62 protein-coding genes, 4 tRNA genes and 1 other RNA gene (1 of these 67 running past the window's edge) are annotated in these 57,179 nt (G+C 53.3%); 30 read left to right on the top strand and 37 right to left on the bottom strand.

Annotation, left to right across the window (positions count from 1 at the left end):
* From NT140_12615 to NT140_12570, 10 genes are all read right to left on the bottom strand, one after another.
* On the bottom strand, positions 1-337 hold the beginning of the coding sequence (locus NT140_12615; protein MCX5832703.1) for an Mrp/NBP35 family ATP-binding protein. It extends 584 nt beyond the left edge of the window; 337 of the gene's 921 nt are visible here — the first part of the coding sequence; the start codon lies at positions 335-337; the stop codon falls past the left edge of the window.
* Positions 338-409: 72 nt separating this feature from the next.
* Positions 410-658 (bottom strand): zinc ribbon domain-containing protein, encoded by a 249-nt coding sequence (locus NT140_12610; GenBank protein MCX5832702.1) that lies wholly within the window; start codon positions 656-658, stop codon positions 410-412.
* Positions 645-1,145, bottom strand: a complete 501-nt coding sequence (locus NT140_12605) for an MOSC domain-containing protein (protein ID MCX5832701.1) — start codon at positions 1,143-1,145, stop codon at positions 645-647. Before NT140_12605 ends, NT140_12610 begins: the two co-directional genes overlap by 14 nt.
* Positions 1,142-2,017 (bottom strand): ATP-binding protein, encoded by an 876-nt coding sequence (locus tag NT140_12600; protein ID MCX5832700.1) that lies wholly within the window; start codon positions 2,015-2,017, stop codon positions 1,142-1,144. The genes NT140_12605 and NT140_12600 overlap by 4 nt, the downstream gene beginning before the upstream one ends.
* Complete coding sequence (locus NT140_12595; GenBank protein MCX5832699.1) at positions 2,014-2,898, bottom strand: ATP-binding protein; 885 nt, start codon at positions 2,896-2,898, stop codon at positions 2,014-2,016. Before NT140_12595 ends, NT140_12600 begins: the two co-directional genes overlap by 4 nt.
* 6 nt (positions 2,899-2,904) lie before the next feature.
* Positions 2,905-3,267, bottom strand: coding sequence for a NifB/NifX family molybdenum-iron cluster-binding protein (locus NT140_12590; GenBank protein MCX5832698.1), 363 nt, complete (start codon positions 3,265-3,267; stop codon positions 2,905-2,907).
* Between the two features lie 98 nt (positions 3,268-3,365).
* Positions 3,366-3,704, bottom strand: coding sequence for a DUF5320 domain-containing protein (locus NT140_12585; protein ID MCX5832697.1), 339 nt, complete (start codon positions 3,702-3,704; stop codon positions 3,366-3,368).
* Positions 3,705-3,758: 54 nt separating this feature from the next.
* Positions 3,759-4,169 (bottom strand): hypothetical protein, encoded by a 411-nt coding sequence (locus NT140_12580; GenBank protein MCX5832696.1) that lies wholly within the window; start codon positions 4,167-4,169, stop codon positions 3,759-3,761.
* Between the two features lie 269 nt (positions 4,170-4,438).
* On the bottom strand, positions 4,439-5,794 hold the full coding sequence (locus NT140_12575) for a sigma 54-interacting transcriptional regulator (protein MCX5832695.1): 1,356 nt from the start codon (positions 5,792-5,794) through the stop codon (positions 4,439-4,441).
* A 62-nt stretch (positions 5,795-5,856) separates the two neighbouring features.
* A complete protein-coding gene (locus NT140_12570) occupies positions 5,857-6,003 on the bottom strand; it encodes a hypothetical protein (protein MCX5832694.1) in 147 nt (48 codons plus the stop codon).
* A 566-nt stretch (positions 6,004-6,569) separates the two neighbouring features.
* On the opposite strand from NT140_12570, the gene NT140_12565 reads away from it, so the two are divergent.
* The 17 genes from NT140_12565 (at position 6,570) to NT140_12485 (ending at position 22,451) form a co-directional block, all read left to right on the top strand.
* Positions 6,570-7,451, top strand: a complete 882-nt coding sequence (locus NT140_12565) for an ARMT1-like domain-containing protein (protein ID MCX5832693.1) — start codon at positions 6,570-6,572, stop codon at positions 7,449-7,451.
* A 74-nt stretch (positions 7,452-7,525) separates the two neighbouring features.
* Positions 7,526-7,645: a hypothetical protein gene (locus NT140_12560; protein MCX5832692.1), complete on the top strand. Its 120-nt coding sequence runs from the start codon at positions 7,526-7,528 to the stop codon at positions 7,643-7,645.
* Between the two features lie 192 nt (positions 7,646-7,837).
* Complete coding sequence (locus tag NT140_12555) at positions 7,838-8,737, top strand: cation diffusion facilitator family transporter (GenBank protein ID MCX5832691.1); 900 nt, start codon at positions 7,838-7,840, stop codon at positions 8,735-8,737.
* Between the two features lie 28 nt (positions 8,738-8,765).
* Positions 8,766-9,413, top strand: coding sequence for a lactate utilization protein (locus tag NT140_12550; protein MCX5832690.1), 648 nt, complete (start codon positions 8,766-8,768; stop codon positions 9,411-9,413).
* A gap of 132 nt (positions 9,414-9,545) precedes the next feature.
* Positions 9,546-9,926: a hypothetical protein gene (locus NT140_12545; GenBank protein ID MCX5832689.1), complete on the top strand. Its 381-nt coding sequence runs from the start codon at positions 9,546-9,548 to the stop codon at positions 9,924-9,926.
* Positions 9,927-10,009: 83 nt separating this feature from the next.
* Complete coding sequence (locus NT140_12540) at positions 10,010-10,957, top strand: iron transporter (GenBank protein MCX5832688.1); 948 nt, start codon at positions 10,010-10,012, stop codon at positions 10,955-10,957.
* Between the two features lie 101 nt (positions 10,958-11,058).
* Positions 11,059-11,436 carry a cyclic nucleotide-binding domain-containing protein gene (locus NT140_12535; protein ID MCX5832687.1) on the top strand — a complete coding sequence of 126 codons (378 nt, stop codon included), beginning with the start codon at positions 11,059-11,061 and terminating at the stop codon, positions 11,434-11,436.
* Positions 11,437-11,575: 139 nt separating this feature from the next.
* On the top strand, positions 11,576-12,109 hold the full coding sequence (locus tag NT140_12530; GenBank protein MCX5832686.1) for a DUF4337 domain-containing protein: 534 nt from the start codon (positions 11,576-11,578) through the stop codon (positions 12,107-12,109).
* Between the two features lie 334 nt (positions 12,110-12,443).
* Positions 12,444-13,511 carry a 3-isopropylmalate dehydrogenase gene (locus tag NT140_12525; GenBank protein MCX5832685.1) on the top strand — a complete coding sequence of 356 codons (1,068 nt, stop codon included), beginning with the start codon at positions 12,444-12,446 and terminating at the stop codon, positions 13,509-13,511.
* Between the two features lie 18 nt (positions 13,512-13,529).
* A complete protein-coding gene (locus NT140_12520) occupies positions 13,530-15,074 on the top strand; it encodes a 2-isopropylmalate synthase (GenBank protein ID MCX5832684.1) in 1,545 nt (514 codons plus the stop codon).
* Between the two features lie 79 nt (positions 15,075-15,153).
* A complete protein-coding gene (gene leuC, locus NT140_12515) occupies positions 15,154-16,413 on the top strand; it encodes a 3-isopropylmalate dehydratase large subunit (protein ID MCX5832683.1) in 1,260 nt (419 codons plus the stop codon).
* A gap of 52 nt (positions 16,414-16,465) precedes the next feature.
* Positions 16,466-16,960, top strand: a complete 495-nt coding sequence (locus tag NT140_12510; protein MCX5832682.1) for a 3-isopropylmalate dehydratase small subunit — start codon at positions 16,466-16,468, stop codon at positions 16,958-16,960.
* Positions 16,961-17,032: 72 nt separating this feature from the next.
* Positions 17,033-17,635: a methionine synthase gene (locus tag NT140_12505; GenBank protein MCX5832681.1), complete on the top strand. Its 603-nt coding sequence runs from the start codon at positions 17,033-17,035 to the stop codon at positions 17,633-17,635.
* 14 nt (positions 17,636-17,649) lie between these two features.
* Positions 17,650-20,091 carry a homocysteine S-methyltransferase family protein gene (locus NT140_12500; GenBank protein ID MCX5832680.1) on the top strand — a complete coding sequence of 814 codons (2,442 nt, stop codon included), beginning with the start codon at positions 17,650-17,652 and terminating at the stop codon, positions 20,089-20,091.
* A complete protein-coding gene (gene pyrE / locus NT140_12495) occupies positions 20,088-20,678 on the top strand; it encodes an orotate phosphoribosyltransferase (GenBank protein ID MCX5832679.1) in 591 nt (196 codons plus the stop codon). The genes NT140_12500 and pyrE overlap by 4 nt, the downstream gene beginning before the upstream one ends.
* Positions 20,668-21,372 carry a DUF3047 domain-containing protein gene (locus NT140_12490; protein ID MCX5832678.1) on the top strand — a complete coding sequence of 235 codons (705 nt, stop codon included), beginning with the start codon at positions 20,668-20,670 and terminating at the stop codon, positions 21,370-21,372. Before pyrE ends, NT140_12490 begins: the two co-directional genes overlap by 11 nt.
* Before the next feature lie 104 nt (positions 21,373-21,476).
* Positions 21,477-22,451, top strand: a complete 975-nt coding sequence (locus tag NT140_12485; GenBank protein MCX5832677.1) for a Tim44 domain-containing protein — start codon at positions 21,477-21,479, stop codon at positions 22,449-22,451.
* Here the strand turns inward: NT140_12485 and NT140_12480 are convergent.
* On the bottom strand, positions 22,446-23,381 hold the full coding sequence (locus NT140_12480) for a bifunctional riboflavin kinase/FAD synthetase (protein ID MCX5832676.1): 936 nt from the start codon (positions 23,379-23,381) through the stop codon (positions 22,446-22,448). The two genes, NT140_12485 and NT140_12480, sit on opposite strands and share 6 nt — an antisense overlap.
* A gap of 137 nt (positions 23,382-23,518) precedes the next feature.
* Here NT140_12480 and NT140_12475 point away from each other — a divergent pair.
* Both NT140_12475 and NT140_12470 read left to right on the top strand, forming a co-directional pair.
* Positions 23,519-23,605, top strand: a tRNA-Leu gene (locus NT140_12475).
* Positions 23,606-23,821: 216 nt separating this feature from the next.
* A complete protein-coding gene (locus tag NT140_12470) occupies positions 23,822-24,016 on the top strand; it encodes a hypothetical protein (protein MCX5832675.1) in 195 nt (64 codons plus the stop codon).
* Between the two features lie 41 nt (positions 24,017-24,057).
* Here NT140_12470 and NT140_12465 read toward each other — a convergent pair whose 3' ends face one another.
* Together NT140_12465 and NT140_12460 are read right to left on the bottom strand one after the other, a co-directional pair.
* Complete coding sequence (locus NT140_12465; protein MCX5832674.1) at positions 24,058-25,323, bottom strand: MFS transporter; 1,266 nt, start codon at positions 25,321-25,323, stop codon at positions 24,058-24,060.
* 58 nt (positions 25,324-25,381) lie between these two features.
* Entirely contained in the window at positions 25,382-26,539 is a 1,158-nt protein-coding gene (locus tag NT140_12460) for an acyl-CoA dehydrogenase family protein (protein MCX5832673.1), read from the bottom strand.
* 226 nt (positions 26,540-26,765) lie between these two features.
* Between NT140_12460 and NT140_12455 the strand changes: the two genes are divergently transcribed.
* From NT140_12455 to ybgF, 10 genes are all read left to right on the top strand, one after another.
* Entirely contained in the window at positions 26,766-27,911 is a 1,146-nt protein-coding gene (locus NT140_12455; protein MCX5832672.1) for an acyl-CoA dehydrogenase family protein, read from the top strand.
* Between the two features lie 112 nt (positions 27,912-28,023).
* Entirely contained in the window at positions 28,024-29,049 is a 1,026-nt protein-coding gene (locus NT140_12450; GenBank protein MCX5832671.1) for a KamA family radical SAM protein, read from the top strand.
* 56 nt (positions 29,050-29,105) lie between these two features.
* Positions 29,106-29,669 (top strand): elongation factor P, encoded by a 564-nt coding sequence (efp, locus tag NT140_12445; protein MCX5832670.1) that lies wholly within the window; start codon positions 29,106-29,108, stop codon positions 29,667-29,669.
* Positions 29,656-30,600: an EF-P lysine aminoacylase EpmA gene (epmA, locus tag NT140_12440; GenBank protein MCX5832669.1), complete on the top strand. Its 945-nt coding sequence runs from the start codon at positions 29,656-29,658 to the stop codon at positions 30,598-30,600. The genes efp and epmA overlap by 14 nt, the downstream gene beginning before the upstream one ends.
* An 80-nt stretch (positions 30,601-30,680) precedes the next feature.
* Entirely contained in the window at positions 30,681-31,424 is a 744-nt protein-coding gene (gene tolQ, locus NT140_12435; GenBank protein ID MCX5832668.1) for a protein TolQ, read from the top strand.
* 33 nt (positions 31,425-31,457) lie between these two features.
* Complete coding sequence (locus NT140_12430; GenBank protein MCX5832667.1) at positions 31,458-31,856, top strand: biopolymer transporter ExbD; 399 nt, start codon at positions 31,458-31,460, stop codon at positions 31,854-31,856.
* On the top strand, positions 31,856-32,623 hold the full coding sequence (locus NT140_12425) for an energy transducer TonB (GenBank protein MCX5832666.1): 768 nt from the start codon (positions 31,856-31,858) through the stop codon (positions 32,621-32,623). The genes NT140_12430 and NT140_12425 overlap by 1 nt, the downstream gene beginning before the upstream one ends.
* Positions 32,620-33,981 (top strand): Tol-Pal system beta propeller repeat protein TolB, encoded by a 1,362-nt coding sequence (gene tolB / locus NT140_12420; GenBank protein MCX5832665.1) that lies wholly within the window; start codon positions 32,620-32,622, stop codon positions 33,979-33,981. The genes NT140_12425 and tolB overlap by 4 nt, the downstream gene beginning before the upstream one ends.
* A gap of 183 nt (positions 33,982-34,164) precedes the next feature.
* Positions 34,165-34,782 carry a peptidoglycan-associated lipoprotein Pal gene (gene pal / locus NT140_12415; protein ID MCX5832664.1) on the top strand — a complete coding sequence of 206 codons (618 nt, stop codon included), beginning with the start codon at positions 34,165-34,167 and terminating at the stop codon, positions 34,780-34,782.
* Between the two features lie 18 nt (positions 34,783-34,800).
* Positions 34,801-35,691, top strand: a complete 891-nt coding sequence (gene ybgF / locus NT140_12410; GenBank protein ID MCX5832663.1) for a tol-pal system protein YbgF — start codon at positions 34,801-34,803, stop codon at positions 35,689-35,691.
* Between the two features lie 25 nt (positions 35,692-35,716).
* Here ybgF and NT140_12405 read toward each other — a convergent pair whose 3' ends face one another.
* From NT140_12405 to NT140_12290, 24 genes are all read right to left on the bottom strand, one after another.
* Positions 35,717-36,559 carry a DUF4292 domain-containing protein gene (locus NT140_12405; protein ID MCX5832662.1) on the bottom strand — a complete coding sequence of 281 codons (843 nt, stop codon included), beginning with the start codon at positions 36,557-36,559 and terminating at the stop codon, positions 35,717-35,719.
* A gap of 79 nt (positions 36,560-36,638) precedes the next feature.
* On the bottom strand, positions 36,639-38,375 hold the full coding sequence (locus NT140_12400; GenBank protein ID MCX5832661.1) for a tetratricopeptide repeat protein: 1,737 nt from the start codon (positions 38,373-38,375) through the stop codon (positions 36,639-36,641).
* A 27-nt stretch (positions 38,376-38,402) separates the two neighbouring features.
* Entirely contained in the window at positions 38,403-39,266 is an 864-nt protein-coding gene (locus tag NT140_12395; protein ID MCX5832660.1) for a divergent polysaccharide deacetylase family protein, read from the bottom strand.
* Between the two features lie 37 nt (positions 39,267-39,303).
* Positions 39,304-40,620 (bottom strand): S41 family peptidase, encoded by a 1,317-nt coding sequence (locus NT140_12390; GenBank protein ID MCX5832659.1) that lies wholly within the window; start codon positions 40,618-40,620, stop codon positions 39,304-39,306.
* Between the two features lie 306 nt (positions 40,621-40,926).
* Positions 40,927-42,291, bottom strand: a complete 1,365-nt coding sequence (gltA, locus tag NT140_12385; protein ID MCX5832658.1) for an NADPH-dependent glutamate synthase — start codon at positions 42,289-42,291, stop codon at positions 40,927-40,929.
* Positions 42,292-42,340: 49 nt separating this feature from the next.
* Positions 42,341-43,177, bottom strand: coding sequence for a sulfide/dihydroorotate dehydrogenase-like FAD/NAD-binding protein (locus NT140_12380; GenBank protein MCX5832657.1), 837 nt, complete (start codon positions 43,175-43,177; stop codon positions 42,341-42,343).
* A gap of 282 nt (positions 43,178-43,459) precedes the next feature.
* Positions 43,460-43,535: transfer RNA gene (locus tag NT140_12375), tRNA-Asn, on the bottom strand.
* A 4-nt stretch (positions 43,536-43,539) separates the two neighbouring features.
* Positions 43,540-44,253 (bottom strand): 2Fe-2S iron-sulfur cluster-binding protein, encoded by a 714-nt coding sequence (locus tag NT140_12370; protein ID MCX5832656.1) that lies wholly within the window; start codon positions 44,251-44,253, stop codon positions 43,540-43,542.
* An 11-nt stretch (positions 44,254-44,264) separates the two neighbouring features.
* Complete coding sequence (locus NT140_12365; protein MCX5832655.1) at positions 44,265-46,109, bottom strand: 4Fe-4S binding protein; 1,845 nt, start codon at positions 46,107-46,109, stop codon at positions 44,265-44,267.
* Positions 46,106-46,591, bottom strand: coding sequence for an NAD(P)H-dependent oxidoreductase subunit E (locus NT140_12360; protein ID MCX5832654.1), 486 nt, complete (start codon positions 46,589-46,591; stop codon positions 46,106-46,108). Before NT140_12360 ends, NT140_12365 begins: the two co-directional genes overlap by 4 nt.
* A 45-nt stretch (positions 46,592-46,636) precedes the next feature.
* Complete coding sequence (gene porB / locus NT140_12355; protein ID MCX5832653.1) at positions 46,637-47,620, bottom strand: pyruvate synthase subunit PorB; 984 nt, start codon at positions 47,618-47,620, stop codon at positions 46,637-46,639.
* Between the two features lie 2 nt (positions 47,621-47,622).
* Positions 47,623-48,801 (bottom strand): pyruvate ferredoxin oxidoreductase, encoded by a 1,179-nt coding sequence (gene porA, locus NT140_12350; GenBank protein ID MCX5832652.1) that lies wholly within the window; start codon positions 48,799-48,801, stop codon positions 47,623-47,625.
* A gap of 3 nt (positions 48,802-48,804) precedes the next feature.
* On the bottom strand, positions 48,805-49,095 hold the full coding sequence (locus NT140_12345; protein MCX5832651.1) for a 4Fe-4S binding protein: 291 nt from the start codon (positions 49,093-49,095) through the stop codon (positions 48,805-48,807).
* 23 nt (positions 49,096-49,118) lie between these two features.
* Positions 49,119-49,664, bottom strand: coding sequence for a 2-oxoacid:acceptor oxidoreductase family protein (locus NT140_12340; GenBank protein ID MCX5832650.1), 546 nt, complete (start codon positions 49,662-49,664; stop codon positions 49,119-49,121).
* A gap of 90 nt (positions 49,665-49,754) precedes the next feature.
* Positions 49,755-50,357 (bottom strand): recombination mediator RecR, encoded by a 603-nt coding sequence (gene recR, locus NT140_12335; GenBank protein MCX5832649.1) that lies wholly within the window; start codon positions 50,355-50,357, stop codon positions 49,755-49,757.
* A gap of 7 nt (positions 50,358-50,364) precedes the next feature.
* Positions 50,365-50,676, bottom strand: a complete 312-nt coding sequence (locus NT140_12330) for a YbaB/EbfC family nucleoid-associated protein (protein ID MCX5832648.1) — start codon at positions 50,674-50,676, stop codon at positions 50,365-50,367.
* Positions 50,677-50,703: 27 nt separating this feature from the next.
* Positions 50,704-52,380 carry a DNA polymerase III subunit gamma/tau gene (gene dnaX, locus NT140_12325; GenBank protein ID MCX5832647.1) on the bottom strand — a complete coding sequence of 559 codons (1,677 nt, stop codon included), beginning with the start codon at positions 52,378-52,380 and terminating at the stop codon, positions 50,704-50,706.
* Positions 52,381-52,428: 48 nt separating this feature from the next.
* Positions 52,429-52,525, bottom strand: an RNA gene (gene ffs / locus NT140_12320) — signal recognition particle sRNA small type.
* A 36-nt stretch (positions 52,526-52,561) separates the two neighbouring features.
* Positions 52,562-52,655 (bottom strand) — tRNA-Ser (locus NT140_12315).
* Between the two features lie 27 nt (positions 52,656-52,682).
* Positions 52,683-52,776 (bottom strand) — tRNA-Ser (locus NT140_12310).
* 17 nt (positions 52,777-52,793) lie between these two features.
* Positions 52,794-53,267 (bottom strand): tRNA adenosine(34) deaminase TadA, encoded by a 474-nt coding sequence (gene tadA / locus NT140_12305; GenBank protein ID MCX5832646.1) that lies wholly within the window; start codon positions 53,265-53,267, stop codon positions 52,794-52,796.
* Between the two features lie 152 nt (positions 53,268-53,419).
* On the bottom strand, positions 53,420-54,679 hold the full coding sequence (locus NT140_12300) for a hypothetical protein (protein MCX5832645.1): 1,260 nt from the start codon (positions 54,677-54,679) through the stop codon (positions 53,420-53,422).
* Positions 54,670-55,581: a tRNA (adenosine(37)-N6)-dimethylallyltransferase MiaA gene (gene miaA / locus NT140_12295; protein ID MCX5832644.1), complete on the bottom strand. Its 912-nt coding sequence runs from the start codon at positions 55,579-55,581 to the stop codon at positions 54,670-54,672. Before miaA ends, NT140_12300 begins: the two co-directional genes overlap by 10 nt.
* Before the next feature lie 7 nt (positions 55,582-55,588).
* Positions 55,589-56,359 (bottom strand): GntR family transcriptional regulator, encoded by a 771-nt coding sequence (locus tag NT140_12290; protein MCX5832643.1) that lies wholly within the window; start codon positions 56,357-56,359, stop codon positions 55,589-55,591.
* A 164-nt stretch (positions 56,360-56,523) separates the two neighbouring features.
* On the opposite strand from NT140_12290, the gene NT140_12285 reads away from it, so the two are divergent.
* On the top strand, positions 56,524-57,179 hold a 656-nt coding region (locus tag NT140_12285; protein MCX5832642.1), incomplete at its 3' end, for a class I adenylate-forming enzyme family protein.

Below are 57,179 nucleotides of genomic sequence, written 5' to 3'. Positions count from 1 at the left end.
CATCAATAGAATATTCAAGCGGAAGCATCGCGTCGACGGAAGTACGGATTTTCGCCCGCTCCAGACCGAGAAGTTTGGGAACGCTGGGACCGTGTATGTCCGCATCCAGCAGTCCGACGCGCTTGCCGCCCATGGTTAGAGCTACCGCGAGATTAACCGCGACCGTACTTTTCCCTACACCGCCCTTGCCGCTCATGACGATTATTTTATGTCTGATAAGTGCCATCCTCTCCTGAAGTTGCCCTTCCTCCGGTAATTCGTCTATCGTCGCAAGGCTTGGCGCCCGGTTGGCGGGGCTACCCTGAGTACTGCAATTTCCACTATTTTGTTTTGTCATCACGATGTCTCACTTTCCTTTGTTATTAATCTCTTCGTCCTAATCCCGCTCATCATTCTCCCGCGGTCGCATTCATTTGCCGCCTGAGCAACAGGCGCCGGGGGTGCCGCATCCGACGTTCTGCGGGTCGTCCGATCCACAGCATGTTCTTCCTCCTCCAAAAGAAGGCGAGTGGTTTACGGAGAAAACGGAAAACACCCGCTTTGCCTCCGCTCCGCCGCACTCAGGGCAGTCGGGCGCGTCATCCCGTGTCGCCTCACTCGCGTGCAGATGCTCGTATCTCTTTCCGCATTTCGTGCATTCGTACTCATAGATGGGCATATTGACCTCCTAATTCTTCGTCCGGTAAACGAACGCCGATTGTATCGCCTTCCACAATGTATCCGCTTTCGAACACTTCCGCGAAAATACCCTCCTTCGCCAGGAGGGCAACGCCGAGAAATGAATAATCGCCCGGACCGTGTTCCGGCTTCCCTCTTTCCACAATCCTGAGCTTGGCACCTCCGATTGTTATCAGCGAGCCGACCGCTGCCACCGACCAGTCTATGCCCAGAGTCGTAATATTCTCGGCAAAATCACCGGGGTTGGCAGCGAGTTTCATTTCCCTGTTTACGGCTCTAATTCTTTCCAGCGCCAGGAGACTGATCTGTCTTCGGCTCGGCCCCGCATGCGCGTCGCCCTCGAGACCATGTCCCGCCCGGATGAATCCGGCCTTAACGCGCACTTTGGGAACGCTTCGCTTTTTCCCCGCGCAAACCGCGTAGATTTTCCCGTTCAGGGACGGGGTTTCCCGTACTTTTTCACTCATGCGATATTTCTCAGCTCCATTTCCCCCGCTATGCAACGCCACATCCTTTTGATTTCCATCGCCGCATTACCTGAGGAATATTCAATAACGCTCACCCCGGCTATCTGTGCCTTCGTTACGATAGAATCGAATGACACTTTACCGACCACAGCAATCCCTTCACTGCTGCACCAGTTTACAATCCGCTCGGTCATCTCGGGATTTATATCCCACTTGTTTACGCAAACGACCATTCTGCTTCCAAAATGCTTGCCGAGCCCGGCAACGCGTTCCAGATCATGGATGCCCGAAAGCGTGGGTTCCGTGACGGCAAGGACGAGATCAACGCCCGTCATGGATGCGATCACGGGGCAACCGATCCCCGGTGAACCATCAATGATAACCAGTTCCAGATCGTTTTCCTCGGCGATTCTTCTCGCCTGACTGCGGACAAGAGAAACGAGTTTACCCGAATTTTCTTCCGCAATGCCAAGCTTCGCGTGAACCATCACACCCTGCCGGGTGTCGGAAATGTACCACTCACCGGCGGTTTTTGTCATCAGTTCCACGGCGCCGCAGGGGCAGGCATCATGACACACACCACAGCCCTCACAGGCAATTTCGTCAACTTTGAAGTTCCGATCGATCGCATCAAAGCGGCACAGCTCGCGGCAAACATCGCACCGTTCACATTGCTCAATGTTTATCCGTGCGACGCTGCCGCCGGTGAACGTTTCACGTTGTCTGATTTTCGGATCGAGCACAAGGTGCAGGTCGGCTGCGTCCACATCGCAATCGGCGAGCACTTTGCTTTCAGCCAAGGCAGCAAAGGCAGCGACGATGCTCGTCTTGCCGGTGCCGCCTTTGCCGCTGATGACAACGAGTTCCTTCATCGCGGCTCGTCCTCCCTTTTCTTTTTACGCGCACCATCCGCAGCACGGCTGAATATTCCCCAAAATTTCTCTTTCAAATGCGGCAGAGCGTCGATAAGCAATTCTCCCCGCGAATAAGCTTCTGCCGCGCGCCGGTCGTCCGGTATCTCGCCGATAATGCGAATATCGCGCAGGTTGCAGTAATCGTGCGTCCTTGCATCTCCGATACCGACGCGGTTGACGACAACCCCGCAAGGTATCCCGAGTTGCCGGACGGTCTCGACGGCAAGATTAAGATCGTGCAAACCAAAGGGAGTCGGCTCGGTAACAAGAATGACATAATCGCTTCCGCGGATGGCCTGAATCACCGGACAGGAAGTGCCGGGCGGCGCGTCGATAATTGTCACTCCGTCACAGGTGGCCTGTTTCTTCACGGCCCGGATCAGCGGCGGTGACATGGCCTCACCGATTTTCAAATATCCATGTATGAACTCAATTCCCTGGGACATTCCTTTTTCAATGAGGCCGATCTCGCGACTGCTTTCGGTGATCGCTTTTTTCGGACAGGCCATAATGCATCCGCCGCAGCTATGGCACAATGCGGGAAAAGTAATCGCCTTAGCTCCCAGGGCAACGATGGCGCTGAAACGGCAGGCCTCGCCGCATCTGCCGCAGCCGTCGCACTTTTCTTCGTCCACGACAGGCACGGGAACAAAGGCGCTTTCCCTTGACGTCATGATGGGCTGGAGAAAAATATGGGCGTTAGGTTCCTCAACATCGCAGTCCATTAATCTGACGCTGATTGATGCGCGACTGAGCGCGGCCGCCATATTGACGGCGACCGTCGTTTTACCCGTTCCGCCCTTGCCGCTGGCGATGGCTATGATCGTTTCCTCAGTCATGACGTACTATGCCCAGTGTCCTGCTACATCCGCGCCCGCGGCTTCCGCCAAATTGTCGGTCGCCAATTTCATAATGGCTTCCCGCACGGTGCCGTCCGCACCGGGAAAGATTTTTATCCCGGCCGCTTTAAGCGCAGTAAAGGCCTTCGGACCGCAGTGTCCCGTTATGAGAACCTTCGCTCCCGTCCCGGAAATAATCCGGGCCGACTGTATTCCCGCTCCCTGGACGGCATTAAGATTCTGAGCGTTGGTAATATATTCACTCGTCTTATTTTCCGTGTTGTATATGACGAAGCCCGCCGCGCGTCCGAAGCGTGGATCCACCTGAGAATCTAAATCTTTTCCCGCCGCGCTGATTGCAATTTTCATTTGTCCTCTCCTTAAAAAAGCGTTGCCCCTTGTCCACTGGGGATAATAAAGACCTTCCGGGAGGCAGTTTTATTCCCGAAAGGTCTTATGGGATATGGTTACTCCGCTTTTCCCCTGGCGTCTTTCCTGAGCGACGAGAGCTGCTCGCGCGTTGCCGCCAGTTCTCCCTCCAAGGCGGAGACCCGGTTACCGAGGATAATCCCCTCGTCCTGCGGTGTCATACGTTGGGCTCCGAAAAAACCTCTGCAAAAACCTAGAAATCCCGTTCCTCCACCACCGCCCAATCGTCCGCGACCGCCGCCCCATGGTAAGCCGCCGCGGCCAATTCCCCGCAGCGGAGCTCCAGCCGTTGTTCCTGTGCCGGGCGGGCAGGCGCCAAAACCGCCTCCGCTCCTCGGTCCCATCCCTGCCGGTCCTGTTCCATCTCCTGCTGGCATAATAATCACCTCATTTCTGTTTCTATAAATGTTCCCATCTTCTTCTTCACTCCCCTATTTTCTTTGTTCGCGTCCGTATTTGTGAACATTGCTTCCGAAGCCGCCACGCACTCTGTGCTGCCCGAGATGCGCGCCACGGCCAGGCATCATAAAACGTGGGTGAGGCAGTTCTCCTGCAATCAGGACCGCCAGCACATCATCAATATCACCGGACACCCCGGTAATAACGCGGGTATTACTGACCTCAATCAGACCCAGCAGTATTTCGCCGATCCCGCCGCAGACGACCAGGTCGGCTCCCAGCTCAACCACCTGGTCGGCCTGCCGTACCGGATCTGTGTCGGCAGAGGCAACTTTACTGCGTTCCGCCTCCTGTCCCGACTGAATCTCAACCACAAGAAGATTGCTGCACCAGTCAAAGACAGGGGCAACTCGATTTTTAAATACCGGAATGATGACCTTCATTACACACCTTCCTGCTGCTTGGCACGCGAACTGTTTACTATCCGGTTTACAAAAAGTATAAGCGGCTATTATTGGGCAAAGCATCGGACATGCCAAAAAGCTATAGACTGCCAGTATTAGATACAACTCACTAATAACAATTGCTTTATTTGAAGGGTAGGGAAAAAGCCATTGCGGTGACGGTGGAAGAAAGGTGCATTATGCAACGCGCAATAACATCGAGGCTGCAAAATGCACCCGTACAGGATTGCTAATGAAATTAGATGCTGTCACTCGGGATCTTCCGCCGGGCACTTAATCCCCAGCCTCTTGATCTTTCGCCACAGGGTTGTTTTATTGATATTCAGCTCCCGGGCAGTCGCCAGTCTTTTATAGCTGTTCCGCACCAGTGCTTCCTCGAGGAACTTCGCTTCCAACTCCGCCATCGTTCCAGCAGCAGGTGATTTCTTCTTTGCTCCGGGCGCCGCAATTCCGTCCGGAAGATGCTCGCTACGGATAAGACCGGACCGGCACAGGATGAAGGCGTGCTCAATAACATTTTGCAGCTCACGGACATTTCCCGGCCAACTGTGGTGCACAAGATCGCTGAGCGCTTCCTCCGAAATCCCGGAGACATCCCGGCCCTGGATGTGGTTTAAGCGGTCTATGAAGAGTTCCGCCAGAATCGGCACGTCCTCTATGCGGTCCCGTAAAGGCGGCAAAATGATCTGCACAACGTTAAGCCGATAGTAAAGGTCGTCACGGAACTTTCCTTCTTTGACCAGCTCTCCAATATTTTTATTACTGGCGGTAATGACCCGCACGTTGGCCTCGACAGGGCGGACGCTGCCCAGCGGGTCGAACTCTTTTTCCTGGAGTACGCGCAAAAGACGCACCTGAAGGGCCGCAGAAATGTCGCCGATCTCGTCCAGGAATATCGTGCCGCCTGCGGCTATTGCAAACCGGCCGGGCTTGTCTTTTTTGGCATCCGTAAAAGCGCCGGCCAGGTAACCGAACAGCTCTGATTCCAGCAGGGTGTCCGGCAGGGCCCCACAGTTGACAGCAACAAAAGGCCCGTCCTTGCGGCGGCTCAGGCTGTGGATGGCCCTGGCGACGAGTTCCTTCCCCGTACCGCTCTCGCCGCCCAACAGGACGGTGCTTTCACTCTCGGCAATCTGCGGCAGGATTGAGAATATTTGCTGCATCCGGTGGTTTCTGCTCAGCATGTCCGCAAACACATAGTTATTGCGTAGTTGTTTCCGCAATTCCTCGACAAGCGTGAGATCACGAAATGTTTCCACGCCGCCCATGAGACCCCCCTTTTCATCCCGGAGGGGCGCAGTGCTTATGCTGATGGGAATCCGTTTCCCCGCAGCCGTCATTATATATACATGTTGATTGACTACGGACTTACCTGTTTCAAGAGTTCTGCGCAGGGCGCAGTCGCTTTCGCAAATGTTGGCGCGAAAGACCTCACAACACGGCCTGCCAATTGCTTCCCCGCTGCCGATCCCGGTGATGTTTTCGGCTGCCTGATTAAAGGATGTAACGATCCAGTCATGGTCCACTGTGAAGACGCCGTCATTAATACAGTCCAGGATCGCTTCCGTGACTTTGTCATTCTCCCCGGGCAGCTTGCTGCTCATTATTCCTCCCGTTTAAAATACTGTCTTTCATACCGATTACCGATCACATCATGCGTTCAGGCTCAAAGCCGCTGCAGCACAATACCGCCGACCGCGGCTCCGGCAAGGCTGTGGTGGATAGTCTTATCCAGTGCGACAATACCCCTGGCAAGCCCGCTGAAGTCACGTCCCGTGTATGTATTCTCCTTGATAAGAAATTTCGCAAACACCCCAGCCATTTGATGTATTGATTGATAAGACACTGCTTCTCATCGTTCTCTTCAATCTTATTCCAGCGTTGCATTTGAAACACCGCCAGTAGTATATGGCCGGAAGCGGTAATATTCAAGAAAGAAATGAGTATCTCACGGCAATTTAACGCTCCATGCCCTCGCTCTGACAGGCGGCGCCCTGGGATTATTGAAATCAGGCGATGCCGTGATTTCCATTGGCAGCCCTTTCGGCGTTGAGCATAACTATTTAGTAGACTTTTTGAGGACGATTATGTACTACTAAGGCAGTAGTAGACCATAATCGCTGGTAAAAGTATTGCGTACCCTGGGTCGGGCCGAGTGGAGTGGATTTACTCTCTGGCGCCGGCGGTCTCCATCAGCCCCTTGCAGATACTGAAATCAAAACCCTCTCGGCAGCGGGCTTCCCGCGGAAAAGGAGCGTCGCATGTATAAACCGGTTCATGCCATCGAAGCCCGAATTGGGGGGAAAGCCGTCGGAGCGGTGGCCCTTGACCCTAAATTGGGATACTATGCGTTCAGAATTGAGGAAGGAGGTTATCTATATGCTGATGAGACATGATTATTGTATCCCCTGTATCCTCAAGATGTCCCTCGAGATTATCAGGGGGGTCACAAAAGATGAGAAACAGGTAAAGAAGTTTATGGGCGAAATCTTATCGCTGGAGTCTTTAAAAGAAGGGAGCAGCAAGGTCACAGCGCCTGAGATTGTAGAGGAAATCTGGCGTAAGATGCAGAAAATCGCTAAAGACGATGATCCTCTGAAGATGATGAAGGCTGAACAGAATCAGAAAGCCCTCAACATATATCCCTTTTTAAAGGAGATTTTATTGGAGAGCAATGACCCTGTTCTTGAAGCGATGAGGTGGGCCATTGCTGGTAATTCTATAGATGCCATGTTAGATGCCAAGAAAGGCATGGATGGAAAAATCCTCAGTCTTCTGTCAGGCATCAACCAGAAATACGTGGAGGAACTTAAGACAAGACTTGAAAAAACCAAAAAACTCGTATATTTCGGTGACAACTGTGGAGAGATTGTCTTTGACAAGCTCCTGATTGAAACCTTCCACATGATGTATGGTATTGAGGTGATATTTGTTACGAGAACCAAGCCCATCCTCAACGACGCAACACTAAAAGATGCCCTGTCAGTTGGCTTGGATGAAGTAGCTACAGTAATAGAGAATGGTATCAAAGAACCACTGCCAGGAACGGTTTTGGCGAAAGTATCTTCTGCAGTGAGAACCCACGTTGAGCAGGCAGACCTGATAATTTCAAAGGGGGGCGGAAACTACGAAACGCTATCCGAGGAAGAGAGTCTGAAGGGTAAGATTACTTTCCTTTTCCAGGCGAAATGTTACCCTTACTGTAGTATCCACAGTGTGCCCTTGGGTGCCCTGATTGTATATAATAATTATTGTAAGTGATTATCACTAAGGGGGGAGCATGAACGGGAGGGATTCTTCTCCGGTGCATCCCGGCGAGTCAGATTAACGAGATTGTGCTTGAAAAGCACGGCATAACCGCGGACACCGCCCTGCGGCCATCTCGTTTTTTCGGGAATTCTGCTCAATTTTGTATGAATTTTCAGACACGCTACGAGCTTGAATCGGCGCGATAATCAAAGCACCGGCTACGATTAAATGTCAAGGCAATATTGGCCACAAAATGTTGTGAAAAGTCTATTCTCCTTGTTCCCGCTTTCGTTATATGATAGTTGAAACGGCAGGCTAAAAAGCAACATCGTCAGGAGGAGCGAGGTATTGTCCCGTCCGCAGTGAATGGGACCGGATTTTTGCACACCTCAAGAGCCATGGAAAGAAATAAACGCTTCGGGATGGCCGACCGGATTATCGCTATCGGCTTTTGGATAAACGCCGGCCTGATGGTCATGAAGCTGCTGGCAGGTCATTACGGCAATTCGGAAGCGGTATTTGCCGACGGGATGGAGAGTGCCTGCGACTTTGTGGCGATCCTTTCCACCCTTATCGCCCTCAAGATAGGGCGGAAACCCTTTGATGATCAGCATCCCTTTGGTCATGGCAAGGCAGAGAGCATCAGCGCCATCCTGGTCTCGCTGATCATCTTCTTCACGGGCGGCGGCATACTTTACACGGCGGCCAGGACCATCATCCTTAAAGACTATGTAGAGCCGCAATTAATCGCCATCATTGCTGCTGTGGCCACCATTGTGATCAAAGAGGCTCTCTGCCGCTACACCCAGGTTGTATCGCAGCAACTGCAGAGCCCGGCGGTGGAGGCCATTGCCAAGGATCACCGCAAAGATGCCCTTACCTCTATCGCCACACTTATTGGCGTGAGCGCAGCATACTTCGGCGCGGCGCTGATGGATCCTCTGGCGGCGGGACTGAGCGCTATCCTGATCTTTCACATCGGCTGGGAAACTTTCCGCAACGCCGCCCATGATCTTATGGACGGTCAGCCGCCGAAAGAGCTGATTGCCTGCGTCACCGCCATAGCGGCAGGAGTGGCCGGTGTTGAGCATGTGCACGAGATTCGCGGGAGACGATCCGGACAGTACCTGATCATTGATCTGAAGTTGGACATGAATCCCGATATGACGGTGAAGCAGTCCCACGACATTATTACGGAAGTCCAGCGTCTCATATTCGAACAATCCCCCAATGTGGGGGACGTCATGATCCACATCAATCCTCATGACGAGGAACATCAAGACCTCATCCGGCTATGAGTTGTAAATTTACTAAATGGGGGAAAGCATGATAGAAATTGAAAAAATTCGGGTTCGCAAGACAATACCAAAGGTCTTGGCCGCGTTGAAAAAAAAAGGTTTTGATCCTTATTTCTTTGAGACGGCCGATGAAGCCAGGCGTTTCATTGCCGAACGGATCGAACCGCAGGAAACAGTCGGCATCGGCGGTTCCGTAACCTTGCGGGATGAGCTGGGAATCGTGGAGACGTTACGCAAAAGAGGCAATTATGTCTGCGATCACTGGGATGCCTCGGAAGATCCTGCGCTTAGATTGGAACTGAAAAGGAAGCAAGGGACCATGGATGTTTTCCTCAGCAGCGTCAACGCCTTGACCACCGATGGTGTGCTGGTGAATCTGGATGGAGGAGGAAACAGAGTCGCCGGTATGTGTTCCGGCCCCAGAAAGGTAATTATCGCCGCCGGTACCAACAAGATTGTGGATTCCCTGGACCTGGCCATCCATCGGACGCGGCAGCAGGCGGCTGTGGTCAATGCCCTGCGCTTGAAACGCAAGACACCCTGTACGGAGACAGGGGTTTGCAGTGATTGCGATTCGCCGGAAAGAATTTGCGCCGCCCTGTTGATTCTCCTGAAAAAACCGACCGATATTGATCTATTTACGGTTGTTCTGATCAATGAAGAGATGGGATATTAGCGCCATCGGCGTCGAATTATCTGTTGTCGAATTATCTTGACATACAAGGGACTGGCAGCTAAAATGAAACCCAGAAAAGATTATATTGTTTCTCCATAATGTTTTTTGATGAGTTCGCAGGGAGGCAGGAGCATGGGCATCTTGAGGCGATTATTTAAGCAACGCCACCATAAGCGTTTCATCGTTCAAAGTGGAACCTTTGTGATCGTTTCACCGGGTACTGATCGGGAACAGAAGGTCCAGCTCTTGGACATCAGTCAGGGTGGCACGGCTTTCATTTACCAGGGCTCTCCGGAAGAGCTGGAGGAATCCGGCATTCTTAAAATGCTTGTCGAGAGGCAATATCTGGCAAATGTCCCTTATGATACAGCTTCCGATATACCAGCCCCTGGATGTGAGTGCGTGCAGTCATCTGTCCCCTACAGGCGCCGGGGCGTAAAGTTCAATTGGATGGGGGTTCTGCAGGAAGTCGAACTGAGGAACTATATCAAGAAAGTCCGTATCAATCCATAATAAATTCGTTCCCCCCCACTATTATACTTCTTGGGGTTGCCATTTCAATTTGGTATCGTTTACTTAATTGCCGATAATATAATATGGACCAGGAACTTACCACGGCAACGTTGATCAAGACCGGCGTGATGATCGGCGTCAAAAAAGGGTGGCGCGGCTTCTTATGGATGATAAAGATCGTCCTGCCCGTTTCCCTGGTAACGACCCTTTTGGACTGGAGCGGCTGGCTACACCAGGCCGATTTTCTCATCGCCCCGGTAATGAAGTTTCTCAGCCTCCCCGCGGCGGCGGCCCTGCCCCTGCTTATCGGTATGGCGGCCAACATCTACGGGGGGATTGCCGCTATGGTCGTTCTGCCTTTGAATGAAGGCCAGATGACATTAATCGGTATTTTCCTGCTTATGGCTCACAATCTTATTCAGGAGGGAATTGTTCAGGGAAAATCGGGAATCAACCCCTGGAAAGCGACGCTCTTCAGGATCATCATGGCCACGGTGACGGTGATGATCGTGGCGCATTGGCTTGTTCCCGGAACCATTGCCGACGCTCCAGCGGCAGCGACACTTACTGTCCGCCCCGCCTTTGACGCCCTGCTGTGGAAGTGGCTGGGGCTTACTTTCTTTCTCTGCCTGAAAATATTTTTCATCATCATGTGCCTCATGACCCTCCTGGAGGTCATGAAATTTCTCGACTGGATCGGCTCCATCGTCAAATTCTTCGCCCCCCTGCTCAAGTTCATGGGTCTCGGCGAAAAGGTGGGGCTGCTCTGGGTGACGGCCATCATTTTCGGCCTGGCTTATGGTGGAGCCGTCATTGTTGAAGAGGCTCGGGCAGGACACGTCTCCCCGGAGGATCTGGAAATGTTGCACCTGTCCATCGGCATCAACCATTCCATGGTCGAAGATCCCCCTCTTTTCATCTCCCTAGGCCTGAACGCTTGCTGGCTTTATATCCCCCGCCTCGTTGTGGCCGTTATTACACTACATCTGATAAGACTGTGGCGCACCGGATTTACCCGCCCGGGGAACTGAAAAAATGCTGAAGTAACGGAAGAATAGTTTAGATAAATTGCCCTTTATTCATAAAAATATGGTAGAATCATACTACAGAATGAATAACAGAGGGGGATAAAATGTTTCAGATCGCATCTTATGAGACGTTCCAGGATGGGCAGGTCATTTTCGAAGAGGGGTCAAATGGCGACTGGATTTATGTCGTGGACGAGGGTGAAGTCGAAATATCCAAAAAAGTTGGCGGCCAGAGGATAGTCGTCGAGACCTTGGATGAGGGTGACGTATTCGGCGAGATGGCCTATATTGACAAGGAACCACGGTCCGCAACGGCTACTGCCAAGGGAACGGCGGTGGTGGGCATTATTGACCGGGACTTCTTTGACAGTGAATTCAACAAGATATCCGCCGACTTCCAGAAAATTCTCAAAACGGTAGCATTCCGCCTCAGGAAAGTTACCCAGAAGTCTGTGGAGCCGCAGGATGGAAAAGGCGATTAAAACTTATTGCAATTATGGGACATATTTTCGGGAAAGACATATACCGAAAGCTGGGCAGAAAGATTGACCAGCTTCCCACGCGGGCGCCCTGGAATGCATCGTTTCACGCCATCCTGAAAGAACTTTACGGGGATGATTTATGGTGGAAGAAAAGAAAGAAACCTGGCTTAACTATCTGGCTATTACAACGGTCATTTTTGCGGTCTGCGCTACCCTTTCGACCCTGAGGGGAGGTTCCTTCTCCACGCGGTCGGTGATGTCCCAGTCCCAGGCGTCGGATCAGTGGTCCTATTTTCAGGCGAAGAGCATCAAGGGCTATATGTATGAGCTGCAGAAGGAGCGGTTCGAACTGGAGCTTAAATCGTCACGGCAGCCACCTGCCGTTCAGGCCGAATACGAGAAAAAGATTGCCGGTTATGCCCAGAAAATCCAGGTTTACGATACGGAAAAGACGGATATAAAAAAGAAAGCGGAGGGCCTCGAATTGCTGCGCGACGAATCGCAATTGCATGCGGCGGCCTTTGGCGTGGCGGCCATGTTTCTGCAAATCGGCATCCTGCTTTCTTCGATTGCAGCGCTCATGAAGAAGAAATTATTCTGGTTTATCGGGGTGGGGGCCGGAAGCCTCGGGCTCCTCTATTTCTGTAACGGATTTTTCCAGTTCATGAAATAGAGGCACGCACGGCCTCATGTATTCATATAAGAAGATATTTTGGCTACTTACACGGTTCGGCTATTCTCTTAAGGATGCTGATACACAATTAGTTGTGGTCAATTATTGCCTTAATGGCAATCATGGCTATTTTGGCCTTGGCCGTCAGAGTGCCTTAAAACTTAGCGTCGCCATCCGGCGGTGGTCTGCGCCCGGCATGACGGGAGCCGCGATGGCATCAGTTGTTGACTTCAGAGCAGCGTTGCGTTAATAAGTCCCACCCGCTTTATTCCTTTCACTTTTCCGATATTAAGAGGAAAAACTTGCAGCGGAAATTATCCGACAGGAGGTTGCCATGAGTGCTAAGAAAACATATAAGATAGCGGTTCTGCCGGGCGATGGAACAGGACCGGAGGTTATCAATGAGGGGCTGAAGGTTTTCCAGGCCGTGGCGGCGGCGGAGACGATTTCCTTTGACCTGGTCCACTACGATCTGGGTGGGGAACGGTACAAGAAAACAGGCGATATCCTTCCCGATTCCGTGCTGGCCGAATTGCGCCAGTTTGACGCCATCTATCTGGGCGCGATCGGCCATCCCGATGTCAGGCCCGGGATTCTGGAAAAGGGGCTGCTCCTGCGCCTGCGCTTTGAGCTGGACCAGTACATCAACCTGAGACCCGTGAAGCTCTATCCCAATGTCCCCTGCCCGCTCCGGGATAAAGGCCCCCGCGATATAGACTTTGTCGTCGTGCGGGAAAATACGGAGGGTCTTTACGCCGGGGCCGGCGGCACGCTGAAAAAAGGCACGCCCGATGAGGTCGCCACCCAGGAATCAATCAATACAAGAAAAGGGGTGGAACGCTGCCTGCGCTACGCCTTCAAGCTGGCCCAAAAGCGGGCCAAGGCCAAAAAGCTCACCCTCTGCGGCAAAACAAATGTCTTGACCTACGCCTGGGATCTCTGGGAACGGGCCTTCCACGAAGTCGCCGGTGATTATCCCGATGTAAAGACGGACTATGCCCATGTTGATGCGACCTGCATGTGGATGGTTAAAAATCCGGAATGGTTTGACGTGATTGTGACGGACAACCTGTTCGGCGATATTATCACGGATCTGGGCGCCATGATTCAAGGCGGAATGGGTATCGCTGCGGGGGGAAACATCAATCCCGAAGGCGTCTCCATGTTCGAACCCATCGGCGGCTCGGCGCCCAAATATACGGGACAAAACATCATCAATCCGCTGGCGGCCATCTGCGCCGGCGGGATGATGCTGGACACCCTGGGAGAAGAAAAGGCCGGTCGGCGCGTCGAAGCAGTGGTGGTGAAACTCCTGGAAAGCGGGAAATTGAAAAGCCTCGATGCCGGAAAAATGGGCATGAGTACGAGTGAAATCGGCGACTGGGCCGCGACCCATGTCTAAGAAGCTGGGAGGAAGATGATGGATGCAAGAGGAGACAGGATATTCATATTTGACACGACGCTAAGGGACGGCGAACAGTCGCCCGGCGCCAGCATGAACCTCGATGAGAAGCTGCGGCTGGCCCGCCAGTTGGAAAAAATGGGCGTTGATATCATTGAGGCCGGTTTCCCGGTTGCCTCGGAGGGAGATTTTCAGGCCGTGCGCCAGATTGCGGGGGAGATCAAGGTCGCACAGGTGGCTGCCTTGGCACGGGCGGATCTGGCGGATATAGACCGGGCCTGGGAAGCCATTGCCGAAGCGGCCCACCCGCGGATCCACACCTTCATCTCTTCTTCCGACATCCATCTTAAATATCAGCTCAACAAGACGCGGGCACAGGTGTTAAAAGAGGCCCGGGCGGCGGTGAAGCATGCCGCGGCCTGTACGCCGCAGGTGGAATTCTCCCCGATGGATGCCACCCGTTCCGACCGGGACTATCTGTGCGAGATGGTGGAGGCCGTCATTGCCGAGGGCGCCAGGACGGTGAATATTCCCGATACAGTGGGATATGCCACTCCCGAAGAATTCGGCCGGCTGATTGCCTACCTGTTTCAGAAGGTAAAAAACATCGGCCAGGCGATCATCTCCGTCCACTGCCACAACGATCTGGGGCTGGCGGTGGCCAACTCCCTGGCGGCGATCAAGAACGGCGCCCGGCAGGTGGAGTGTACCGTAAACGGCATCGGCGAGCGGGCGGGCAACGCCGCTATGGAAGAAGTGGTGATGGCGCTGGTAACCAGGAAGGACGTATTCCATTGTTACACGGGCATCAATACGGAGCAGATCTACAATTCCTCCAAGCTTCTGACCAAGATTACAGGCATCCAAGTCCAGCCGAACAAGGCCATTGTGGGCGCCAATGCCTTTGCCCACGAATCGGGGATTCATCAGGACGGACTGATCAAGGAAAAAACCACTTATGAGATCATGACCCCGCAGTCGGTGGGAATCTCGGGCACCCACCTGGTGCTGGGGAAACATTCGGGACGGCATGCAATTGTCGAGCGGCTCAAGAAGCTGGGCTACGTCCTGTCCAAAGAAGAGGTGGCCCGGGTCTTTGTCCGTTTCAAAGAACTGGCGGATGTCAAAAAAGAGATTTTTGACGAAGATCTGGAAGCGATTATTTCCGAAGAGATCTTCCGCATCGAGGACAAATACAAGCTGGTTTCCCTGACGGTGGTCAGTGGCAATGTCGTCATCCCGACGGCGACCATGCAGATGGAGATTGACATGGAAATCATCCATGATGCCGGTTTCGGCATCGGTCCAGTGGATGCCACCTTTGCCGCCATCAGAAAGATCACCAAAACCAATAATTTTCTGCAGCAATATGTGGTCAATGCCATCACCGGGGGGAGTGATGCCCAGGGGGAGGTGGCTGTGCATTTAAGATACGGCGACCACACCGTCGTGGGGCGGGGCGCGCACCCGGATATTCTGGTGGCCTCGGCCAAGGCCTACATCAATGCCTTAAACCGGCTCGAGCGTTTGAAGACGGAGGTCAGGAAAGTTAAATTTGAATAATACGTCGGGGCAGATTTGAAACCTGCCCGTACTTATGTTATAAGGGAAGCACAATCAAAACGAGCAGGGGAGACGGCAGATGGGAATGACCATAACGGAAAAAATACTTTGCGTCCACACAGACTTGCAGGATGTCCATCCCGGCATGTTGATCAATGCCCGGCTGGACATTGCCCTGGGAAACGATATAACGGCGCCGATCGCGATTTCCGAATTCAGGAAAACTGGCGCGAAGCAGGTTTTTGACAAAGAAAAAGTGGTCATTGTACCGGACCACTTTACGCCCAATAAGGATATCAGTTCGGCAGAACAGAGCAAGATCCTGAGAGATTTTGCCCGGGAACAATCCCTGACCCATTACTATGAAGTGGGGGAAGTGGGCGTGGAACATGCGCTCCTGCCGGAACAAGGCGTGGTGCTGCCGGGCGATCTGATCATCGGGGCCGACAGCCACACCTGCACCTACGGAGCCCTGGGGGCCTTTTCCACCGGGGTGGGCAGTACGGATTTTGCCGCTGCCATGCTGACCGGGGAGGCTTGGTTCAAGGTTCCCGAGACGATCAAGGTCGTATTCCATGGCCCTTTGAACAGATGGGTCTCAGGTAAGGACCTGATCCTCTATCTTATTGGCCTCATCGGCGTGGACGGAGCTCTTTACCGGGCGCTGGAGTTTACCGGCGAGACGGTGGCTTCACTGAACATGGCGGATCGCTTGACAATCGCCAATATGGCTGTTGAAGCCGGGGCGAAAAACGGGATTTTTGCCCCTGACGAAACAACGAGGGTCTATGTGGAAAAAAGAGCCAAGCGGGCCTATAAATTTTATGCCTCCGACGCCGATGCCGTCTATTGTCAGGTAATTGACATAGACGTGAGCAAGATTGAGCCGCAGGTGGCCTTTCCCCACCTGCCATCGAATACGCGGGGTATCAGCCAGGTGGGAGAGGTCAAGATTGATCAGGTCGTGATCGGTTCGTGCACCAACGGGAGAATCGAAGATCTGCGCGTCGCCGCCGCAGTCTTGAAGGGGAGGAAGGCAGCCCCCTACGTCCGTCTTATTGTTATCCCCGCCACGCCGGAAATCTACCGACAGGCCATGAAAGAAGGGCTGTTCGATATCTTTCTCGATGCAAAAGCCGCCGTCAGCACGCCTACCTGCGGCCCCTGTCTGGGCGGTTATATGGGAATTCTGGCGGAAGGGGAACGGGTCGTATCCACCACGAACAGGAACTTTGTGGGACGCATGGGGCATCCGGGCAGTGAGGTATACTTGACCAATCCCGCTGTGGCAGCCGCATCGGCGATACTGGGCCGGATTGCCGGACCGGATGAACTGTGACGATCGGGCCGGGTAATTCTTGAAACAACCATGGGGAAAGGGGTCAGGGAAAATGAAATTTCACGGTCAGGTTTGGAAGTTTGGCGACAATATTGATACGGATGCAATTATTCCGGCACGTTATTTAAATACCTCGGATTCTCAGGTTTTAGCGGCGCACTGCATGGAAGACGCCGATCCGGGGTTTGTAAAGAAAATAAGCCCCGGCGACATTATCGTGGCCGGCAATAATTTCGGCTGCGGCTCCTCACGGGAACATGCGCCGATTGCCATCAAGGTGGCGGGGCTTTCCTGCGTGATCGCCCGGAGTTTTGCCCGGATATTTTACCGGAATTCCTTCAACATGGGGCTGCCGATTTTCGAGTCGGCAGATTTATGGGATCTCGTGGCCGACGGCCAGGAAATCGAGGTGGACGGCGACCGGGGCAGTATAACCATTATCGGCGCCGAGGGAAAGACACTGACCGTTAATCCCATCCCGCCCTTCATGCAGGAATTAATCAACGACGGCGGACTGATGAAACATATTGAGCGGAAGCGACATTAACTCCCCCTTTCTGACCCCGATAAACGGGACGGATTCTTTTTGATGCATCCCATTGTTTTGTTTGACAGGATAATGATTGAAGCGCCGCGCAAGCGGATTTACCGGCGTCTGGGCTACCGGCCGGGCGTCACCAGTCTGCCGACCGGTCAGGAGGCGGAAGTGGAACGGTATATCGAGGACGCTCTTACTTTGATCAATCTGCGGGGGGTGGGACGCCGCCTCGCCCTGCGGGGGCTGCAAGATGCGCGAGTCATGCTGGAAGAACAGGCCGGGGAGGATGTTTTCCACAGCCGCCAGTTGGCCGCCTTTCTTCAGGAGTGCGGTGAAGTGGTTCTCATGGGCGCCACCGCGGGCGGTGAGGTAATGGCCGCCATCGCTGCGGATGTCACGGGGAGTCAGGTGACACGTGGCGTGGTTATTGATGCCGTCGCCAGCGAAATGGTTGATGCCTCCTTAGACTGGATCATGACTTATTTCGGCAGGGAGTTGCGACGAGAAAACAAGGCACTCAAACCACGCAGATATTCCGCCGGCTATGGCGATTTTGGGCTCGAAAATCAGGCCACGATGTTTCGTCTCCTGGACCTTTCGCGTCTCGGGGTGCAGATTACCGCGAGTTTTTTACTCATACCGGAAAAATCAGTAACGGCCATTGCGGGCGTAATAAGTTCATAATGAGGGTATTGCCAGTGAACGCTAAAAACAGAATCAGGAAGCTCATCAAAAGCCAAGTCGTGATCCTCGACGGGGCTATCGGCACGGAGCTGCAGAAAGGCGGGATGCCAACCGGAATCTGCCCGGAGACGTGGTGCCTGGAAAATTCGCGAGTTCTGACGGATATTTACCGGGTCTATGACCAGGCAGGCGCCGATATTGTCTATACCTCCACCTTTGGGGCAAACCGCTGCAAATTAGCCCATTACGGCGTTCATGACGTCCGGACGGTAAATCGCGACTTGGCCCGGCTGGCCAAAAACGCGGGCGGGAAAAACGCTCTGGTGGCCGGCGATATTGGTCCCACGGGCCGCTTTGTGGCGCCTTTCGGCGATCTGGCCTTTGAGGAAGCCGTGGAGATTTTCAAGGAGCAGGTTGCGGGGCTGCTTGCGGGCGGCGTTGATCTGTTTGTCATCGAAACCATGATTGATATTCAGGAGGCCCGGGCGGCCCTGCTGGCCGTCAAGGAGACCTGCGATTATTTTACCATCGTCACCATGACCTACGAAAAGGATGGCCGCACGTTAAACGGCACCGACCCGGTCACCGCCTTGATCACCCTGCAAAGCCTCGGGGCAGATGCCGTAGGCTGCAATTGTTCTTCCGGGCCCGAGACGATGCTTGCGCTGGTGGCCGCGATGAAACCTTACGCCACCGTTCCGCTGGTGGCCAAACCGAATGCCGGCATGCCTCACCTGGAAGGCAACCGGACGGTATTCGATATGGATGACAAGGCCTTTGCCGCCTTTGGCCAAAGGTTTGCCGAGGCGGGCGTAAATATGCTGGGCGGCTGTTGCGGCACTACGCCGGCGCACATCCGGAGTCTCAAGCAGAGCGTAGCCGACAGCGTTCCCATCGGCCCCCGCCGGAAATCGCTCAGCGCCGTCAGCTCTGCCCGCAGTTACCGGCTCTTTACGGGTGATCAACCATTGCAGATTGTGGGCGAGCGGTTGAATCCGACGGGCAAGAAAGCCCTGCAGCAGGAGCTGCGGGAAGGGAAGATGACGCTGGTGCGGCAGATGGCCCGGGAACAGGAGGAGCTGGGGGCCGCGCTTTTGGACGTGAATGTCGGCGTCCCGGGTCTTGATGAAGTCAAGGCCATCCGGGATATCCTGGATCTGCTTGCCGTGACGACGAGCATCCCCTTGGTGGTGGATTCTTCGCGAGCGGAAACCATTGAAGCTGCCCTCCGCCGCTATCCGGGCCGGGCGCTGATCAATTCCATTTCGGGAGAAAAGGTAAAGATGGTCCGGCTCCTGCCGCTCGCCGCCAAATACGGCGCCATGTTCATCATGCTGCCGCTCACGGAGGGGGAAATTCCCGCCACGGTAGAAAGACGCAGGGAGGTCATTAAGGACATCTTCCGGGCGGCCCGGAAGTTCGGCTTCACCAAGGATGACGTCATTGTGGATGGCCTGGTCATGACCGTGGCCTCGGACGCCCAAGCGGCCATAGAAACGTTAAAGACGATTGCCTGGTGCACGGAGCGGTTCCAATGCCGCACCCTGCTCGGCGTTTCCAATGTCTCTTTCGGCATGCCCGAGCGGCAATGGGTTAATGCCGCGTTTCTGGCCATGGCGCAGGCGTTGGGGCTCACGCTGGCAATTGCCAATCCCGGCAGCGCCGAGACCATGAATATCAAAATGGCAGGGGATCTGCTGCTGAAAAAAGACCGGGATGCGGCCTCCTATATCGCGCGTTTTTCGCGGTCGGCAGCGGCGACGACACAACGGACTGATCAACAGGCACCGCCGCCCGATGCTTCACCGGCGGCCCGGGTTGCCCGGGCGATCCGGGAAGGAGACCGGGAAGATGTCGCCGCCCGGGTGGAAGAGGCTTTGCTGGCTGGTGTGGCGGCCAAAAGTCTGGTAGATGAGTCCATGATCCCCGCCATTGTCCGGGTAGGGGATCTCTACGATCAGAAAGTCTATTTTCTGCCGCAACTCATTGCCAGCGCCGAGGCGATGAAGCTGGCCCTGGCAATCGTGGAGCCTCTCCTCGGTGTCGGAAGCACCGCCGTCGGGCAGAAAGGGACGGTCATCCTCGCGACCGTCATGGGGGACATCCATGATATCGGCAAGAATATCGTGGCGTTGATGTTGAGGAATCACGGCTATCAGATCGTTGATCTGGGCAAGAATGTGCCAACGGAAGACGTTATTGCGGCGATGAAAAAACATCAACCCCAGGCCGTGGGATTATCCGCCCTCATGACGACTACCATGGTCAACATGCAAGCGGTCATTGAACGCGCGGCACGGGAAGGGCTCCAATGTCCTTTCATGGTGGGGGGTGCCGTCGTCACGAGAGACTATGCCTCTTCCTTAGGCGCGGCCTATGCGAAGGACGGCGTGGAGGCGGTGCGGGTGCTGGAAGGATTGATTAAGAACCGGGCAAAAACGGGGGGTGCGAAATGATGAATTTGACATTGCCGGAAATGAAAAACAGGCTGGCGGAAATTATTATGACCAAGTCCTTCCAGTACCGGGACAACCCGCCCTTTACGCTGGCTTCGGGACGCACCAGCAATTACTACTTCAATTGCAAGCCTACCACCCTGGATCCGGAAGGTATGAATCTGATCGGCATGATTATCTTTGCCATGCTGGCCGATGCCGATGTTTCCGCCGCCGGAGGCCTGACCCTGGGCGCCGACCCCATCGCCAACGCCCTGTCCCTGATTTCGTATCAGCGCGGCAAACCTATAAAATCATTTATCATCAGGAAAGATGTCAAGGGGCACGGAACGAAGAGCGCCGTCGAGGGGGATGTGCGGCCGGGTGAAAAGGTGGCGATCATTGACGATGTCATCACCACAGGCGGCTCCACCCTGACGGCCATCGAGCGCGCCCGTGAAGCGGGATTGATCATCGAGCGCGTTGTTACCCTGGTTGACCGGGAAGAGGGGGGGCGAGAAAATATCCTCCGCCAGGTCGCCCGCGTTGACGCTGTTTTTACGAGAAGTGACATCATGTCTCTCTATGAGGAAAAACGTGGGACGTAAGGGGCTGCTATCAGCTTGTTTGCTGATTTTCCTGTTGATGTATCCATTGGCAGCACCGGCGGAGATCAATGAGTCCGTTATTGCCGTGGGCTTTGCTACCGGCGATGCCCCAAAAGGTGTGCCGGCCGGTTGGGAGCTGGACAGGAGGGCAGGCTGGGCCACCCTGCACCTGGAAAGGAATGGCGAAGGCTATTGCCTGAAGATGGTCAGCGATCAATCCTCCTTCGGGATAAAAAGGGCTGTGAAACTCAACATCAGAGAGTATCCTTATCTGAACTGGACATGGAAGGCGGGTAAACTCCCCCCGGGCGGAGACGTCCGGAAATCGGAAACGGATGACCAGGCGGCTCAAATCTACCTGGCCTTTCCTGCCACCGGCTTTCCGGCGAAATTGAACACACCGGTGCTCGGCTATATCTGGGATAACGAAACTCCCAAAGAGTGGACCGGTCGCTCTCCGCAATTAGGCGGGGGTAAAATGAGATACGTAGTGTTGAGGAACAAAAGCGACAAACTTGGTCACTGGTATGCCGAGAAACGCAATATTTACCATGATTATCAAAAATTGTTTCGAGATATCCAGAGCGGCGAGCCGGCCGGGCCGATACAGGGGATTTCCCTCTATATCAACTCGCAGCATACTAAAAGCGCCGCGGAATGTTATATCGGCGACATCTTTTTCAGTCGTCAATGATAACGGCTGTGTGCAACGAAATCATTAATGTTATTTCCTCGATAATTATGGTACAGCTAAAACTCAATAGTTTATCAATTAACACAGCAATGAAGGAGGGCAGTATGTTTTCAAGCAGATGGGCAAAAAATGGACTGATGTTTTTCAGTCTGTTCTTTTTGTGTTTGTATGTCCTGGAGATTGACGCCTTTGCCCGGGTGGGCGGTGGCAGGTCTATGGGGAGCATGGGTTCGCGATCGTTCTCGGCGCCGCGACCATCTTCGCCAAGCCCGTCACAGCAGCTCAGCCCCACACCGTCAAGTCCCTTGAACCAGCCCTTCCAGCAGCCCCAGAGCGGCGGCTTCCTGAGAAGCATGGCCGGTGGTCTGGTTGGCGGGATGATCGGCGGAATGCTATTCCGGGGCATGGGATTTGCTGGCGGTGGTGGTATCGGCGGTGGCGGCATTGGCCTGTTCGAGATCATTTTGATCGGTTTGCTTCTTTACGGAGTCTGGTGGTATATAAAAAAGAAGCGGCTGGAAGCGGCGGGGCCGGGCAGTCCAAACTATTACCAGGAGGCATCGCCTCAACAGCCGCTCTACGGCTCCTCATCCTACGCTCCCGCCTATGAACAGCAGTCGGCGTCAAGCGACCTGGGTGCCGGACTGGGCTACCTGAGGCAAATGGATTCCTCTTTTGATGATCAGCGCTTTAAGGATCAGTGCCTGGACAACTTCTTCAAGATACAGGGGGCATTTGCGAATCGCGATATGTCGGTGATCCGCACTCAGTTCACCGATGAGATGTTCGGCATCCTACAGAGGGACGCCAGCGATCTGAAACAGCTAAGACGGATCAACCGTCTCGAGAATATTGCCGTCAGAACCGTGGATATCACGGAAGTATGGCAGGAGGCCGGCAAGGATTTCATTACGGTCCGTTATTACGCCAACTTGCTGGATTATACAGTGGATGAGGATTCCGGCCAGGTGGTGTCGGGCAGCAAGACCGAACCGGTCAAATTTGAGGAATACTGGACTTTCACCCGTCCCGTGGGAAATAATCCCTGGCAGCTTTCGGCTATCAACCAGGTATCATAGGCGAAGTTTCAGGATCGCGAGCGCCTGCTCCGTGTCCTTGCTGATCTGGGCCACCAGTTCTGCCGGACTCGCGAAGCGGCGCTCTTCCCTGATCCGCTCGATAAAAAGAATATCCAGCGATTGTCCATAGATGTTTTCCGGGGGGAACCCCATCAAATGCACTTCCAGTGATATGGCGACGTCTCCGAAGGTAGGGTTCAGACCGATATTCAAAACAGCCTGGTATTGTGTCCCGTTCAGGTTAACGCGGGCGGCATAAACGCCTTTCGCGGGCAGCAACTCTTTGTGCGGCATAATATTGGCCGTGGGGAATCCCAGAGCGCCGCCGCGCTTCTTTCCTTCGATCACAGAGCCGCTTACATTATACGGGCGGCCCAAAAGCAAGGCGGCCTGCCGGACATCTCCGGCGAGAATGAGCTTTCTGATGCGGGTGCTGCTGATGATGATGCCGTCACAGGAGAAGGCATTGATAACTTCAACTTCAAAGTCGAGGTCTTGCCCCCAGGCCGCCAGCATGTCTTTATTGCCTGCCTGGCCCTGGCCGAATTTATAGTCATGGCCGATGAATATTTTTCCCACCCGCAGATTTTCCCACAGAAAATCCGAGATAAATTCCGCTGCGGTCGTGGCTGCATATTGAATGGTAAAAGGGACCAGGATAACGGCGTCGAGTTGCAATTCCGCCAGCAGTTTGACCCTTTCCTCCAGGGTCGTGAGCAGGTAAAATGGTCTCCGTTCGGGGTGCATGACCATCTTGGGGTGGGGGACAAAGGTTACGAGCAGGGCCTTCCGTTTAGCTGCCCGGGCGGCCTGGACGAGTCTTTGAAATACGTGTCGGTGTCCCAGATGGACGCCATCGAAATTGCCTATGGTGATGAAGGCGCCCTTTAATTCGGGGGGGACGTCTTCCGGGTACTTGATTACCTGCATATTAATTATCCACTTTCCTTCGCTATTGACAACACACATACCATGACCATCACAATTATAGAAGATCATTTTTTCTTGACAATATTCGGGTCATCAGTATAGATAGGCACGAGATTGTCCTTATTTAATCTTCATTTGCCGAAGTGGCGGAATTGGTAGACGCGCTAGGTTCAGGGTCTAGTGGGCGAATGCTCATCCCGGTTCAAGTCCGGGCTTCGGCACCATAGGAAAAACAGGGGGTTAGCTGAGTTATTGGTTAACCCTCTTTTCTTTTGAGGGTACTTGGCCAACGGTTTGGAAATAAGGGTTCTAATCATTATGTTGTTTCCTCGATAATTATGATATAGGCGACTCATTGTGTGTGGGGGCCGTTGCCAACGCGGACAGATGGTTAAAGTACCGTGAAACCGCAGGGCAAACGGGGTGAACTGGGGGGTAATATGGAAGTAAGACTAAAACAGGAATGGATGGGGCGCCATTCCGGAGCTATCGTAAAAGTTAATGAAAGTTGTGCAAACAATCTGTTTCAAAGAGATATCGCCGAGAAAATGGAACCAGAAAGTACAGAGAAAATAAGAGAAAAGCTTCAGGATATGGCGGCGGAGAACTTGTTAAAATCTTCTCCAATTAATTGAGCATATCTTCATTGACCAGGATGTATGCGTAACCTCCATTATTACCTTTTTCCGCAGGCCATCTTGTTCGCCTCGGGCGTCTCGCGCAGCATGACCGTCATTAGCGGCCCGAGCGCAGCGCCGACACCGAGTGCAGTCCACGCAAGTCCCCATGCCATTGTCTCCGAGTTGAGCGGTTCGCCGCGTGCCCAGTCCATCACGAGCCCGAACACCCATGGGCTTATGATTCCTGCGCCGAAACCAAGAAGCGAGCGTAGCGCATAGGCAGCGCCCAGATAGTGAGGCGGAACCAGTTCGGTGAGAGCCGTCGAATAGACCGAAGAATCGGTGATAGCGGCAATGTTGTAGAGCGTGGCCACAGTCACCAGGAGCCATAGAGGCAGCGCTATCATCCAGCCGAACATAAAAGAGCACATAAGGCTCAGGCATGACCCCAAGAGGATAGCTCTGGTGCGTCCCCAGCGATCCGACAGAGCGCCGCCGTATATGCTGCCGCTCATACTGGTGATGTGAGTGAACGCTGTGAAGAGAGCACCGAAACCGGCGGCCTTCAGAGTCATGGCGCCATTCTGCACGATCGCTGCCGCGAGATATGCCGGCAGCCACGCCCATAATCCCAGCAGTTCCCATGCATGGAATACATATGCCCAGATAAGAAGCATGGCAGGCCTGTTTTGCCAGACCGCCCGCAATGCGAGGATGCCGGTGAGCTGGTTGCCGTGCGGATGAATCACGTTGGGCGTCACTCGTAACGTCCAAAACGAGATTCGCATCGCAATGAGCGGTCCACAAGCCGCGGCGATAAATGAGCCTCGCCAGCCGACGTGCGGCATCAGGATTCCGCTCAGGAGCAGCGATACGCCATACCCGAGCGAAGCTGCAGCAAGAAACCATCCCATTGCTCGGCCGCGCTCATGAGGTGCAAAACGCTCCGCAACAAGTGTCAAACCCGGCGTATACGATGCACCAGAACATAATCCGGTAACCCCATAAAAGAAGAGACCGGAGATGAAACCGTCTGCGAAAAACGCGAACATAAGTGCGCTAAAGCCGGCTAGGACACTGCCAATAAGAAACGTTTTATTGGCGCCGTACCGGTCAGCAATAAAACCGACCGCAAACAGCGATATCAGATAGCCGGTATGCCAGGCCGATTGTATCAAACCGGCCTGGCTTGCCGACATGTTCCAATCAGCTCTCAGCAGCGGCAGCGCCGCCGCGTAGGCGGTGAAGATAAATGCAAAAAAGCTACGGCTCAGACAGATCCCGATGAGCCAAGCGGAGTCACTTTGTGTTACTGTCTTCAATAGTCGCGGTCCGGTATTGTGATGAGACATCCTTAGCTTGAACGCACTTTGCTATCTATTACTTTATCTTTCCGAGCAGCGCACCGGCAATGGTGTTCTTCTGAATTTCTTTCGTGCCTTCATACAATTCGGTAATTTTGGCATCCCGGTAGAAACGCTCTACTTCGTATTCCAGCATATAGCCGTATCCGCCCAGAAGTTGAATGGCTTCGTCACAAACTTCAACGGCGGTGCGGGCGGCAGCCATTTTTGCCATGGAAGTCAGCTTGGGATCAGTCCGTCCCTGATCACAATTCCAGGCTGCTTTATAAACCAGTAGCCTGGCCATCTCGATCTTCGTCGCCATATCCGCCAGTTTGTGTTGAGTAATCTGAAACTCAGCGATTTTCTTGCCAAACTGCTTTCGAGACTTGACATACGCCAGAGCACGGTCAAAGGCGCCCTGGGCAGTCCCCAAAGCCTGGGCGGCGATCAGTATCCGGCTTTCATCGAAGAAGGCAAGCACCTGGTAGAATCCGTTGCCTTCTTTGCCAAGCAGGTTTTCGGTCGGAACCCTGACATTGCTGAAAACAACTTCTGCCGAGTTCATCATCCGAATGCCCATCTTGTGCCCGACACTGCTGGCAGAAACGCCCGCCCGATCCGCTTCGACCAGAATCAGACTCAGCCCTCTATAAGAAGGATTCGCATGGGGATCGGTCTGGCACAAAACACAGTAGAATCCGGCGAGCGGTCCCCCATTGGTAATAAACATCTTGTTGCCGTTGATGATCCAATCATTCCCGTCTTTGAAGGCGGTGGTACTCATCGAGGTAATATCCGATCCATGATCGGGTTCGGTAAAGGCACCGCAGGAAAGCACTTTGCCGGTGGCGAGCTGTGGCAGCCATTTTAATTTTTGCTCTTCGCTGCCGAAATGCAGGATAATTTCAGAACCAAAATTTGCTAAAATAATACAGGCGCCTACGGAAGAATCACCCCGACACAGTTCTTCGGCGACCAGAATATTCTCCATGACTCCCAATCCCTGGCCAGAGTACTTTTCATCATAATGAATACCGATGAAGCCCAGTTCGGCAGCCTTTTCCCACAATTGGACCGGATATTCATGTTTTTCTTCCAGTTCCAGGATGAACTCTTTTTTAAATTCACCCGCTACGAAATCTCTGACCGCTCGTTGAATTTCTTTTTGCTCTTTCGACAGTTCGAATTCCATAGGTATTCCTCACTTTCTTTTGGCGTTATCCGAACAGATAACTTAAAATTATTTTGCTTTTATAAGCCTACAGCAAGAATTAATAAATGAATATTTCTTTTTTGGGAACCCCGTATTCATTATTCACACGGAAATCATAGAATAACCTCTGTCCAGATTCTTCTTGACAAACAGAATGATCGTTCTAGACTCACCTATCCCGCTTATTGGGGTTAGGAGACTAATTATGGAATTGACGGCTGAACAGGTTGACATCAAAAAGGCAGCACGGGAGTTTGCCGAGGGTGAATTCAGGGACAGGGCAAAGGAGTTTGATGAAAAGGAAGAGTTCGATCCGGCTATCTGGAAAAAGGCCGCGAAAAACGGCTTTGTCGGGACGTTTATTAAGGAAGCATATGATGGTGCGGGACTCGGTTTCCTGGAGCATTCCCTCATCGCGGAGGAGTTTTGGCGGGTTGATCCCGGATGCGGACAGGCGGTTATTTCCTGTACTTTCGGGTCGGAAATGATCCAGGCCTTTGGCACGGAGGGACAAAAGAAGAAATATCTTCCTCCTCTGGTAGCGGGAGAGGCAATGATCGGGTTTGCCATTACCGAACCCGATGCCGGCAGCGATGTGACCATGATCAAGACGAAGGCCGAGAAGCAGGGCAGCAAATACATCATCAACGGGTCGAAGATGTTTATCACCAACGGGTGTCTCGCCGATAACCTACTCGTCTATGCCCTCACGCACCCGGAGGAGAAAGATGTTCACAAGAGATTCAGTGTCATATTAGTCGAGACTGCAACCCCCGGCTATGAAGCCACAAAAATCCACGGCAAGCTGGGGATCCGGGCCTCAAATACCGCCGAGGTTAATTTCAATAACGTGGAAGTACCGGCGGAAAATCTGATAGGTCAGGAGCAACGGGGCTTTTATCAGCTCATGGATTTCTTCAACAAGACGCGAAACCATGTGGCGGCCCAGGGTGTCGGTGTTGCCCAGGGAGCGCTGGAAGCCGCGATTTTGCATATAAAAAAGAGAAAGGCCTTCGGGGGGACCTTGGCCGGACTCCAGGGGCTCCAGTTCAAGATCGCCGAGATGGCAACACGGATCGAGGCGGCCCGTGGTCTCTACTGGCGGTCAGCCTATCTACTCGACCACGGGAAGGTTGATCCCGGCCTCATTTCCATGGCGAAATGGTATGCCGGCGACACGGCGGTATATGTGACGAATGAAGCCCTGCAGCTGCACGGAGGCTACGGCTACATCGCCGATTACGATGTCCAGAGATTCTACCGGGATGCCAAGATTGTCGAGATTTATGAAGGCTCCAAAGAGGTTGAGAAGGCAGTCATCGCCAGAGAACTCTTGAAGAAGGTTTTTTAATTAATCTAACTGAAACTTGTCGTTTCGGGGAATTTCCGGCGGCAAACTTTTCCTTTTCAGCCATTTTTATTTATGGTAGTGCTGACGTCCCCGGAGTGGCGATAAATACAACATGATAAAAGGAAAAATTTGCATTCCCTGGAGCAATAACATCTCTCATGACGATTGGCACGATTGGCGCTGGCAATATCAACAGCGTCTCCACACCCGGGAGCAGTTAGCAGCCTTGATTCATTATCCTCCGTCGGCAGCGGCCTGGTACGGGAAACTCATCAGTGCCTACCCTTACTGTATTACGCCTTACTATCTTTCCCTGGTGGACCGTGATGATACCGATGATCCCATTGCCAGGCAGTGTTTCCCGGACCTGCGGGAGATGGATCATGCCCCGGGAGAACTGGCCGATCCGCTGGCGGAGGAAAATAATATGCCCCTTGACGGTCTCGTGTACCGCTATCCGGACCGGTGCCTCGTCATGGTGACGAATGCCTGTGTTACCTATTGCCGGCATTGCAACCGCAAACGCCGGTGGGGAAATAATGCTCACGTGGCCGGCAAAACGGAGTTGCAGGCGATGGTCGCTTACGTAGCTGAAAATCCGGGTATCAGGGAGGTGATAATTTCCGGCGGCGACCCCCTGACCTTGAGTGAAGGGCTGCTGGACTGGTTCCTCGGGGCGCTGCGCGCTCTTTCCAACGTCGAGGTGATTCGCCTCGGGAGCCGTATCCCAGTCGTCATGCCGATGCGGATCACGAAAAGACTCTGTCGAATGCTGCGCAAACATCGGCCGCTGTGGTTCAACACCCAATTTAATCATGCCAATGAAATCACGGATGATTCAGCCCGGGCCTGCGCCATGCTGCTGGAAGCGGGTCTGCCCCTTTCCAACCAGTCAGTGCTGCTGAAGGGAGTAAATGATTCTTACGAAGCGATGCAGGCTCTCCTCTACGGACTGCAGCGAATCGGGGTCAGACCATATTACCTCTTTCAGGGCGACGCCGTGGCCGGCACGAACCATTTGCGGGCGGATATGGAACAGGGGATAGAGATGATGGGAAAACTCAGGAGCAATATCTCGGGACTTTGCCTGCCCGCCTACGTTCTTGATACGGGGGAGCGAGGGAAAATTCCGCTGTAAATTTATGGTATAACGTGATACAGTTCACCTACACAAAATAAGGAGTGAAAATTTATATGTACACTGCCAGTGATTTGAAAAAAGGACTCAGAATAAAAATTGACAATGAACCCTATATCATAACGGAGTTCAACTTTGTCAAGCCCGGTAAAGGTCAGGCTCTCTATCGCTCCAAGTTAAAGAATATGCTGACAGGTAGCCAGTTTGAAAGGACCTTCCGTTCCGTGGATACCTTTGAATCTGCCGACCTGCAAGAGAAAAAGATGCAATTTCTCTACAAGGAAGGGGAGAAATACTGCTTCATGGACAATCAGAGTTATGAACAGATTTTTCTAACGGAATTGCAGGTAGGCGACGCGAAAAATTTTCTGATTGATAATATCGAAGCAGAAGTCCTGATGTTTGAGGACCGGCCGTTAGGCGTGAGCCTCCCCAATTTCGTGGATTTGATCGTGACGCAAGCCGATCCCTGGGCCAAGGGAGACACGGTATCGGGCAATGCCAAGCCCGTCATCGTGCAGACGGGTTACCAGATCCAGGTGCCTCCCTTTGTTGAGCAGGGCGAGAAGATCAGGATTGATACGCGCACCGGGGAATATATGACCCGTGTTAAAGGATAGGCCTCCAGTAGAAGAAGGTGGTCCGTCGGCAGGCAAAAGGGATTTCCTCTGGCGGCGGGCGGCAATGATCCAGGCCATGCGGCGTTTTTTCATTATCCATGGTTATCTGGAGGTGGAAACCCCCCTACTGATCCCAGCGCCGGCGCCGGAGACGCATATAGATGCCGTGAGTTGCGGTAACTGGTTTTTACATACCTCGCCGGAACTGTGCATGAAACGGCTGCTCGCTGCCGGCTATCCCCGCATCTTTCAAATATGCCGCTGTTTCCGCAGTAAGGAAAGGGGCACGCGGCACCTGCCCGAATTTACCATCCTGGAGTGGTATCAGGCCGACAGCGACTACAGAAAATTGATGACGGAATGCCAGGATTTGCTGTCCTTTGTTTTCAATGAGCTTGGGTGCGGCGGCGCCCTTTCCTTTCAGGGGAGGCGCGTCAGCCTGCAGCCGCCCTGGGAGATGATCACCGTGGCCGATGCCTTTGATCTCCATGCCCCGCTGTCCATGTCGGAAGCCCTGCGGACGGAATGTTTTGACGAGATGATGGCCTGTCACATAGAACCGGAGCTGGGCGTGGCCAAACCGATATTTATTTATGATTATCCCCTGCATCCCGGTTGCTTAGCCAGGGCGAAAAAAGGCGACCCCTCGCTTACGGAACGCTTTGAGCTCTATATCGGAGGACTGGAACTGGCCAATGCCTTTTCCGAACTGACCGATGCCGAAGAGCAGCGTACACGCTTTCAAGTATCTGAACGAGAGCGCTCAGCCGTGGGGAAATCGGCCTATCCCGTTCCCGAAAGATTTTTAACGGCCCTCTCCTCCATGCCGGAAGCGGCCGGCATCGCGCTGGGCATTGACAGATTGGCTATGATCCTGACGGACCGGTCAACTATTGACGACGTGGTGGCTTTTGTGCCCGAAGATTTATAAACAAAAGAGCTGTTGACAATGCAGCTTTTTTTAAATAGATATAACGCGATTCTATCAAAATGCCCTTGGGGAGGTCAAGAGTGCAAGAGGTTTCTACCACGAACGTAAATTTGGGCGGCCAGTTCCACGGCAGCATCTTGGACATGATCATCAATGCCAGCTTCATGGTCCAATTCGTATTAATATCCCTGCTTTTCTTTTCGGTTGTTTCCTGGGCGATCATTTTTATGAAATACCGTCTGCTCAAAAAAGCCCGGAAGGAAAACAGCACGTTTCTGGCAATGTATATGAAGAGCGGCAAACTATCCGAGGTTTTTACCGGATCCAATAAATTTTTGCATTCCAATGTGGCGAAGGTTTTCCGGGCAGGCTATGCGGAGCAGATCACTCTCAACAAGTTCATGAAAGAAACACCCCCCGCCTCGGAAGGATCAGCGCCAGCAGTGTTGGAGATAAAGGGCATAGACAATATCGAACGCACCTTCCATCGCGCCTGCAGCACGGAGATTACCAAGATGGAAAGCACCCTTGGTTTTCTGGCGACTACCGGCAGCGTCTGTCCGTTTATCGGTCTTTTTGGCACGGTTTGGGGCATCATGGATACCTTCCGGGGTATCGGCGCCAAAGGGTCGGCAACTTTGGCTGTCGTAGCGCCCGGAATATCGGAGGCCCTGGTGGCGACTGCGGCAGGACTGGCGGCGGCCATACCGGCCGTAGTATTCTATAATTATTTTCAGAACAATATCAAAATTATGGTTATGGAGATGGATGGCTTTGTTTCCGAACTCCTGAATATTCTGGAGCGTTTTTATGCCAAGCGGTAGGGAAAAATGAATTACGGACGCAGGCGTGATTATTTGGCAAGCAAATCCTTTTCCGAGATCAACGTTACACCGCTGGTGGATGTGGTCCTGGTGCTATTGATCATTTTTATGGTCGCCGCACCCATGCTGCAGATGGGCATTGATGTGAATCTGCCGCGCGTGAAATCCAAGAGCGTGGATGTTACGGAAGAAAAGCTCGTGCTGACCGTTAATGGCGCCAAAGAGATTTTCCTGAACAAAAGCAAGGTCACCCTGCCGGATCTGCGGTCCAAGTTAGAGAACATATTTGCCGCCAAGATTGACCGTGACCTTTTCCTGCGGGCGGACAGGAACGTCCCCTATGGCTTTGTTGTGGAGGTTATGTCTGAAGTCAGGAAGGCCGGGGTAGACAAGCTGGGGATGATTACCGAACCTCCGGAGGAGGCCAGATAATGTATCTGGAGGGAAGCAACTCCGGAGACGGAGGGCCAAGCTTGCACGGCATTATTTTCCTGTCTCTGGTGGCCCATTTTATTGTTTTGTCTCTCCTTGTTTTCTCACGCTCGCTATTGCCTATGCCCAAATTGACTTTCGGCCCGGTATACTCTGTCCAATTGGTAAGTATGCCGGCCAGTTTGCTGGAAAAGAAAGGCGCGGAGACAGCGGCGAGAAACATATTAGATTACGTCCCTGCCCGCCAGCCCATGCTTAACAGGTCATCCCTGGATTCACTTCCCGTTCCTGTTACTCCCGTAGAAGCGCGAAAAAAATCCTTCGGTAGCGTAGAAAAGGCGCTGGAAGCAATTAGAAAGAATGTTCCGGCGGCAGCGGAGCAATCGGCGCCCTCGCCGGCCTCGCAGGGGGCGTCGCGGATAACGTCGCAGGCGTCATCCGCTGCCAGGCTCAGCGACGGGGGGGGGGACGCGAATGCCAGGATGAGGAACTACTATGCCGTAATCTGGTCGAGGATCAAAGTGTTGTGGACCATTCCCCAGGGTCTGTTGCCCCGCGAAAACATTGAAGCGGTGGTGCACGCCCAAATATTAAGGGATGGGACGATTACGAATGTTGGTCTGGAGAAGCGGTCCGGCAACCGTTACTTTGATGATGCCGCGCTGCGGACTGTCAAAAAGGCCAATCCCTTGCCGCCGTTGCCGGAGGAACTAAGAGACGGCAGCATTGAAATCGGCATCCGCTTTCATTCTGCCGAATTCAAATGAAGAGGTGTATTATCGGCTTTAAAACCAGACTTATTTTTAAAAGCCTCATCTTACTGGGCGCGATTTTATTCTTTGCTCCCGAGTGTGCTGATAGCGCCGACAAGGTTTACTTAGACATGGATTCCCCTGCCTGGCAGCAATTTGTCATTGCTGTCCCGGATTTCCGGAACTTGGCCGGGAAAAATGGCTTGCCCGATAATCAGTCCGCCCTGCTTGCCGACCAGCTTTCCAGCCTCCTGCGGATAACGGCTTTTTTCAATGTTGTCGCTAAAAAGGCGTATCTCGATGATAATAAAGCGTCCGCCAATGCCCCTGCGGAAAACATCCGCTTTGCCGACTGGCTGGCGATCGGGGCGGAATATCTGGTGCAGGGAGGTTTTCAGCAACGGGGCGGCGAACTGATCCTGGATTGTCGTCTCTATGACGTGGTAAAGGCGGAAGTCGTAGTCGGGAAAAAGTATGTGGGCAAGGCTGCCGATGGCAAGACCATGCTCCGTAAATTTGCCGGGGAGATACTGCTTGCCCTTACGGGAGACGGGAGTGTCTTTGGCACGCGGATCGCCTTCGTCATGAAAAAGGGCAAGGCAACGGACATCCTTTCCATAAATTACGACGGTTCGGATTTGGTAAAAGAGATAGAGAGCAGGACAATTCTTATGTCTCCACGCTGGTCTGCCGAGGGCAGATATCTGGCGTATACTTCCTTTGAGGGGGGGAACCCGGATTTCTACGTCAAGGATATGACTAATGCCGCCATTACGAAGATTAGTTCTTTCCGGGGCATTAATTTGTCTGGAGGCTGGTCGTCCGACGGCAGGAAGGTGCTGATAACCTTGAGCAAAGACGGCAATGAAGAGATTTATCTGCTGGACTTCGGCAGTAAGCTACTGCAACGTTTGACAAACAATTATGCTATTGATGTCTCTCCCGTCTGGTCCCCTGATGGAGGCAGGATCGCTTTCGTATCGAATCGTTCCGGATCTCCGCAATTATATATCATGGACGCAGACGGCAATAATGCCAAAAGGCTTACCTATGCAGGGAACTACAATACCTCTCCCGCCTGGTCTCCCAAGGGCGACCGGATTGCCTATGAAGGCATGATAGACGGCAGGTTCCAGATTTTTACCATCGGCCCGGACGGTGAAAACGTGAAGCAACTGACCTTTGACAGCGGCGAGGGCAAATCTCCCTCCTGGTCACCTGACGGCCGGTATTTAGCCTTCAGCAAAAGTAACGGCAATAAGAAAAAAATTTATATCATGACCGCCTCCGGATTGAACTTGCGGCTTTTGTATGAAGGGTCCGGGGAATGCGTTTCTGCTTCCTGGTCTTCCCGTTTTAAGACCATTCCTTAGCTCTATATGGATGAGCTGCTCCGTTCGTACCAGGGACCGGAAAAATAAATGTTTTTTTATGTTGAATGTGTCGTGAACTTGCGTTATAAAGCGGTAGCAGTTTACCATTATTCTTTATCCATCCTGGGGGGGGATTGCACCTTTAGGAAAACTTTAGTGATGATGAAGAAAGGAGTGAAGATTATGAGAAGAAACGTTGGGTTAGTAATATTAGTATTTGCATTGATGATGGTGCTTATCGGTGGTTGCAGCGCTAATAAAGAAGCCCTCCAAGAAGACAGGGTGGCGCCGATGGCGCCGGCGGCCGTGGCGCCAGAGGCCAAGCCGGTAGAACAAGCGGCTCCCGTTGAAAAGGCCCCGGCAAAAGCGAAATTTTCCGTAGGTGAGCCAGTGCTGGAGGGAGCGGATAAAGCAGCACCAGCAGCAACGACCGCCGCAGTAGCCGTGCCTGCCAGGGAACTTTATGAATTGGCCGATATCCGTTTCGATTTCGACAAATTCAACCTTAAGGATGAAGCGCGGGCGAGCCTTAAGAATCATGCCGAATGGCTGAATAAAAATAAGGATGTCATGATTGTTGTAGAGGGGCACTGCGATGAAAGAGGCACCGCCGAATATAACCTGGCCTTGGGGGAAAGGCGCGCCAATGCGGCAACTAAATTCCTCGTTGACATGGGCATTGATGCCAAGAGAATCAAGACCTTAAGCTATGGCGAGGAACTGCCTCTGGATAAAGGACATACCGAAGACGCTTGGGCCAGGAACCGCCGGGCGCATTTTGACGCCTCCGGGAAAAAATAATCAAGTGAGGTTAAGCGCTTGAAAATAAATATTTTTCTGCTCATGCTTTTGTTGGCGGCACTAATCGGTTGTGCAACTACTGATGATTTGAAAAAGGTCCAAAGCGAGTTGGATCAGAAGATAACCGATGTAGTGAACAACAGGGTGGTGGTGGTGGAAAAAAAGGTGGCGGCAGTGGAGAAGCATCTGTCCCTCCTGAAGGCGGAAGACAATGCTATCCGTGGCGAGGTTGCCAGAAACTTTGAAGCCGTCACGGCTTTGCGCAAGAGCACGGCGGAAACGGGCGCCGATATAGCCGACATCCGGGATAATATCCAGCAACTGAGGGGCCAGGTGGAGGCTCTGCGTAAGGATCTCGCCACCGTCGTGACGCGCACCAATAAGGATGAGGACGCCAAGGAAATCAGGGAAAAACTCAATAACGCGGTTTTCAAGATCAATTTTATCGAGAATTTCCTGGGGATCGGAAAAAGAGAAGACCAGCCGGAGGGAACGGAAAAGGGCGAAAAGCCCAAGGAAGTTACCAAGGGAAAACCTGATAAGGAGTCGGCCTATGCCGCCGCCTATGAGCTTTTCAAGGATGGCAAATTCGATAAGGGCAGAGAGGCATTTCATAACTTTCTGAAACAGTACCCCGACACGGAATATTCCGATAATGCCCAGTTCTGGATCGGGGAATGCTATTATTTTGAAAAAAAGTACGAGAATGCCATCCTGGAATATGAAAAGGTGGCCAAGAATTATCCTGACGGCGACAAGGTGCCTTACGCCCTCCTGAAGCAGGGGATTGCCTTTATGAACCTGGGTGATAAGGCCAGTGCGAAGCTTATTCTGCAGCGGGTGATAAACGACTATCCCAATACTAATCAGGCTCGCACGGCAAAGGCGACCCTTCTCAACATAAAATAGAAGATGGAACAGACCCGCTTATCTATTATTCCCAGGGCGGGTCATCCCTATCCATGCCGGTAGGCGTTATACCCCTGGGGATGGGTAGGTCAAAGATTTCCTCATCCTCCGGGGCGCACAATTCCATATCGTCATAATTAACAATTATCCGAGCCTTCCCGTCTTGGGAAACTATCGTTACCTGTTGCGGCCAGTCGCTTTCTCCCAACCGGAGGTAGTTGCCATAGCTTACCCGATGGGTAAGTTTGGTGTTGGCGTCAAGTATTTCCATGTCTGTTAGTCGCTCAACATTGCTGTCCGACCACAGTATCCGGATTATCCGGTTATTCAAGAACAGGTCCAGACGTTTCCTGTCGCCTTCACGAGATTCCCGGTAACCGATTTTTTCTTCGGCGACAGGTGGGGGAGGAGGGAGGCCCATAAGGACATATACCATATCCGTCGGGGATAGACTGAGCGGCAGGAAACGCGACAAATTTTCCCGCGACGGACGACCCTGATAATATTCTTTTTTACCCGGCAAAAAAATCTTCAGTTTTTCCCTGTTCAGAGAGAGGAAGAAATCCGGTGGGCCGAAAAGAGGGATGCTTTCTATCCGCATCAGTGATGGGAGTTGGAGCAGCATGGCTACCCGCAGATGACGTCTGCCGCCTTCTGCCGTCAGGTCAATATCCGCCATCGCTCTCAGGCCGCTTCGGACTTGATTCCTGCCGCTTAGTTTTTCCCAGCGGGGATCAAGCGGAGCAGGAAGCTGATCCGGGGCATGGGGCAAGGTTACGGCCGGCGCGCAGGAGGCAAGAAAGCAGCAAATGAGCAGCGCCAACATTTGCTTAGTAATATTGCTTGTCTGTGCCGCCAAATTATCCAATATTACTACCCGCTATTTTATTAGTGCGTTAGGATTTGCTTTATCGAGGAAAGCAAATCCGTTAAAGCTCTTATCCCGCTCAGCGGGGCTTATCCCGTTTATCGGGGTTGTGACCCGTTATCTTCATCTTCTCTATCTTCTGCGGCACAGTTTTATGGTCGGGATTCAATTTCATGACTTGCAGATAAATCTCTCTGGCCGCTTCAATTTGGCCTGATTCGACATAGACATCGCCCAGGTGTTCGGCAACGGTGGCATCCTGGGGAAGCCCGGCGGCCGCTTCTTTTAAGTATTTTATGGCCTCCGCCAGCTTATTCTGTCGGAAACAGACCCAGCCCAAGCTGTCCAGCATGTATGCATTACCCGGCTTTAGCGTCAGCGCCTTTCTAATTAAATCCTCAGCTTCCACCAGTTTGATGCCGCGGTCGGCGTAGGAGTAACCGATAAAGTTCATGGCCTCGGCATTTTTACCGTCCATTTGCAGGACGGTCTCCATCTCCCTGATGCTTTCCGGGAAACGGTCTGTCTTTTCGTAAAGTGCGCCCAGACTGAAATGCAGCATGACACTGGGGGAGACCTGCAGGCCCATCTTTAAGGTTTCTTCCGCCCTTAGAAGTTCTTTTTTTTCTTCGTAGATGGAAGCAAGCAAGGCATAAAGATCGGGGGCATCTTTTCTGTTGTCAATGGCGGCCGACAGATTGGCGATGGCGGCCTCGATTTGGCCGGTATTTTTCAGCATCAGGCTGATGCTTAACTGGGCGGCAGGAAATAGTTCCGCCTCCCGGGGTATCTTCTGCAACTCGGCGATGGCCTGCTGGTAATCCTTCTGGCCTTCATAAGCTGAAGCCAGCAGGTATCTCAACCGGTAATCGCCGGAATTGGTCTTAAGCAGCTCCAGGATGATTTCCGCGGCTCTCTCAAAGCGATCGCTTTCTAAATAGAACAGACCCAGCCGGTAAGCAATCTCGCGGCGGCCCTTCCCCCAGGTAAGTGTCTCCCGCAGCTCCTTTTCCGCCTCTTCCGGTTTCTTTAGTTTTAGCAGCAGATCGGCTAATTTGAGCCTGACGTTTACACTGTGCGGGTTAGCCTTGATGTAGGCGCGATATTTTTTTACCGCCTGGTCATTCTTTTCCTGTTTTTCCAAGAGACGTCCGAGGTCGAGTACGGCCGGTTCAAACCCAGGTTTTAAGGCCAACGTCTTCTTATAGATTTCTTCGGCGGCGCCATATTGTTGAACTTCGCTCAATGTTTTTGCCAAGTAGTAATTCCCCATGATGTGATCGGGATCGCTATCCAGCAGCCTGCGGAAAGTGGTAACTGCTTCTTCGTACTTCTTGGCTTCTCCATAAAGAATACCTGTATAGAGCAGCGCATCGGCATTGCGCGGCTCAAGTTCTGTGACTTTCAGATACTCGCGGAGGGCATTATCAAAATTCTTGACATTCAGGTACAAGTTGGCCAGCAGGAGTCTGGCTTCAACGTCACTGCCGTTTTCCGCCAGCGTCTTTTCGCAGATCGCAATGGCCCTGGAGATATTGCCTTTTTCGCTGTAAAGACCGGCGAGTTCCGTGGCTAAAAAGGCCGACCGGGCATCAAAACCAAGGGCTTTTTCCATCTCCTCGATCGCATCATCCAGCTTCCCGCTTAAGGAAGAGAGCACGCTCAGGGAATAATGATAGGAAGCAAGATTGACGGGGGTGAGGTCGGCCTCGACAGCCGTGATATCACCGGCCCTCGTCCCAGGCGGCACGCATCCCGCGAGACAAATAAAAATAGTAATAATCAACAGCCATTGTTTATTAAGAAATGTTTTCATAAAAAGTTATTCATTCCTGTTGGTTTATTATCTCTCGCCGATTATTTCCACCAGCTCCGAAGGTGGGACAATGCGGATGCCTCGCGACTGAAGCAGCGGGATAGCTTCCTTAAGCGCTGCCACGGTGCCGGGATAGGGATGCCCGATGATCAAGAGGGGCGAATTGTTATTCTCCAAGTGGTCGAGCAAATTCTTGAAAATCAACTCCTGATCCTGGTCATTGTCGAGAAAAAGCCGTCGCGCCGCAAATCTGATCCGCGTTTTTCTGGCCAAGCCCTCCGCCCGGGAAGCTGCCGTTGTTCTGCTGTCAACAAAGAACAGCCCCTTTTTCTGCAATTCCGTCAGGACGACCTGAAGTTTTTCCTCATCCTCCATGAAAGCCGATCCCATGTGATTATTGGCTCCCGCGACATAGGGAACGACGGCGAGATCATCATCCAACTGCCTCCGCAGATCATTTGCCGTCATATCGCGGAAAAGCGCCCCCGGACCGGGTTTATTTTTTCCACTGCGCGGTTCCATGGGGATGTGCAGCAGAATCTCGCGTCCCTGACGGTGGATCATCTCCGCGGCAGCTTTAGCATGGGGAGTGTAGGGCAAAACGGCGAAGGCCAGCGGTGCATCAATTCTGAGCAGTTCATCCACCGGCGCCAAGGCAAAGCCTATGTCATCAATGATGATGGCGATGGATATTTTCCCCTCTCCGCTGTTCGGGCGCCGGGGGGGAAAATCCGGTGTCCGGACAGGAGTTTTCTCCCCAGTTGCTTCTTTCTCTTCTCCGCTTTCCTGCGCCCGGTCAACATCGCCGGGCGGCCGGGAAAATATATAGTAGGACGTAATCAGGACGATTATCAACAATATAAGGCCGGTGAGGCCCGTAATAAGTTTCATGCCCTCCTTTAAACTCTGCGTCGGCGCCTACTAATATTTATTTGAAGTTTTTCTTGAATATCTCCCAGCTCTTTAAGATGTCTATCGCGCTCTTGATCTGGTTATCAGGCGCCGCTGCTTCGTCAGATTCATCTTTTTTCGGGTCTGCCTTCGGTTCGACAGCCTTGAGGCCATTTTCTTGCGGTGACTTTATGTGTCCAGGTAAATCACGTTCCCTCATCATTCCCTCCGGCGTTGCCTTGGCCTCCACCGGTGGTGCGTATTTCACGATAATATCAGGCATAATACCCTCGGCCTGGATGGAGCGTCCATTGGGAGTGTAGTATTTAGCCGTTGTTAATTTCAAGGCCGAGCCGTCTTCCAGCGGAATGACGGTCTGCACCGACCCCTTGCCGAAAGTCTGGGTGCCTATAATAACAGCCCTGCCGCTGTCCTGCAGGGCGCCGGCGACTATCTCGGCGGCGCTGGCGGTTTCCTCATTGACCAGCACGACCATCGGACAGGTTGGTTCATCGCCGTCGTTGTGGGCGCTGTTCTTGCTTTCCATACCCTTTGTCCTGCCCCGCGTGGAGACAATGATACCGGACTTCATAAAAACATCGGACACTTCTACCGCCTGATTAAGCAGTCCGCCCGGGTTGTTCCGCATGTCGAGGACGAGACCCTGCAAAGGCTGCATTTTTTCCGTTACCTCGCGGAGTGTCTTTTTCAAATCGTCGCTGGTTCTTTCCTGGAAAGCCGCTAATCTTATGTAGCCGATGTTCTTGTCAAAATTCTTTGTCTTGACGCTTTTGACCTTGATATCTTCGCGGGTCAGGACAAACTCTTTGGGCTTTGCCAGGCCTTCTCTCATAATTGTCAGGGTTACCTTGGTATCTTTTTTCCCCCGCAGTTTCTTAACCGCTTCCGAGATGGTGATATCTTTGGTAAATTGTCCGTCAATCATGATGATCTGATCACCGGATTTGACGCCCGCTTTAAAGGCCGGCGTGTCCTCGATTGGCGAAACGACAGTCAGCACACCCTTATTCATAGTAATTTCAATGCCGATGCCGCCGAAGCTTCCCCGCGTGTCTACCTCCAATTCCTTGTACATCTCCGCCGTCATGAAGCTGCTGTGCGGATCCAGCGACTTCACCATGCCGTTGATGGCTCCTTTGATCAAGGTGTTGGCGTCCACCTCTTCCACATAATTTTTTTCTACGATATCCAGAACCTCGTTGAAGGTTCGGAGTGTCTTATAGACGCTTTTGTCTAAGGCCGCTACCTGACTGTCGCCATAAGGGCCCAGGATGACAAGGAAAGTGATTGCCAAGAGCAATGGCAGCCATCTCTTACGAGCAAACATCTTCATTAAAACCTCCCGGAAATGCGCGATTAAATGACGCGCTGTGGGGTGATTACACTTTTCTCAGGCAAATTTCCACATTATTTTTTTTGGGTTCCCAAGGCAGTAGAGGTCTGCCTATGATGGAAAAAAATGGTTATGCCGGTTCTTGCGTACTTCTCTGACGTAAATACTCGGCTAAACCCATTGGTCAAATTATGTGGTGAGTATTTTTCTGAAGCTTCTGTCCAAACGATAAAGCCAGACCGCCTCTGTTTCGCTGCCATGGACAGGATCTTTAAGGCCAGATTTTTTTACTTGCACCCAAGGAAATCATTTGGCTCTTACGTAGTCATAAATAGCTTTAGCCGCCTGTCTTCCGGCGCCCATGGCGAGAATAACCGTAGCCGAACCCGTCACGATATCTCCTCCGGCGTAAACCCCTTCCCGGGTAGTTTCCCCTGTTTCGCCTTTGGTCAGGATATAACCCCACTTGTTGACTTCCAGCCCGGGGGTTGTCGTCTGGATCACGGGATTGGCCATCGTCCCGATGGCTACCACTACCGTATCCACCTCAATGGTGAATTCGGACCCTTTTACCGGGGCGGGGCTGCGTCTACCGGAGGCATCCGGTTCACCCAGTTCCATTTGGATACATTTCATCTGCTTCACCCAGCCTTTATCATCGGCAAGATATTCAACCGGGGCATGGAGGAGTTTGAACTGCACCCCTTCTTCTTTTGCGTGATGCGCTTCCTCTTTCCTGGCGGGCATTTCCACCTCGGTGCGCCGGTAGATGATATAAGCGTTGTCCGCGCCCAGGCGGAGGGCGGTTCGCACCGAATCCATGGCCACATTGCCGCCGCCGATGACGGCCACGTTCTTCCCCCGGACAATGGGCGTATCATATTCCGGGAACAGATAGGCCTTCATGAGATTGGATCTAGTGAGATACTCATTGGCCGAATAGATGCCGTTGAGGTTTTCACCGGGGATATTCATAAAGACCGGGGCGCCGGCGCCGACTCCCAGAAATACGGCATGAAATCCTTCCGCAAAAAGATCATCCACCGTCTTAAGTCTACCGATGGCGGCGTTTAATACAAGCTTCACGCCCAGTTTTTCCAGATAATTCACCTCGGCATCCACAATCGCTTTGGGAAGACGGAACTCGGGAATCCCGTAAATCAACACTCCGCCCGCTTTGTGCAGGGCTTCAAAAACCGTCACGTCGAGGCCCGCTTTAACCAGATCTCCGGCGATCGTGAGCCCGGCCGGCCCTGCGCCCACAATGGCGATTTTCTTACCGGTCGGCTGAGCCACCGGGGGAATCACAATATTTCCGGACTCCCTTTCAAAATCCGCGGCAAAACGCTCCAGTCTGCCAACGGCAACGGGGTCGCCTTTCTTACCGAGGATGCAGAGTTTTTCACATTGATCTTCCTGGGGACAAACCCTTCCGCAGACGGCGGGAAGGGCATTCGTCTCTTTGAGTTTCCAGGCCGCTTCGATAAAGCTCCCTTCGGCAATCAGCTTAATGAAGGCCGGGATATCCACATCCACGGGACAACCGGCCACACAACCTGGTTTTTTGCATTGGATGCACCGGCCTGCCTCTGCCAGGGCCAGCTCTTTTGTATAACCGCAAGGAACCTCATTGAAGTTCTGGATCCTCTGCCCGGGCGCCTGCTCCGGCATACCCTGCCGGGGGACTTTTTCCGTTTTCTCCTTCTTTGCAAGCTTCTCGTTATTTTCCATGACATTCACACCTGTATCTTTCCAGCGCCTGTTTTTCATCATCAGCATACATCTTAAGGCGGCTCATCAATAAACTGAAATCTACTTCATGGCCATCAAACTCCGGACCATCCACACAGCCGAACTTTGTCTTTCCGCCCACCGAAACACGGCAGGCGCCGCACATCCCGGTGGCATCCACCATGATCGGGTTCAGACTGACGATGGTCTTTATGCCGTATGTCTTCGTTAATTTGGCGACAACATTCATCATCGGCACCGGTCCGATGGCATATGCGATATCGATCTTCTCGCCCGCGTCAATGAGATTCTGCAAGACGTTGCTTACAAAGCCGTGAAATCCGTAACTGCCGTCATCGGTGGCCACCAGCAACTGATCACTGACCTTCCTCATGTCGTCCTCGAGAATCAGGATATCCTTCGTCCGTGCTCCGATGATGGATATCACTTTATTTCCCGCCTTCTTGAGCGCCGCCGCAATGGGGTATGCCACACCGATACCTACGCCTCCGCCGACGCACACCGCCGTGCCGAAATTATTTATTTCGGTCGCATGCCCCAGAGGCCCCAGCACATGCATGATACCGTCGCCCCTCTCCATTTTAGCCAGTTGAGCGGTCGTTTTTCCCACGATCTGATATATAATGGTAATGGTGCCTCTTCGACTATCAGAATCAACGATGGTCAAGGGAATCCTCTCGCCCTTTTCGTCGATCATCAACACGATGAACTGTCCGGCCTTTCTCTTGCGGGCAATCTCGGGAGCCTCAATAACCATTCTGACCACAATTTCCTGCAAAAAAGTTTTTTCCAATACCTTGTGCAATGCTCTATCTCCTATCTTTTAATATTCATTCATTACGGGCCGTTAGCCCCATGAATCAGCACCGGAGCGCCTGCGAGCAACCTGAACGTTCCCTTTCAGCTTACAGGACTTAACCAGTCTGAATTAAGAATCTTCTTCCGACGTGGTGGTTTATAAGGGAATATGTTCTCTGTTGTCAAGGCTAATTTAACTAAAATATTTATTTCTCATTACGTGTCAATTAAGGAAGCCCCGGCCGGTGGGTAAAACCTCTGATGTCGAAGTTCTGCCCACCGAACAGTTTGGCTCCCCAGCGCGGACTCGAACCACGGGCATGGTGGTTAACAGCCACCCGCTCTACCGACTGAGCTACTGGGGAATGATCATCTACAGCTCGTGCAGACGGCCAGGTCAGCCATCGGTACACCCGTCGTCTCGCTGATGAATTGCAACTGATCCTTCGGAGCAAAATACCGGCCGCAGGTATCGCAGGCCAGCATCGGGAAGGTGCGTCCCCAGATCGTGCGGGTATCCTGGGTGGTCTCCATCTGAATGTGACCCGTGGGGCAGACGTAGGCGCAGGCGCCGCAACCAATGCAGGCCGCGGAAGCTTCCCGGAAAGGCCCTCCCAGCGTCTTTGCCGATCCCCGATAGGAAAAGCCGATCGCGCTTGCCCCCACAATCGTCTCGCAGGTCCTGACACACATGCGGCACAGGATGCATTTGCCCTTGTCCGTATCGGGGATAAAGCGCACCTGGGGCACGACGCCCATCTCCCGGGCCATTTCCTTCAGCACGTCGGCCTCGGGGTTGCGCGCCAGGAGCAGCTCCATGACGAGGCGGCGGACATTCAGGACCCGCTCGCATTTCGTATCAACGACGAGATCTTTCTCCACCTGATAGAGACAGGAGGTCACGATCCTCGCCCGGTTGCCTTTTTTTATTTCCACCACGCAAAGCCGGCAAGCGCCCGATGACTCCAGGGAATCGTGCGAACACAACGTGGGAATCTCAATGCCATTGGTCCGGGCCACCTGCAGAATGGTCGCTCCGGCCTCGGCCTCAACGTGCTTGCCATCTATGATTAAATTAACCATTTTACCCACCTTTACTGAACATTAATCGCGTCAAACTTGCAGCTTTCAATACAGGCGCCGCATTTGATGCACTTGGCTTTGTTGATCTTATGAGGTGTTTTCTTCGCGCCGCTGATCGCCCCCGTGGGGCAGGCCTTCAGGCAGACGCCGCAAGCGGTGCACTTATCCGCCGTAATAGAGTAACGGATCAGCCCTTTGCAGACACCGGCGGGGCAGCGCTTGTCGCGGATGTGGGCCTCATACTCGGCCCGGAAATACCGGATGGTGCTCAAGACCGGGTTCGGGGCGCTCCCGCCCAGCGCACAGAGGGCGCCGTCTTTGATGGCGTGGGACATGCTTTCCAAAAGCGCGATATCTTCTTCCCGGCCGCGCCCGGCGCAGATCTCTGCCAGAATTTCCTTCATCCGGCGGACACCTTCCCGACAGGGGACGCATTTCCCGCACGATTCCTCCTGCAGGAAGGACAGAAAATATTTCGCCACATCCACCATGCAGGAACGATCATCCATAACGATCATGCCGCCCGAACCCATCATGGAACCAACCTCATAGAGCTTGTCAAAGTCCACCGGCAGGTCCAGCAGACTCTCGGGGATGCAGCCGCCCGAGGGGCCGCCGGTCTGCACCGCCTTGAACTTTCTCCCTTTGGGAATGCCGCCGCCGATGTCGTAGATGATCTCCCGGAGGGGCATACCCATGGGAACTTCCACGAGACCCGTATTATTGATCTTGCCCACCAGTGAAAATATCTTGGTGCCCTTGCTCTTGGCCGTGCCGATGGCGCCATACCACTTATGGCCCTTATTGATGATGAGCGGCACATTGGCCCAGGTTTCCACGTTATTCAAGACGGTGGGGTTGTCCCAGAGTCCCTTTTCGACGGCATGGACATACTTGGCGCGCGGTTCCCCGGCGCGGCCTTCGAGAGAAGCGAACAGGGCCGACGATTCGCCGCACACAAAAGCACCGCCGCCCCGGTTGATCGCAATATCAAAACTAAAACCTGAACCAAGGATATTTTGCCCCAAAAGACCCGCCTCGCGGGCGCTCGCAATGGCCATAGTCAGGTGGAGTACCGCCAGCGGATATTCATTCCGCACGTATATGAAGCCCTGCCGGGCGCCGATGGCATAAGCGCCGATGATCATGCCTTCCAGGACACTGTGGGGATTACCCTCCATGAGGCTCCGGTCCATGTAAGCGCCAGGATCGCCCTCATCGCCATTACCGATGACATACTTCGTCGCTCCGTGGGCCTCCCGGCAACCTTCCCACTTGACGCCCGTCGAAAAACCGCCGCCGCCACGACCGCGCAGACCCGCTTTTTTCACTTCCTCAATAATCCCCGTCGGAGTCATCGCCAAAGCTTTGCCCAGGGCCGTATAGCCGCCCAGGGCCAGGTAGTCCTCAATCCGTGTCGGATCAATCAGACCATTGGAACCAAAAATAAGGCGCTTTTGTTTCTTGTAGAAGGGCACGTCCTCTTCCTGCCGGACCTGTTTGCCGGTCTGGGGATCGCGATAAAGGAGCTTCTCCAGCACCTCGCCCTTGGCCACCGTCTTGGCAACAATGTCGGCCACATCTTCGAGCTTGACCTGCTGATAAAAAATCTTCTGGGGATAAATGACGACGAGCGGACCTTTTTCACAGAATCCGAAGCAACCCGTCGCCTTGACCTCAACTTTCAGTTTCTGTTTAACTATTTCCTGCTCCAGAGCTTCCTTGACCTTGACGCAACCGTAACCGCGGCAGCCAGTGCCGGCGCAAATCGTGACCAGCGGCTTTTTGGGATCCCATTGCTTAGCCAGTGTCTCCTGAAGTTTCTTCAATTCCTTGGCATCTGCCACTCTTTTCATGACCGTGCCCCCTTCTGCAGCGATGCGATGACTTTATCTGCCTTTTTCAAGTTCACCTGCCCATGATATTCTCCGTCCGTCACCATGACCGGGCCCAGCGCACAGGCCCCGACACAGTTCACCGTTTCCAGCGTAAACTGGTAATCGCGGCTCGTCTGACCGGGCTTCAAGTGCAAAGTCCTTTCCAGCTGATCGAGAATATTGGCCGCTCCGCGCACATGACAGGCCGTGCCCATACAGAGCTTAACGATATGCTCGCCCTGCGGAGTCAGGCTGAAGGCCTTGTAAAAGGTGGCCACTTCATAAACCTTCGTCAGGGGTACGAACAGTTCCTGGCTGATATAGCTGAGGGCTTCCTGCGGCAAATACCGGTAAGCCTCCTGGACATCCTGCAGAATGGCTATCAAAGAGCTCCGCTCGCCATGATACCGGGCGACGATCTCTCTGGCCTTTTTCAATTCAACGGTTTTCGCGGTTTTCATGCTTCATCCACCCTAATAATTGCCTGTAAAATTGATTGTTGACCTTTATTCTTCCGAGCCGGTTAAAAGCCAGGAAAAAGAGTGTTCCACCTTGTTCTCCAACAAACGGTATTCCATATCCACGCGCTGCTGGATGGACTTGATCTGGTCCGGCCGGAGATGACGGAAACGCCCTTGGAGCTTGATGTAATCTTCCACCGGCCGCCGCTTTTTCGGCATGTCCATCGTCATCCGGTACTTCCCGTTTTCCACTTCATACAGCGGGAAAACCCCCGTCTCCACAGCCAGACGTCCCATTTTTATACAGACTTCCGAACCGCACCGCCACCCCGTGGGGCACACGGAAAGGCATTGGATATAGGCCGGACCTTTAACCTGCCGGGCCTTCTTGACCTTGTTCATGAAATCCAGCGGATAGCTGTGGCACGCCGTGGCCACGTAGGGGACGTTATGGGCCACCATGATTTCCGGTGCATTCTTTTTCCAGGTTTTGTTGCCGATGCTCTGCTTGCCAGCCGGGGCCGTCGTGGTTGAAGCGCCGAAAGGAGTGGAGCTGGAACGCTGGATGCCCGTATTCATGTAGGCTTCATTATCGAAACAGACGTAAAGCAGGTCATGACCCCGCTCCATCGCGCCGGAAAGGGCCTGAAAACCGATATCCAGGGTGCCGCCATCGCCGCCGATGGCCACGGCCTTCACGCGCCGGTCGGCGATTTTCCCCTTGCGCCGCAAAGCCTTCAATCCCGCCTCCACACCCGATCCGACCGCGGCCGAGTTGGGAAAGGCCACATGTATCCAGGGCAGCTTCCAGGCCGTGGTGGGGTACAGAGAAGATACGACCTCCATGCAGCCCGTGGCATTGGCGATGACGGTGTCCTTGCCCAGGGCCTTGCACATCAGACGGATGGCCAGGGCTTCACCGCAACCCTGACAGGCGCGGTGACCGCAACTGAAGTATTCTTCCTTGTCCACTAACTTCGGGGCAAATAAATCAAAATTCTCGATCAAACCCTGTGGGTTGTTTGACATATTCAGGCTCCTCTAACTCCGTAGAATTCGTACAATTCCTTCGTTCCCTTGCCGGCTGCCTTCGCTGCCTTTTCGGCAATCGCCATAAAATCCTCCACCATCATGTCGCGTCCGCCGAGACCAATGAGATAATCCAGCACCACGGGGCGATCCGATTCGTGATAAAGGGCCGACCGGACCTCAGAACCGAGAGGGCCGCCGGGGCCGCCGAAGGAAACCGCCCGGTCCAGCACGGCCAGCACCGAAGCGCCCTGAACGGCCTTCTTCAACTCCGCAAAGGGGAAGGGGCGCCAAAGTTTCAACTTCAGCAGCCCTACCCTTTTACCCTTTTTCCGCAATTCGTCCACCGCAATCTCCGCCGTCTCACCCATTGAACCCATGGTCATCAACAACACTTTGGCGTCTTCCGTCCGATAGGAAGTGACGGGCTCATATTTCCGGCCAAACATTTTTTCCCATTCCTTCCACACCTGGAGAATAACCTTCTTCGAGTTGACGAGTGCGTTATCCTTGCCTTTCATCATCTCGTTGAATATCTCCGGCAAACCCAGAGCGCCCATTGTTACCGGCTTGTCTGGATGGAGCGTGGCGTAAGGAACGTAAGGAGGCAGGAATTTATCCACCTCCTCCTGCGAGGGAAGCTCGAAGGGTTCCACCATGTGGGTAAGCTGGAAACCATCCATATTGAAATTGACCGGCAGCATGACATCGCGGTGTTCGGCAATCTTGAAGGCCTGGATGGCCATATCTATCATTTGCTGGCCATTTTCTCCAAAAATGGAAATCCAGCCGGCATCGCGCTGATACATGATGTCGCTGTGATCGTTCCAGATGTTCAGCGGCCCGGAGATGGCCCGGTTGGCAACGGACATGACAATGGGCAGTCGCATGGCCGAGGCAATGGGTAATACTTCCGCCATATACATCAGCCCCTGGGAACTCGTAGCGGTAAAGGTTCTGGCCCCCGTCCCGGAAGCGCCCATGACGCAGCTCATGGCAGAATGTTCCGATTCCACCGTGATAAACTCCGCGTCCAACCTGCCTTCGGCGACAATATCCGACAGATGCTCCGCCACATGCGTGTTGGGTGTAATGGGATACACAGCCGCCACATCAGGCCGACACAGGGCCACGGCTTCCGCCACGGCCATCGCTACTTCCATACCAATACGTTTCGACATGGCCTATCCCTCCCCCACCATCTTTATGGCCTGCGGCCAGCATTCATGGGAGCAAATCCCACAGCCCTTGCAATAATTCAGATCAGCCGCGAAATAGCCATCCGCATCGGCGGAGATGCAACCCTCCGGGCAGAATATATAGCAAATACCGCACTTGATGCACTTGGCATTATCCCACACGGGCCGCAGCGCCCGCCAACTGCCGGTATGATAATCCCGCGCGCTTCCGGGACGGAATACGATGCATCCCGGGTTGACTTCCTGCCAGTTTTCTGGCCATTTCTTGTCTGCCATCACCTTACCTCGGAATTAATTCGTTAATTTATTTTCAACTCGTCATAAGCCCTTTGCATGGCCTGCAAATTTTTCGGAGCAATCCGGCCGAAGCGATGCTCAACCGGCACCCGCATGGATGCCATCTTCACCACAGCAGTGGCTTTGATCAGGGCGCCCAGCATGGTGGTATTGGTAATGGGGACGCCCAGCTCTTTCCAGGCGATTGCCGAACCATTCACAATCCCCAGCCGTTTTTTATAGTTCAGGGCTTTTTTTATCTCCGCCCGGCTTCGCTTCGTATTGACAATGAGGATGCCGTCTTCTTTCAAGCCCTCGGCAACGTCCACGAGGCCTATCAGCCCCTCATCAAGCACGATCACCACATCGGGACGATAGATGCCGGAACGGACCTTGATCTGTTTATCATCCACGCGGTTGAAAGCCGCCACGGGGGCGCCCCGGCGCTCCGGGCCAAAGCTGGGAAAGCCCTGGGCATATTTCCCTTCCTCAATGGCCGCCAGCGCAAGCAATTCCACGGATGTCACCGCGCCCTGACCGCCTCTTCCATGCCACCTGATCTCTATCATCGGACAATCTCCTACGTTAATACTTAATAAGTGCTGAGCGCGAAGCGTTATTATAAATACTTTTTTCTGTCAATAATTATTCCGTCAATGCTATTCCATGCCCCGCCGGAATTCAATGGATTTGGCCAGGGTCATCGGATCGGCGTATTTGAGGTCGCCCCCGACCGGCACCCCCAAAGCGATGCGGGTTACCTTGATCCCTTTTTCCTTGACGAGCCCGGTAATGAGCAGGGCCGTTGATTCTCCCTGGACATTCGGATTCGTCGCGACGATAATTTCCCGGATTACGTTCCCGGCTATGCGGTGCAGAAGTTCGCGGATCTTCAGTTGCTCCGGGCCAATTCCATCGAGCGGGGCCAGGACGCCGTGGAGAACATGATAGAGCCCCCGGTACTCGCCGCTTTCCTCGATGGCGATCAGGGCATCGGGCTCTTCCACGATACAGATGGTTTCCCTGTCCCGGTTCTGGTCAGCACAGATATCGCAGCAGTCATTTTCCGTAAAATTAAAACAAATCGGGCAGAGCCGGATCGCCCGTTTAACCTCCAGAATGCTTTCGGCCAGCTTCCGGGCTTCCTCATCCGAGGCTCGCAGGATAAAGGTGGCCAGACGGATCGCCGTTTTCTCGCCGATGCCGGGGAATCGGGAAAGTTCCTTGATCAGCCTTTTTATGGGTAAGGCGTAGCCGGTCATATGCGCATCACATCAGGCCGGGGATTTTCAGCCCCCCGGTAAGTTTCGCCATCTCCGACGAAGCCATCTCCTGCGCCTTCCGGATACCTTCGTTGACCGCCGCCACAATCAGGTCCTCTAACATTTCCAGATCATCCGGGTTGACGACCTCCCGGTCAATCTTCAGTGATTGCAGCTCAAATTTGCCGTTGACCACGACCGCCACCATCCCACCGCCGGCGCTGGTCTCCACGGTCCTTGTCTCCAGCTCCTTTTGCAGGCTGCCCATCTTCTCCTGAAGCCGCTTGGCCTGCTTCATCATCTCTCCGATATTCTGCATTAAATTTACTTACCTCCTGTGCAATTTTTAACTATTTCTGCGCGGAATAATCTCCCGCACTTCTGCGCCTTCAAACAGGTCAATCGCCTTTTGCAGCAACGGCTGGTTCATGGCTTCCTGACGCAAATCATGGTTATTTCCGGCCATCCCATTGGGCTTGCCCGGCAGATCGCCCTGGTCAGCTTTAATGGTCTCAAACTTCAACTGGACATGGGTGCCAAAAAATGGCCGGGCCAGCTCTACCAGGCGTTCCAGATGCTCTCTTTCCCGGACATAATCCAAGGCGAATCCCACTGGAAAACCGACCGTTACGGCTTCCTCCGCATAACTGATAAATACCCCCTGAGCGATGTTTGACCCCAGACCGGGGCTCTGTTTTTTAACATGGGCTTTATAATCCGCCCACCGCTGCTCCGGTGCAGCATCGGCGGCGCTGTACCCGCGCTGATCCTCCTGAACCAGCGGCGGCGAAGGAACCTTGGCCGCAGCCGAAAGCGGTGACACGGGCGGATTCGTCCGGTTCGCTGCCGGGAGCGCTACCTTTGACGCCCCCCCTGCCGCAAGCTTTTTTTCCAGCGCTTCCATTCTCGCCAGCACTTCCGCAATCGGGATCAGCTCCTCTACATAGGCCATTCTGACAATCGCCGTCTCTAAATGCAACCGGGGATCCTGAGTCCGGCGCATGTTTTCCTCTTCCGAAAGCAGAATGTCCAATAGTCTCTGGATGGTCTCCCGCGCCGCACCGGCCACCTGGGTCTGCAATTGCACAATATCATCTTCCGTCAGGTCAAAAAGGGAGGGGTTCGGGCCGGCGATTTTAACAAAGAGCAGGTTGCGGAAATGATTAAGCAGCAACTGGAAGAAATGCTTCATATCCAGACCGGCATAATAACCGTCATTGATGACTTGCAGACACTTACCGGCATCTTTCGCGAGGATTGCCGCGGAGAGCTGAAAAAGAAAGCGCCGGTCCGCCAGACCCAGCAGTTCCTCCACATCGGTGTCCTTGATAGCCGCACCGGCATAGGAGATCACCTGGTCAAAGATGCTCTGGGCATCCCGTAAACTCCCCTTGCCTGCCGCGGCGATCCAGGCCAGCCCGGCGGCGCTGATGACGATCTGCTCCGCCGTGGCTATCTGCTGCAATTTTTCCACAATCTGCTTGAGCGGGATGATGCGAAAATCATGACCCTGGCAGCGGGAAAGGATCGTGGCCGGGATCTTGTTCAGTTCAGTGGTGGCAAAGAGGAAAACCACATGGGAGGGCGGCTCCTCCAGTGTCTTCAGCAGGGCGTTGAAGGCCGGCGCGGTAAGCATGTGGACTTCATCAATAATGTAGATCTTGTAGCGACCGGAGGCGGGAGAAAATTTGACGTTTTCACGTAGTTCTCTGATCTCATCAATGCCGCGGTTCGAAGCGCCGTCAATCTCACGCACATCCATGGACTTTCCCGCGGTAATTTCCAGGCAATGGGAGCATACCTGGCAGGGCGTCGGGGTTGGCCCCTCTACGCAGTTCAGGGCTTTGGCCAGTATCCGGGCCACAGAGGTCTTGCCGACCCCGCGCGGACCGCTGAAAATATAGGCATGGGCAATGCGGTTCTGTAAAATGGCGTTCGTGAGCGTCCGGGACACATGCTCCTGGCCTACCAGATCGTTGAAACTCTGAGGCCGCCACTTGCGCGCTAAGACGAGATATTCCATTTTGCTTCCTTATTATGCCATGAACGAAGTGGATGGGAAAATTTTAAAGATAGCCAGGCTGGCCGCACACACGTCGGTAATTGCTGCCGCTGCTTCCTTCCGGACCTGACGGGGTTCACAACCCTCTGTTGCGCAGGGCCCGGCTACCTAATAATCGTCGCCTGACAAAAATCTCAATATATGGCGGAGAGAGGGGGATTCGAACCCCCGGTACACCTTTGTGGGCATACACACGATTTCCAGTCGTGCTCCTTCAGCCGCTCGGACATCCCTCCGTATATTGAAATCACACAATTTTTTAATGGCGGAGAGAGGGGGATTCGAACCCCCGTGGGAGCTTTTGGCCCCCAAATCGATTTCGAGTCGATCCCGTTACGACCACTTCGGTACCTCTCCACAATTCCTTATATGTGTTAACGAGCGGCGGATGTTATCCTCTTTTCCCGGAAAAATCCACTCATAATTTCCGCACAGGCATCCCCCCGCACACCCTCGGTAATTGCCACCGAGTGGTTGAGTTTCCCATCGTCCAGCAGATGATAGAGCGAAACCACGGCGCCGCTTTTGGCATCCCGTGCGCCAAAGACCAATCGGCTGATGCGAGCCTGCACAATGGCTCCGCAACACATGACACAGGGCTCCAGCGTCACATAAAGCGTCGTCCCGGTAAGCCGGTAATTGGACATAATTTGGGCTGCTGCACGGATAGCCATAATTTCCGCATGGGCGGACGGATCGTGCAGCGCAATCGGCAGGTTGTGCGCCCTGGCCAGGATATCGTTCCCGCAGGTAATGACGGCCCCGACCGGCACCTCTCCTGCCGCCCGGGCAGCGCCGGCCTCCCCAAGGGCCAACTCCATGAACATGTCATCGTTTGCCGTTAACATGCCGCATAGGATAAAAATTTGTGGCGTTTGTCAAGAAAATAAGCGGGGAATATTGTTCAGGGTGCGTCAAGGGAAAGGGAGGCTGTCTGAAAATTCCTCAACCCAGGGAACGTTTCTATCCCGTTACCGCCAGAAAAAGCAGAACATGGAGATTAGCAATTCGAACAGCCGCTGCGCTCCCCCATCAAGCGCAAGAGCCCCTCCAGAGCGCTGAACATGTTGATTTGTGGCAGGCCCTGGTCCGTAAGATAATGCACCAGTTTCAGGGTCTTGAAGCCATCAAACCAGCAGTGGAAGTGGCGCTGCAGGCCTTCGCGACGTCTGACGTTCTTTCTGATTCTGGCCCAGGCCGCTGGAAACTGGTGTAGTTCCAAAAAGGCGAGGAGCCGGGCGTCAATCTGACCGGCCTGGATCATTATCTCGGCCGTTTCCCTGTCCGGCGCCGCTTCCATCGCCTGCAGCCAGCGTTTCAGGATTATAAAGATGCACGGATCGTAGAGTAACCACTCCTCTTCACCCTCTTCCAGAAACCGGGTGATGCGCCGGCCGGTACCGAAAGGAACGCGCCGGGAAGGTCGGGCCGAAGGATAAACGGTTGTGGTCCCGATGGAACCGACAGCCTGGAACTTAGCCAATTTATTCAGAAAATAGAAATCCTCCGCGGCATCCCGCCGGTTCATGCCGCCCACCGCCACGTAGGCCTCCGCCGTACAGACCATGGTGGAACCGATGGAAGGAAAAGCATAAGGCGAACCGGCATAACGGAGCCCGAGCACATAATAACGCAGAAATATTTCATAATTGACGATCGCCAGGCGCTCGCGGGCAGCAGCGGGTATCTGGTGGACATAGTTCACCACGGCCGCCGCGTTTTCCGGCTGGAAAAAACTCCTGATCGCCTCCAGATAGTTATCCTCCACCAGTGTGTCGGCATCCAGACTGATCAGGAGTTTCTTGCCGGGCCGGGTATAATCAAATAATCGCAAGGCCGCATCCAGACCGAGCTTCCGGGCCGTCCCCACGCCGCCGTACTTATCCGGCATTTCCCTCCCCGGCGAAGAGGCATCTATATAGGCCAGCCGCAGGTTGGTGGGGACGGGGGCGTGGCCCGGCCAACCTTTGATCAGGGAGTGCAAATATTGGATGGTCTCCTGATTGTCTTTGATTTCTGCGGGAGAGCTGACATTTAAGCCCCGGTTATTGATCACGCAAAGAATCAGGGAACGCCCAAGTTCCCGGTCAGGATTGTGGGCCAGACTGGCTAGGGTGGCCGGAAGAGAACTTTTTTCCGCCAGGGCCGGGATAACCACTATCCGCTCAATGCCGCCCAGTTCCGAGGCAACGAGGGGACGATCCAGCAAGGCGAATTTATCTTCGTACTCCTGGATATGCCGGGGAATCATCACGCCCATAAGCGTTTAACCAATCTTTGCAGCTTTTCATAGTCCGGATATTCCAGCCAGTTAATCGTTGCCCCCTGTTTTTCCATGCGCCTAAACCAGGTTTCCTGCCGCTTGGCAAACTGATGAATTCGCGTGTTGAGCTGCTGGAACATATCCTGATAACTGAGCTTGTCCTGCAGGTACAAAGCTACATAACGATATTCCAGACCTAAGAAATGCATTCGCTCCCAGTTGCAGATGCCCTCGTCATGGAGCCTTCTTACCTCATCAACCATCCCGCTCGCCAGTCTTTCCTCGAGGCGGCAGGTAATGCGCCGGCGCAGGACAGATCTTTCCCACCGTAAACCAATGATCAGCGGGTTCAATGGCGGCAGGCGGCCCTCCCCTTCCCCGCCATGCTGTCGGGAATACTCGGCAATCTCAATCGCCCGGATGAGTCGTTGTCTGTCCTGGAAATCGGTCGTGTTGTGCAGGACCGGATTGAGCTTCCGTAATGTTTTGATCAGCGACCCGATCTCTTCTTTCTGCAACTCTGCCCGCAAGTCAGAGTTTTCCGGCACCTTGGCCATCCGATAGCCCTTCAGGACAGCATCAATATAAAGCCCTGTCCCGCCTGACATTATCGGCAAATGATTCCTCGCCGTTATGTCGGCAAAGCAGCACGCAAATCTTTCCTGATAGTCAAAAACGCTGAATTCGTCAGCGGGAGCAACGATATCTATCAGATGATGGGGCGCCATCTCCCCGTTAACCAAGTAATCATTAAGATCCTTGCCCGTCCCAATATCCAGGCCACGGTATACCTGACGGGAATCGGCGGAGATGATCTCTCCCCCCAGGTCTTTGGCCAGGAGGGCTGCCAGTTTGGTCTTGCCGGAGGCAGTTGGCCCCAGAATAACGATTAGATCCATATTCTGATCAGGAATTGTCGGAAGGGGACGAAAGGGGTGATCGCGACTTTTTCTCCCGGTAAATCTTCTCCGTGATTCCTAAATTCTCTCCGTATTTGAGCGCATGCTCTTTTGCAGCAGCACCTGCTGCTTCGGCATCTCCCGCAATGACGGCTTCAACGATCGGACAATGCATGCCCTCAGGATGCAACGTAAACAAATTGCGTTCTCCCGATACGAGTGCAAATGTTTCTATCCCAATCCTTATCAGCCCCATGAGTGATCTCTCCAGAGCCTCGAGAAAGCGGTTTCCGCTCATCTCAGCCAGGATAAAATGCACAGCCATTTTGCTGGTAATATCATCCGATAGGGTTTCAACCGGCAGTTCCTCCGCCTCCAGCGCATCGCGCAAGCGTTGGGCATATTCCGGTGTGATGTTACGGGCAGCAAGACTTGCTATTTCAGCTTCCACAATCCTTCTGACGTGATGCACTTCGGAAATAGAGATCTTTTCAGCGATATAAAGATCCCGGAACGCATTCACCGAACATTCGAAGGTAAGCTCCGTGACGTAGGAACCACCTGTGGGACCCTGCCGCGTCAAGATAAAACCCGAACTTTCCAGGGACCGTAATGCTTCATGAATTGCCACCCGACTGACCTGAAAGTCATTGGCAAGGTCTCGTTCCGAAGGCAGTTTATCGCCTTCCTTAAACTGACCCGCAATAATGGACTGTTTCAGCTGTTCCGCCACCTCTTCCGAAACCCTGAATTGTTTAATTGGCTTAAATATTGGCATATTTTCTCCTTGGCCCAGGCTATTACAAAAAAAATTATTATGCAATATCTTACCACCAAATACTTCTTGACATCCAATATTATCTGGTCTAACATTAAGCCAAATCGCATTTACCAGGGAAAATGTAGTTTAGAACTATAAACCATTCTTTCAAGAGTGCGCTTATGAATCTTGCCCACAATCTGGAAACATCAGCCTCCTTTTTCCCCGATCGTCCCGCTATCCGGGAGGGTGGCATCGTAATTTCTTACGGAAACCTCAATGATCAGGCAAATCGCATTGCCACCGGACTTATCAAAATGGGGATCAAGCCGGGTCAGCACGTTGGCCTCTGTGCCCCGAACTCGGCGGAATGGGTTGCCTTCTATTTCGGGGTGCTCAAGGCAGGCGCTGTTGCCGTAACCCTCTCATCCGTGCTGAGCAAAGCGGAATTAGCGCTTTTTATAGAACATGCCCGGCCGCGTTTTTTGTACACCACCGAAGCCAGACTGCACGATTTGAAGCTGCTGCAAGACACCGGCTTCCTTGGACAGACGATCTGTCCGGGAGGCGACTTGGACCTGCCCCGGCTTGTCGGCATGGGCTCCGGAACCTTTAAAGCCATTGATCGGGGGCGCAAGAATACCGCCGCAATTCTCTATACCGGAGGCACGACCGGAACCCCGAAGGGGGGCATGTGGACCCATGAAGGCATCAGTTTTTCCAGCTGTATGATTGCCTACTTCGAGCGGTCCGTGGAGACGGATGTTGCGCTGTGCTTTATGCCCTTTAACCATGTCTTCGGCCAGATACACATCATGAACTCGACTATTTTCAGCGC

Source organism: Deltaproteobacteria bacterium (assembly GCA_026388415.1).
Lineage (GTDB): Bacteria > Desulfobacterota > Syntrophia > Syntrophales > JACQWR01 > JAPLJV01.
This window is presented reverse-complemented; position numbering and strand designations above follow the sequence as displayed.

Excerpts from the sequence above, each read along its gene's own strand:
- porB (MCX5832653.1), bottom strand. The coding sequence starts at position 47,620 with ATGTCAAACAACCCACAGGGTTTGATCGAGAATTTTGATTTATTTGCC.
- NT140_12330 (MCX5832648.1), bottom strand. The coding sequence starts at position 50,676 with ATGCAGAATATCGGAGAGATGATGAAGCAGGCCAAGCGGCTTCAGGAG.
- NT140_12530 (MCX5832686.1), top strand. The coding sequence starts at position 11,576 with ATGGTGGAAGAAAAGAAAGAAACCTGGCTTAACTATCTGGCTATTACA.
- NT140_12395 (MCX5832660.1), bottom strand. The coding sequence starts at position 39,266 with ATGAAACTTATTACGGGCCTCACCGGCCTTATATTGTTGATAATCGTC.
- NT140_12360 (MCX5832654.1), bottom strand. The coding sequence starts at position 46,591 with ATGAAAACCGCGAAAACCGTTGAATTGAAAAAGGCCAGAGAGATCGTC.
- leuC (MCX5832683.1), top strand. The coding sequence starts at position 15,154 with ATGGGAATGACCATAACGGAAAAAATACTTTGCGTCCACACAGACTTG.
- NT140_12520 (MCX5832684.1), top strand. The coding sequence starts at position 13,530 with ATGGATGCAAGAGGAGACAGGATATTCATATTTGACACGACGCTAAGG.
- NT140_12340 (MCX5832650.1), bottom strand. The coding sequence starts at position 49,664 with ATGATAGAGATCAGGTGGCATGGAAGAGGCGGTCAGGGCGCGGTGACA.
- NT140_12610 (MCX5832702.1), bottom strand. The coding sequence starts at position 658 with ATGCCCATCTATGAGTACGAATGCACGAAATGCGGAAAGAGATACGAG.
- pal (MCX5832664.1), top strand. The coding sequence starts at position 34,165 with ATGAGAAGAAACGTTGGGTTAGTAATATTAGTATTTGCATTGATGATG.
- NT140_12365 (MCX5832655.1), bottom strand. The coding sequence starts at position 46,109 with ATGAAAAGAGTGGCAGATGCCAAGGAATTGAAGAAACTTCAGGAGACA.
- NT140_12575 (MCX5832695.1), bottom strand. The coding sequence starts at position 5,794 with ATGAGCAGCAAGCTGCCCGGGGAGAATGACAAAGTCACGGAAGCGATC.
- NT140_12605 (MCX5832701.1), bottom strand. The coding sequence starts at position 1,145 with ATGAGTGAAAAAGTACGGGAAACCCCGTCCCTGAACGGGAAAATCTAC.
- efp (MCX5832670.1), top strand. The coding sequence starts at position 29,106 with ATGTACACTGCCAGTGATTTGAAAAAAGGACTCAGAATAAAAATTGAC.
- tadA (MCX5832646.1), bottom strand. The coding sequence starts at position 53,267 with ATGTTAACGGCAAACGATGACATGTTCATGGAGTTGGCCCTTGGGGAG.
- NT140_12485 (MCX5832677.1), top strand. The coding sequence starts at position 21,477 with ATGTTTTCAAGCAGATGGGCAAAAAATGGACTGATGTTTTTCAGTCTG.
- NT140_12525 (MCX5832685.1), top strand. The coding sequence starts at position 12,444 with ATGAGTGCTAAGAAAACATATAAGATAGCGGTTCTGCCGGGCGATGGA.
- NT140_12470 (MCX5832675.1), top strand. The coding sequence starts at position 23,822 with ATGGAAGTAAGACTAAAACAGGAATGGATGGGGCGCCATTCCGGAGCT.
- NT140_12535 (MCX5832687.1), top strand. The coding sequence starts at position 11,059 with ATGTTTCAGATCGCATCTTATGAGACGTTCCAGGATGGGCAGGTCATT.
- NT140_12510 (MCX5832682.1), top strand. The coding sequence starts at position 16,466 with ATGAAATTTCACGGTCAGGTTTGGAAGTTTGGCGACAATATTGATACG.
- gltA (MCX5832658.1), bottom strand. The coding sequence starts at position 42,291 with ATGCCGGAGCAGGCGCCCGGGCAGAGGATCCAGAACTTCAATGAGGTT.
- NT140_12290 (MCX5832643.1), bottom strand. The coding sequence starts at position 56,359 with ATGCCAATATTTAAGCCAATTAAACAATTCAGGGTTTCGGAAGAGGTG.
- miaA (MCX5832644.1), bottom strand. The coding sequence starts at position 55,581 with ATGGATCTAATCGTTATTCTGGGGCCAACTGCCTCCGGCAAGACCAAA.
- NT140_12540 (MCX5832688.1), top strand. The coding sequence starts at position 10,010 with ATGGACCAGGAACTTACCACGGCAACGTTGATCAAGACCGGCGTGATG.
- NT140_12480 (MCX5832676.1), bottom strand. The coding sequence starts at position 23,381 with ATGCAGGTAATCAAGTACCCGGAAGACGTCCCCCCCGAATTAAAGGGC.
- NT140_12545 (MCX5832689.1), top strand. The coding sequence starts at position 9,546 with ATGGGCATCTTGAGGCGATTATTTAAGCAACGCCACCATAAGCGTTTC.
- NT140_12600 (MCX5832700.1), bottom strand. The coding sequence starts at position 2,017 with ATGAAGGAACTCGTTGTCATCAGCGGCAAAGGCGGCACCGGCAAGACG.
- NT140_12425 (MCX5832666.1), top strand. The coding sequence starts at position 31,856 with ATGTATCTGGAGGGAAGCAACTCCGGAGACGGAGGGCCAAGCTTGCAC.
- NT140_12345 (MCX5832651.1), bottom strand. The coding sequence starts at position 49,095 with ATGGCAGACAAGAAATGGCCAGAAAACTGGCAGGAAGTCAACCCGGGA.
- NT140_12550 (MCX5832690.1), top strand. The coding sequence starts at position 8,766 with ATGATAGAAATTGAAAAAATTCGGGTTCGCAAGACAATACCAAAGGTC.
- dnaX (MCX5832647.1), bottom strand. The coding sequence starts at position 52,380 with ATGGAATATCTCGTCTTAGCGCGCAAGTGGCGGCCTCAGAGTTTCAAC.
- NT140_12400 (MCX5832661.1), bottom strand. The coding sequence starts at position 38,375 with ATGAAAACATTTCTTAATAAACAATGGCTGTTGATTATTACTATTTTT.
- NT140_12300 (MCX5832645.1), bottom strand. The coding sequence starts at position 54,679 with ATGGGCGTGATGATTCCCCGGCATATCCAGGAGTACGAAGATAAATTC.
- NT140_12585 (MCX5832697.1), bottom strand. The coding sequence starts at position 3,704 with ATGCCAGCAGGAGATGGAACAGGACCGGCAGGGATGGGACCGAGGAGC.
- NT140_12595 (MCX5832699.1), bottom strand. The coding sequence starts at position 2,898 with ATGACTGAGGAAACGATCATAGCCATCGCCAGCGGCAAGGGCGGAACG.
- NT140_12565 (MCX5832693.1), top strand. The coding sequence starts at position 6,570 with ATGCTGATGAGACATGATTATTGTATCCCCTGTATCCTCAAGATGTCC.
- NT140_12505 (MCX5832681.1), top strand. The coding sequence starts at position 17,033 with ATGATTGAAGCGCCGCGCAAGCGGATTTACCGGCGTCTGGGCTACCGG.
- NT140_12580 (MCX5832696.1), bottom strand. The coding sequence starts at position 4,169 with ATGAAGGTCATCATTCCGGTATTTAAAAATCGAGTTGCCCCTGTCTTT.
- NT140_12390 (MCX5832659.1), bottom strand. The coding sequence starts at position 40,620 with ATGAAGATGTTTGCTCGTAAGAGATGGCTGCCATTGCTCTTGGCAATC.
- pyrE (MCX5832679.1), top strand. The coding sequence starts at position 20,088 with ATGATGAATTTGACATTGCCGGAAATGAAAAACAGGCTGGCGGAAATT.
- NT140_12590 (MCX5832698.1), bottom strand. The coding sequence starts at position 3,267 with ATGAAAATTGCAATCAGCGCGGCGGGAAAAGATTTAGATTCTCAGGTG.
- NT140_12370 (MCX5832656.1), bottom strand. The coding sequence starts at position 44,253 with ATGGTTAATTTAATCATAGATGGCAAGCACGTTGAGGCCGAGGCCGGA.
- NT140_12455 (MCX5832672.1), top strand. The coding sequence starts at position 26,766 with ATGGAATTGACGGCTGAACAGGTTGACATCAAAAAGGCAGCACGGGAG.
- NT140_12450 (MCX5832671.1), top strand. The coding sequence starts at position 28,024 with ATGATAAAAGGAAAAATTTGCATTCCCTGGAGCAATAACATCTCTCAT.
- porA (MCX5832652.1), bottom strand. The coding sequence starts at position 48,801 with ATGTCGAAACGTATTGGTATGGAAGTAGCGATGGCCGTGGCGGAAGCC.
- tolB (MCX5832665.1), top strand. The coding sequence starts at position 32,620 with ATGAAGAGGTGTATTATCGGCTTTAAAACCAGACTTATTTTTAAAAGC.
- NT140_12460 (MCX5832673.1), bottom strand. The coding sequence starts at position 26,539 with ATGGAATTCGAACTGTCGAAAGAGCAAAAAGAAATTCAACGAGCGGTC.
- NT140_12555 (MCX5832691.1), top strand. The coding sequence starts at position 7,838 with ATGGAAAGAAATAAACGCTTCGGGATGGCCGACCGGATTATCGCTATC.
- recR (MCX5832649.1), bottom strand. The coding sequence starts at position 50,357 with ATGACCGGCTACGCCTTACCCATAAAAAGGCTGATCAAGGAACTTTCC.